Source organism: Pseudonocardia sp. (genome assembly GCF_050250275.1).
Taxonomy (GTDB): Bacteria; Actinomycetota; Actinomycetes; order Mycobacteriales; family Pseudonocardiaceae; genus Pseudonocardia.
In genome coordinates this window covers 1-42,944 of record NZ_JBFWOY010000047.1, presented here as the reverse complement: position 1 = coordinate 42,944, position 42,944 = coordinate 1, and the positions used below count along the sequence as shown (strand labels likewise).

Genomic DNA, 42,944 nt, shown 5'->3' with positions numbered 1-42,944 from the left:
CGACATCAGGTCCTGGGTCGCGAACTGGAATCAGGACCCCAAGCCCTACGTCTGGACCAAGACCGCCGACGACATCCTCGCGTCCATCGCCCGCTACTGCACCAGGATTAACGACTCACGACACTAGAACGAGCTGCAGGGCTCAACCCGCCGGCGAAGGCTCCGTCAACTGGCCCGCGCGCCTTGACCTTCCGGGTCATCGCCCGAGTGCTCGCCTCACTCGTCGACGATCGCCACGAGTGGGACGCCCGCAACGGGCAGCTCGACTCGTCCGGAATGGACGCGACGGAAACCCACCGACCCGAGCTCTTGCGGTTCCCGACCGTCGTCGAGGCGCTCCGCGACAAGCGGCCTGACGATCTCTTCGGTCGCCCCGGATATCGCTTCTGGACGCTGCTGCGAGACGCGGACCCAGTCGCCGTCCTCGACACCGACGGTCGCCTCCACCTGCCGGATCAGCCCCCGAACGAGCTACTTCCGGCGTACAAGCGGACGCGCTCGCTCACAGCTGTCATCGGCGAGACACTCGGCCACGTCCTTCCCTGACGCGAAGTCCATACGACACGCCCACGTCACCCAGTAGAGCGTCGGATCCCACCTGCACTACGTTGAGTAATCGTGCAGGTACTGGGGGGCACTTCTGTGGAGGTACTGAGTGAAGTCACACTGTCGGAACTCCACCATCTGGTCAGCAAGGAGATAGCGACCGGGAACGAGTCAGACAAGCAGGAGGGTCGCAGGCGGCTCCTCAAGGCGGTCGAGGACTGCGTCGCGGCGGCGGCTACAGAAGGCGACGCTGCGGGTGCTCTTCTCCACGAACGGTCTTGGCGGATCGTGGAGGTTCGAGTCGAAGGAATCGGCGGAATCGCCTCGCTCGATCCGCCTGCTCTGACTCTCTCCCCCATACCTGGGATCACCGTCATTCGAGGCTCGAACGGGCAAGGCAAGACGAGCCTTGCACGAGGCATCGACTGCGCACTGCGCGGCAACGCCGACCTGACGACAGGTACGACGAACACGCTCTGGGCCGCCGAACTACTCACGGAGGGCGCCGGCTCGGGGACGGTCGGCCTCACGCTCGCCAGCGGTGCGTCTCGGCTCGTGATCGAGGTGGACTTCGCAGCCGGGACCGACACGCCGACCGTCACCGGCCGGCTCACCGACGGCGATGCCGAGCCACAGCTGATCGAGCTCGACGGCTCATGGAGGCAGGCTCTAGAAAGTACCCGAGCGCACTACAGCTACGACGCCATCCAAAGTCGGCTCATCGAGAGCAAGGCGCTTCAGGTCTTCCTCGAAGAGCTTCTCGTCCTCGGCCCGGAGTGGCAGCGCGTGCGGGATGTCGTCGACAGCCGCGCGGAGCGCGCGACGGCAGCGCAGAAGGTCTTCGAGAAGGCGGTCAAGGATGCGCGGGCAGCAGAAGCCCGGCTCGCCGCCAAGTACGAGACCCCCGGCGAGGGCGCAGCTCGACCCGCCGCCGTCAGTTGGCCCCGGGCCCAAGACGCAGCCGACATCGACTCGTGGCTGCAGGCCACCGGTCTCTCGGTGACGGAGCCACAGCCGGTGATCACCGTAGGGGTCGACCACGAAGATCGGCTCGCGTCGATCCGAGGTCGTCTGTATGCAGCGGATGAGCGACTCGCGTCGGCCGAGTACACGATAGAGAGCCCGGGCATGGCCGCGGCGCTCCATCACCTGGACCAACTCCTCGACATCGGAGAGTTGGACTCCACGGTCTGCCCGCTTTGTGGGTCGTCCACGGACTGGCGCGGACATCTCCGGCGGTTCACCAGTGGTCTCCTGGAGCGCGCCGCGGCCGCGCAGGAGGTCCTCGACTCAGTGACGGAGCTGCGGGACTGGGCCGAGTCGGAGCTGACACCGCTTCTCGACGCCGGGGTGCACGGTGGACCCGATGAAGAGACCGCTGCGTTGAGGGCCGCGGTCGCGCGCGGATGCCACGCCCACTCCGACGCGCATGTTGCCGGGCGGGCCCTCCTCCAACGGCTCAGCTCGGACGATTACCGGCAGTGGCTCGACAGCCTGCGGGCAGCGACGAACACCGCGGCCAGGTGGCGTTCCGACCTCGCCGCCGTCGTTCACGGGTTCGCCGCGGCTGTACGCGGGACGACTGCGGACGCCGCCGACGCCGTCATCTGGAAGAAGGCTCAGGAGACTCTGAACGACCTGCAGGTCGCACTTCGCCAGGAGCGGCAGGACGCGGTGACTGCACGCCTCAACGATGCACTCGCCCGTCTCTTGCCCGATGCGGGCGTCGAGCTACCGGCCATCCAGCATCAGGGCGGGGTCAAACAGCAGCGCGGGGTGAAGGTCGACCTGATGATGGGCGGCCGAGACGCCACCCTCGGGATGCTGAGCAGCGGCCAACGGAACGCGTTGCTGCTCACGCCGCTGCTGGTGCACGACGTACCCGGGCCCTTCGGGTTCCTCATCGTCGACGACCCCGTCCACGCCCTCGACGACACTCGCGTCGATCTTCTTGCGCGCGAGCTCGCCAGACTCGCAGAGACCCGTCAAGTGATCGCGCTGACCCATGATCCTCGGCTCGAGGAACATCTGCGCGCCCGACATCCGGACATGAGCGTCGTCGAGCTCCAGCGCGATGCGGTGACACGAACGGTCTCGTGGACGACGCACACCCTGCCGTGGCAGTCGTTGCTCACCGACGCACGCGAGATCCGGAAACTGGCGACGAGCACCGAATGGAGCTACTCGGAGGATCTGCACTCCGTCGTCGCCGGGTTGTGCCGGGCCGCGGTCGACGGCGCCCTACGGCAGGCAGTCATCTCGTGTGCGGTCACCCGTGGCGAGGACGTCACCGCGTCGTTGTCCGACCTCGGGTCGTGGCACACCACGAGAGAGAGGATCGCGCACGCCACAGCCTTGGCCGGCGGCGAGGACCGCCTGCCTGTCCTGGACCGCTCGCGGCGCGGGCACCTGACGTTCTGGAACAAGGGCGCTCACGGCCAACTTCCACCCGACGCTGACTTGGAGTCGACCATTGCGGCCGCCGAAGCCGCGTGTCAGGAGTTGGCGGACCACGACTGGACGAGGCTCTGAATGCGCGACTCGGTACGACGGCGGATCCGAGTCATGGTCGTCCGGAGGCGCCTCGAAGAGACGGCCGCCTCCCTCGTCGAGGCGGCCATCGGCACACGACCTGGATCCCACAGCGTCGTCGCACGCCGGCTCATGCTTCTCCCCGCCCATGCGCCCGACGACCGCTGGTCAGATCTCTGTGGCCTCGCGCGTCGCGCCTCCAGGGTCTACGAGCTGACCTCGGCGGTCCTCCACAGCAACCGCGCCTTCGGCGACGTTTCGGAGCACCTGGTCCAGGAGTGGGAGCAGACCGCCGCCGAAGCCGCGGACGCCGTGCAAGACCGGACTCGGCGCGAGCTCACGCACGCTCCCAGTCCCCGCAGTTCTGCGAGGTGAAGCTCCCATCGCTTGCACGGATCGTCACCGTCACCGCGGTGCCGTGCGTGATGAACTTGTTCGCGATGATGTCGCCGCCCGCCGAGGTGCGCTCCCAGTAGCAGTCGTCCGCGGTCCCGGTCAGGCGGAAGGTCCCAGGGGCCACGGAGCCCAACTGCCGTCCGATCTCATAAGTTCCGTCATCGAAGCCGGTCTCGCCGGACTTCGCAAGGTCGAGTGCTGGGACGAACTCGGGGCACATCATCGGCAGGACGATCTCGTAGGCACGGAGCTCGTCGCCGCCTTGAGCGCCGAAGTGACGGGACAACCACAGCTCGGGAGCGATGCTTCCCGATCGCAATGTGCCGCAGGCGTCCTTCGCCAGGTTGTAGCCGCTGTCGTAGTAGTTCGAGGGCAAGGTGAGCCCGGCCGCCTTCACGGCATCGTTGATCGCGGCCTCCTGGGGATCCACCGCGGGAGCGGTTGTCGTGGCGACGGCCGGTGCGCCTGCCACCCGCCACACCTGGATCTTGACCAGGTCCGAGTGCGACTTCACCGGGCTTCCCGCGGCGGGCACGGTGCCGGAGACGAGCCAGTACTCGGGGTGGTTCTGCTCGGGAACGTTCGTGCCGGACGGAGCAGGAGGCGCCAGCTCGAGCCCGACGAGCTTGAAGCCTCGGCCCTCCAGGATGTCGCGGGCGTCATTCATGGGCAGGCCCGTGAGTCCGTCCGGAACGGTGGGGCCTGCTGGCTTCACCGGGGCAGCCGCACACGCTGCCAGGGCGGCGATCAACAGCACCACCAGCGCAGCTGTGCGGGCGAGCTTGGGAGTCGGGTCGAGCCTCATGATGTCTCCGACGGGCGAGCGGCAGGTCGTGTCAACCCCGGGATCGCCCAGCATGGAGCACCTCGTTACGCCGAATCATCAGTTCTGCTGACCGTTCAGCCCAACGCTCTTACGCTGAAAGGCGGACAAGAAGGCAGTCAGAGCAGGCTCAGGCGCGGAGCTCCGGCGTAGATGCCGTCGAGGGCGATCAGTGGCCTGGCCAACGCGACCGCCGTCGCTGCGACCCATCGGTCCGCGCCGTGCACCTTCTGTCCGAGCGCGTGGCCTCGAGAGGTGCACTCGACCCGCAGCTCGACATAAGCATTGACGACGTCGTCGGTCACCGGCACCGTCAGGGTGGAGCGGAGGATGCGATGCAGGCGCTCCGTCCGCGCCTCGCCCCAGCTACGGAGGCCCGGCCAGGCCAGCAGCTCTGCACGGGTCTGGGTCGCGATGATCGGAACCCGGCCGACGAGCCGGTCGCTGAGTTCGCGGGACGCGCGGTTCAGCACGAACAAGTGGCTGAACGCGTCGGTGTCGATGACCACCGCCGTCGCCGGGACCTCGGAGGTCACCTGCCGATCAGCTCCAGGAAGGCGGCGACCTCGTCCTCATCCACGCCCTCGACGCCACCGGTCAAGGGCGTCCGCGAGAAGTCCATGCCGTCGAGCGACGGCGCCGTCCAGCTCGGCATCTGCAGGCGCTCAACAGTGGCATCGACCAGACTGACCACCTGCCCACGAGCGCCGAGCACTGCCTCGCCGGTCGCCGTGACCTGACCACCGACCAGCCGAGCGGCCTCGTCCACGTTCGCCACGGTGTCCAGCTGAACGTCGTTCCCGAACGCGTCCCGAATACGAAGCCGTCCTCGACGGAGATCGACGAGATCCAGATCGCCCGACACGGACACGTCGGCGCGGCGGTCCGGTTCCGGAACAAGAAGATCCGCCCAGACTTCACGCGATACCGACGCCGCAGCGAACTGGATCGGCGGCCCCACCTGACGGGGCAGTGAGAAGGCGCAGGTGGTCGAGATCGCCTGCAGGGCATCAAGCACGGACACGGTCGCCTGCCCCAGCTGCGGCGTCACCCACCCGGGTGCCTCGTCACGAGCGGCCCCGCCGAAGATCTCCATCATCGCGTTGAGGCTTCGGTGCTCCAGCCCCTCGCCCAACACCCCGTCCTCGCCGATCTTCGCCTGGAGGATCGTGCTCCCCTGCGCGATCCCTCGGAACTTCAGCGTGGTAGCCCGTTCGACTGCCGAAGGGGACCGTCCGGGGCCGACGACGCCGGCCAGATGGCGCCCGACCCGCGTCGCGAGCACCTGAAGGGCTTCAGCCAGATCCGCGAGGCCCGCGAACGTGATCTCACCGTCGGACAGGCCGGTGCCGGACAGCCGTACTTCCCACTCGTCCACGACCGACACCTCCCCCATAGCGATCTCGAACACGAGACGATGAGGATATCGCCGAACCACGACATTCCGTTGCCGCACACGATCGGGTTCCCCGGTGGAGTGCTCGCGATCACTGCTACTACCGTGAGTCACTCTGCACGTCGAGGGGGGACTTGAGTGCTGCCGTCTTTGGTCGCCGAGGACCTGCGTGCGTCGTTGACGAGCTTCCTGGGCACCACCTTCGCCCTCGCGGACGACGAGGTGCGGGCGGAGCTCGAGCGATTCATCGCGAACCCTCAGGACGGCGTGTTCCGCGGCCCGTACGTGCGACTGCGCACCCCGTTCCGGCCCGCTGACGACGAGTGGCGGCGCTTCGTCGACTGGGCACCGACGGGCTTCCACCCGCACAAGCACCAGGCCGAGGCGTGGATTCGGCTGTCGTCGAAAGAGCAGCTGCCGCAGCCGACGCTCGTGACCACCGGGACCGGCTCCGGCAAGACCGAGAGCTTCCTGATCCCCCTGCTCGACCACTGCCGCCGCGAACGACAGAAGGGCCGCCGCGGGATCAAGGCTCTCGTCCTCTACCCGATGAACGCCCTGGCCAACGACCAGGCTCGACGCATCGCGAAGCTCGTCCACGGCCACCGCGAGCAGCTCGGCGACCTGTCGGTGGGGCTCTACACGGGCGACTCCGGGACGGGAACCGTGATGACCGAGACGACGGTCATCGAGGACAAGCACCACATGCGGAAGAACCCGCCGGACGTGCTGCTCACGAACTACAAGATGCTGGACATGTTGCTGCTCCGCAGCGAGGACCAGCCGCTGTTCGCGGAGTCCGCCGACTCTCTGCGCTACCTCGTGCTCGACGAATTCCACACCTACGACGGCGCGCAGGGCACAGACGTCGCGATGTTGCTGCGCAGGCTCGGAATGAGCCTCGGGGTCACGACGGACGAGCAGCCGCTCGGCGCGATCACGCCGGTGGCCACGTCGGCGACCCTCGGCAGCGGAGCGCAAGCCGGGCCTTCTCTACGCAAGTTCGCCCACACCGTGTTCGGTTCGGAGTTCGACGAGTCCTCTCTGGTCGGGGAGGACCGGCTGACCGTCGACGAGTGGGCGGTCTCTCCAACGACGGGCACCGTGCCGCTGCTGGACCGCGTGACGAAGGCGCTCACGAGCGCGGGTTCTCACCGGGAGCAGGTCCGCGAGGGGATTCGGCTCTTCTTGGTCGACACCGAGAACCGCGAGGATCCTCGGATCGACGCTCTGCTCGACGACGCTCAGGCGCTCGGGCGTCAGCTGGCCGCTCACCCCCTGACCCGGACACTGCTCACACGGTGCACGCTGCCGGTACCGCTGACGGCACTCGCGACGGACGCGGAGCCGAGCTGGGGCGCCGGGACCCCGCAGCGGCAGGCGGCGGCCCGCCATGCCGTTGCGCTGTATCTCGCGCTGCTCTCGCGAGCCCGAAGCGCGGGCGGGCGACCGCTGCTCACCGTCGACGTCCAGCTTTGGCTGCGCGAGGTGAGCAGGCTCCTCCGCCAGCTGAGCCGATCGCCACGGTTCCACTGGTTCGAGGGCGCGCCGCCCGAGGACGGCGAACGCTCACTCCCCTCGATCTACTGCCGCCACTGTGGCCGCTCCGGCTGGGGTGTCATCGCCACAGCGGGCGGTGGGAACGCTACGTCGCCGAACGCGGTGTGGCGCAAGTCCGTGTCGGACAACAGCTCCCAGCGCGCGTGGATCTTCGCTCCCGGGGAGGCTCAGCAGGACTCGCCGCTCGTGCGCTGGGTCGATCCGGACAACGCGGACTTCGTCCCCGGGCCGTCGGGAAAGCACAGCAACGAGGTGCCGGTGCTCGTCACTCCGGACGCCGAGGCGGCGAAGGAACAGCGCTGCCCCGCGTGCGGGCACGACGATGCGATCCGATTCCTGGGGTCACGGGTGGCCACGCTCGCGTCGGCCACCCTCGGGCAGCTGTTCGGGAGCCCGGATGTCGCCCCTGCCGAGAAGAAGACGCTGGTCTTCACCGACAGCGTCCAGGACGCCTCGCACCGGGCGACGTTCGTCGAGAACCGTGCCTATGCGCTGAACCTGCGGGCCCTGCTCCACCGGGCCATCGGACCCGCGGGCAGTTCGCTCGACCACCTCGGCGTAGCAGTCGAGGCCGCGGCCGCGAACCCGGCTGAGCGCTTCGCGATGCTCCCGCCGGATCTCCGCCTGCACGAGACCTTCGCCCAGTACTGGACGGACGACCCGAGCGACCGGGTCCGAGAGGCGGTCACCAGGCGAATGGGCTTCGCAGCGACGCTGGAGTTCGGGCTGGCTCCGCCCTCCGCACGAACGCTGGAGCGGACTGGCGCGGCGACTGCGCAGGTCGTCGTACCCGATCTCGACGCCGCGGTGCGCGCCGCGCTCGATGCCGCGGCAAGACAGGACACCCAACTCACCCTCGATGGCCGGCCGCCGGAGGCGACTCGCGCATGGGCTCGTGGCGTCCTCGAACGAATGCGGTCGCAGGGGGCCATCGCCCACGAGTGGTTCCGCACCTACGCCGAGACGGACGACCGCTACCCCATCTGGGGCGGACGACCGCACCGCCAGGGAATGCCGGCGTTCCCCGGTAAGGGCAGGGACCGGCCGGGCCGCCCCGCGCCCGCCTACCCGACGAGTGCGCGCACGTCGAAGAACCTGGACCTGATCCTCGGACCGCGCAGTTGGTACACGGCGTGGACGGCGAAGGTCCTGAAGGTCCCGACCTTCGATGCCCACAAGTACGTGTTGGCGCTCCTCAAGGCGCTCACCGCGGACGGCGTCCTGACAACCCTCGGCGGCGTCGGTGGCTCCACCGTCTGGCAGATCCCACCGGAGAACGTGTGGGTCGAGCGCACCGACGGTGTCCCGGACCGCCTGCGCTGCACCGTGTGTTCGACGATCCTCCCCGGCCCCGAGACAGTCCTGGCCGAGCTGGCCGGGGCACTGTGCATGCAGGACCAGTGCACGGGCACCTACCGCTGCGAGCACGCCGACCTCGACTACTACCGCGACCTCTACCGCGGCGAGGAGGTCCGGCGGATCATCGCGCGCGAGCACACATCGCTGCTCAAGGCGAAGGAGCGCGTCGAGCTCGAGAACAGGTTCAAGGCGGGCGCCTCGCCGGACGCCCCGAACGTGCTGACCTGCACGCCGACGCTCGAGCTGGGCATCGACATCGGGGACCTGTCCACGGTGGCGTTGACGTCGTTGCCGCGGTCCACGGCGTCCTACCTGCAGCGGGTCGGTCGCGCGGGCCGACTGACCGGCAACGCACTCGTCGTCTCCCTGCTCCCTGCCCGGCCCCTGGAATTGCAGCGACTCGCCCAGCCGCTATCGATGATCGCGGGCGAGGTCGTGCCGCCTGCGTGCTACCTCGACGCGACCGAGATCCTGCGCCGCCAGTACCTGGCGTCGCTCGTAGACCGACGCGCCCGCGGCGGTCACCCGACGACGCGGCTCGCCAAACAGGTTTTCCGCGACGGGCTGGCGCCGACATCCTGGCTCGGCACCCTCGTCGCAGACGCACGCGGCCATGCCGCCGAGTACATCGACGAGTTCCTGCGCGGTTTCGGCGACGAGGTCTCCAAAGACAGCGCCCAGGCTCTGCGGGAGTGGGCGGGCGATGGCAGCCCCGAGGGCGAGCCGCCGGCGATGGAGCGGGCGGTCGAGGCTGCGGTGACGGCCTGGATCGCCGAGGGCGACGAGCTCGCCGGACGCGTCACGCTGCTGAAGGCCGAGATCGAGGCGATGGAGGCCCGCCCGTCACTGGACGACGCGGGCAAGCGCGAGCTGCGCCGACTGAACGGCGAGATCGCGGTCGCGCGAGCCACCAGCCGAGAACGCGACCGGATGTACTGGATCTCCGCGCTCGAGGCGAAGGGGCTGCTGCCCAACTACGCGCTGCTCGACGACACCACCCGACTCGACGTCGGGCTCTGGTGGACCGACGAGGAGACCGGCGCAAGTCAGACCTCGGAGGAGCAGTACATCCGCGGCAGCAGGACGGCGCTCGGCGAGCTCGCTCCAGGCGCGGTGTTCTACGTCCGTGGCACGGCTGTCCAGATCGATGGACTGGACCTCGGCACGAGCCGCAACCCGGCCACGATCCGGCGTCGATTCTGCCCCGCGTGCGGGTGGTCCCGTCCGCTCGACGGCGCACCGGCCGGATCGTGCCCGCGCTGCGGCGCGGTCGCTGCTGCTGACGCCGGTCAGGTGCTCACCACGTTGCCCTTCCGCGGCGCCTCGGCCTACACCTCCCGCGAGAGCGCGATGCGTGAGGACGACATCGAGGACCGGCGGAAGACGCGCTTCGAGATCGTCGCCACCGTCGACGCTGAGCCCGACGCCATCGCAGCGGCGTGGCAGCTCACCGACTACCCCTTCGGCGTCGAGGTGCTGCGCACCGCCGACATCCGCTGGGTCAATCTGGGCCCGGCCGAACGCGGCGGCAGCACGCTGCACGTCGCCGGCAACGAGGTGGCTGCACCACTGTTCCAGGCCTGCCGACACTGCGGCGTCGTCCCCGCAGCTCAGCGGGTCGATGCCGCACGAGCCCGGCACCGTGGTTGGTGCCGACAGCGGAAGGAGCCCGACGAGCAGGGCTGGGTGACCGTCGCGCTCACGCACGACCTCCGGACCCAGGCGGTCCGGCTCCTCGTGCCGCCGATCGTCGTGGCGGACGCGATCGTGCGGACGTCCTTCCGCGCCGCGCTGCTGCTCGGGCTCCGTCAGGTGCTGGGCGGCGAGCCCGAGCACCTCGACGTCGTCGAGGCTGCGGATCCTGTGCCCGGCAGCGGCGAGCGCTGGGTCATGGTGCTCCACGATCTTGTCCCCGGCGGCACCGGTTACTTGGGACGATTCGCGGAGCCCGATCAGGTCCGCGATCTCCTGGCTGCCGCACTCGACGTCCTCCAGACGTGCGAGTGCCGCACGGAGGGTCTGGCGGCCTGCCACCGCTGTCTGCTCCCCCACGTTCCGCCGCACATGGCGGCGGATGCCCGCAGGGAGTCGGCGATCAGCCTGATCACGGAGATCTTCCAGCAGTGGAGCCCGGAGCCGATCGAGACGCTCAGGGACATCGTCGTCGGGCCGCACGACACCCCCATCGAACGTCGCTTCCGCCAGCTGCTCGTCCGCTGGGCGAAGAGTCGTAGCGCGGCGGTGACCCTCACCGCTACGGGCGTCGGCGATGCCGCCGAGATCCGGTTCCCGCAATCCCTGGGCGGGCAGGTCTGGCGTGCCACCCCGCAGGTCGCGCTCGGTGGGGTGCAGCCGGACTTCGTCCTGGAGTGCGGCGACCGGACCGTGCCGCACGTAGCGGTGTTCTGCGACGGGCAGAAGTTCCACTCCTCCACCGACCACAACCGGGTCGCCGACGACGCCGAGAAGCGCGCCGACCTCCGCGCCAAGGGTTACCTCGTGTGGGCGGTGACCCATCAAGACCTCGACGCGTTCACCGACGTGCTCGACGGCGTCGCGCCCGAGCCCGTCGCCTGGATCGACCCCCGCTACCGCCAGGGGGCGCTGAGCACGTTCGAGAAGCAGCCCCCACCGGGCAGCGTCCACATACGCGAGCTCCTCGTCGACCCGCTCTCCCTGCTGACGGCGTTCGTCCTACGGCCCTCGCTGACCGAGTGGCGGCCTGCCGCCCATGCTCTGGCACTCACGTACGCGCTCGGCGGCGAAGGGCTCGTCAAGACGACGCCGGACGCCGTGCCGGACCTTCTGCAAGCTGCAGTCACCGGAACCGCCGCCGCGACTGCCCTCCCCGGAGACCTCGGCGTCGTGACCAAGCAGACTGTGCAGGGTGCAGCTCTCGTCTTGGAGCGGCGGAGCAAGGCCGACATCCGGGCCTGGCTGAGTGTCGACGATCGCGACGGTGTCGTCGGAAGTGACAGCCAGGTCGCCGCATGGCGGGACTGGCTGGCACTCGGCAATGTCCTGCAGTTCCTCGAGGCCGGACGCTTCCAGGCCCACAGTCTCTCCACCATTGAGTCGGCGCCCGCGGCCCCGGACACCGCAGTGGTGCCCGCGTGGCAGGAGATCGCAGAGACCTTCGATGGCAGCCCGAAGGAACTCGTCCTGCATCTTGCAGTCCGCGGTCTGCCGCTGCCCATCGCGGGCTTTGAGGTCGACGGCGGCGACCTCGTCATCGACCTCGCGTGGCCCGATCACCGGGTCGCCGTCCACTTTGACGAGGACGACGAGCTCGCCGCCTGGCTCGACGAGAACGACTGGACGCAGGCGGAGCCGGACGGGGACCCCGTCGCCACCGCGCTGGGTACCGAGGGAGGCCGCTGATGGGCGTCATCATGTCCAAGGAGTTCCATAAGGCGATCGATGTCGACGGCTCGATCAAGGCCAAGGCCTGGGACTTCGTTACGAAGCTCAACCAGAACGCCGACCTCACCGGGCTGGACCTCAAGATCCCGAAGAACCCGGCGGACAAAAGAGTCCGCACGGCGCGCGTGGACTTGAGCTATCGCGCAGTGTTGTTCGCCGTTTCCGACGACCCCGAGCCGATGTGGGTCCTCGCCGCCATCCGCACCCATGACGAGGCCTACGAGGAGGCGCAGAACCTCGTCCTCGACATCAACCCGGCCAACGGCGCGATGGAGGTGCTCCGGCCGAAGGCGATCATCAAGCGCGTCGAGGAATTTCGCGCCAAGCCGACCACGCCGGACGCGCACCAGGTCCTGCCGTTCAAGCCCGCTGAACTCGTCGCGCTCGGGATCAACGCCGAGGTGGCGGAGGAGGCCGTACATGCCGCGACGGACGACGACCTGCTCCTCCTCGCCGGCGATCTCCCCGAGTGGCAACAGCAGGTCCTGCTCGATCTGGCCACCGGCACCTCGCTCGACCAGGTACGCACCATCTACGACCTCGACCGTCCCGCGGACGCCGACCCCGTCGCCGCAGCGCAGCGCCCGACAAGCCGCATGCAGTTCGTCTACCTGCAGACGGACGACGAGCTGCGGCGCATGCTCGAAGGCGACTTCGCCGCGTGGCGGACCTACCTCCACCCGACCCAGCGGGCCGTCGCCTACCGCCCGACCTACAACGGCCCCTACCGGCTGGCCGGCGGCGCCGGCACCGGCAAGACCGTGGTCGCCCTACACCGCGCCGCGTTCCTCGCGCGACCGCAGGACGTGCAAGTGCTGCTGTGCACGTTCACACGCAACCTCGCGGCGAACCTGCAGGCGGACATCCATGGTCTGCTCTCCGCGGACGAACTGTCCCGTGTCGAGGTAGGCGGTGTGGATCAGATCGTGCGCTCTGTCGTCCACGCCGTCGACGGGCCGCCCGGGCAAATACTCGGGGAACGAGATCGCGAGTCGCTGTGGGAGGAGTCCGTCGCCGGCAGCGGTGTGCCCGCGGACATCGCGCAGACCCTCACCCCGACCTTCCTCGATGGCGAGTACCGGGCCGTGGTTCTCGCACTGCCCGCACACACGCGAGACGCGTATTTCAAGGCGCGGCGGACCGGACGCGGGATCCGCCTCAACCGGGTCCAGCGCGCCGCCGTCTGGCGAGTCGTCGAGTCCTTCGAGCGCGGCTTGGCGAGTCAAGGCCGGACGACCTTCGAGCGACTCGCGGTCCGCGCTGCGGAGATCCTCGCGGATCCCGCGACGCGCGAGAAGGCACCGACCTTCGACCACGTCGTCGTCGACGAGGGCCAGGACCTGCACGCCGGGCACTGGCGGGTGCTGCGTGGCCTCGTCTCGCCGGGGCCGAATGATCTGTTCATCGCGGAGGACGGCCACCAGCGCATCTACGGCGAGCGGATCGTGCTGGGGCACTACGGAATCGAGACTCGCGGCCGTTCCCGACGGCTCACCCTCAACTACCGCACCACTCGCCAGAACCTCGCTTTCGCCCTCGGCGTCATCGGGAACGAGCCGGTGGTCGATCTGGAGGGCGACGACGAGTCGGTTGCCGGATACCGCTCCCTCTACGGCGGCCCGACCCCCCAGCTTCGGGGCTTCGCCTCTGAGGACGACGAGGTCATGCACGTCGTCACGACGATCAAGGCGTGGCTCGCCGCTGATGTCTCCGCCCCGACGATCGCCGTGCTGGCTCGACGAACGCGCGAGCAGGAACGCGCACGCATTGCGCTCAAGGAGGCTGGGATCCCCGTCGAGCTCCTTCAGCGAGACGGCCCCGGCAACGACGACGCCGTCAAGGTCTCCTCGATGCATCGTGCAAAAGGCACGGAGTACGAGCGTGTCATCGTGATCGGCGCCGCCGAGGGCGTGGTCCCCCTCGACTTCGTTTTCGAGGGCAAGCCGGAGTCAGAACACGGCGCGATCCGCGGTCGGGAGCGCTCGCTGTTCTACGTCGCCTGCAGCCGAGCTCGGGAGCAGTTGCTGGTCACGTGGTCGGGCAAGCCCAGCCCGTTCATCCCTCAACTCGCTTAATACTGCAACGGCAGATGCGGCGTGTCGTGAGAGGCTGACGGCCGTTCGGCGGTGATGATCACCGCGTGGTTGATCTTGCCGGGTGGGTGGCCTCGTTGGACGCGGTGGTGGAGCTGATCTCGGGCCGTTTCCGCAGGGCCGAGCCGCGTCAGCGGGTCGGGACCTATCTGCGGGGGTTGTTGGCCGGGCTGGAGCGCAAGAACGGCTGGACCCTCGCCGAGCATGCGGGAGCGGTGTCGCCGGACGGGATGCAGCGGCTGCTGCGCACTGCGGGCTGGGACGTCGAGGGTGTCCGGGACGACTTGCGCGGCTATGTCCTCGAGCACCTCGGCGACGCCGCGAGCGGTGTGTTCATCATCGACGAGACCGGGTTCATCAAGAAGGGCGTTCGCTCCGCTGGGGTGCAGCGCCAGTACACCGGCACGAGCGGGAAGATCGACAACTGCCAGCTCGGAGTGTTCCTGGCCTACGCCTCGGACAGGGGCCGGGCGTTGATCGACCGAGAGCTCTACCTGCCGGTCTCCTGGACCGAGGACCGTGAGCGCTGTCGGCGGGCAGATGTCCCCGACGAGGTCGAGTTCGCGACGAAGCCGCAGCTGGGGACGGCGATGCTGGCCCGCGCCCACGAAGCCGGGGCACTCACGCCGACGTCGTGGGTGAGCGCGGACGAGGCCTACGGGCAGAACCCCGGCTTCCGCGACTGGCTGTCCGAGCGGGAGATCCCGTTCGTGCTGGCCACCCGCAACGACGACATGTTGACCAGCCCCGACGGCAACCGCCGGCCCGCGAAGGTCCTGGCGACCATCGCCGGAGCGCGGGACCCCGACACCGGCAACGACGGCTGGGAGCGACGCGCGATCGGCCCGGGCGCACACGGGATGCGGGTCTACGACTGGACCGCGGTCGCGCTCGACACCGACGGCCTCCCGGCAGGCTGGGGGCACTGGCTGCTGGTCCGCCGCCAGACCGAGCCTGCCGAGGGCAAGACCGTCCGTGAGCTGGCGTTCTACCGCTGCGCAGCCCCGGCGACCACGCCGCTGCGGGAGTTGGTCCGGGTCGCCGGGGCGAGGTGGGCCATCGAGGAGTGCTTCCAAACCTCCAAGAACGAAGCCGGGCTCGACCAGTATCAAGTCCGGTCCTGGCGGGCCTGGCACGCCCACATCACCCTCGCCATGCTCGCCGCGGCCTACCTCGCCGTCACCCGCGCCACCGAACACACCCGCGAGCCGGAAAAGGGGGATCCTCAACTGGCCATCGCCGGCTGATCCGGTTGTCGGCCAACGAGATCCGCCGCATCCTCGCTGCACTCTCCTTCGCCCCACAGGCCTGCATCGACCACGTCATGCACTGGTCGACCTGGCGGCGCGAACGCCAACACCAAGCCCGCGCCTGCCACTACCGTCGCCGCGGCGAACGACCACCGGCCTGATCAACTGCCGTTGCAGTATTAAGAGCCGCCATCACAACGTCCGCATCATCATCGAACCCGATCGGGCTGCGAAGATCGTTCTCCTCGTCGTCAGTCTGCACGAGATAGTTGACGGCAACGATCAGGGCTGCTCGCTGCTCAGCGTCGTACGTCGACCAGGAGCCGAGGGCCGCCCTGAGTCGGCTGTGCAGCTGCTCGGCGAGCTCAAGGTCGACGAACTCATTGTCTTCTGCCGCAGCTCGAACCTGCGCGAGGTGATCACGAAGGCACAACTGAATTCGCTCGACGTCCACGATCAGAAGCAGATCACGAAAGAGAACGTAGACCCTCCGCAACACGCGCCATACGCGGACTGGTAACAGCGAGGCAAGGAAGATCGGCGGAGTGGACGCGTCACCAGGTTTCGAGGTGCTGGTTGGGCCGCGTCACTCGCGAACGGGTCCGTTCAATGCGGCTGCCATCTTGTGCAGGCGCCACCCGATCACCCCGGTCCAGCGCCAACCCCAGCCTCATCGCCTCGTCGACCAGCCCCGGCCGATGTCCGATCGCGCCGGCGATGGCGTGCACGAGATCGGTAATGCTGCGGACGACGTAGTTGGGTGGGGTGATCCAGATCTGGGGGCCATCAGAATCAGACGCGTCATTACGGGTCAGCTGGGCGTAGTAGATGTCGTGATCGCGACCCCAGGTGCTGAGGTCTTCCCACCCCTGGAGGTGGAAGGCGTAGATGCTCATGATCGTCGTCCTGCTCGGTCGTCGGTGCGGTGGGCGTGGAGGACGCGGTCCGCGGTGCGGGATCGCTGTACCGGCGCTTCGGGGCGGCGCAGCGTGACTCCGGCGTCGGTGATCATTCGCAGGTCCAGGCGCCATGTGCGCGCGGAGCGCTCCGTCCACAGCCGGCCGGCGTCATCGACGTGGTGGGCGGCCTGTTGGTCGGTCATGCCGGTGACGTGGCGCAGGTGGGCCAGGGCCTCGTCGGCGCGACCGGTGACGTTGGCGTGCCCGAGGTGGGTGGTCAGGTGGCACGGCGAGCACAGGCAGATCAGCCGGCGCAGGGTCTGGGCGCCGGTGCGGTCGTCGAAGCTCCAGCGCTCGTGCGCCTCCAACCACCGGCGCGCGGCGCGGTCCTCGGTCGCACCGCACCCCTCGCAACGGTGCCCGGCGCGGCCGAAGACCATCCGGCGCAGCCGCTCCCAGTCCTGCGGGGAGACGCAGGTACGGACGTTGGTGAACCAGCAGGTCCGCGGGATCATGTCGACGAACAACCCGGACCCGAACGACCGGTCCTCCCCCGGCAGCAGGTCCGGGACGTCGGGCAGCGCGGCCCAGGGCTGGAGCCCGGTCGTGGGTGGCCGGAGGTCGTACCAGCGCTTCGCGGCCGGGTCCCAGCGAGCGCCGTGCGCCTTGGCCTGGTCCTTCTCGCTGAACGGCACGTCCAGCCACGCCCGCGCCTGCAGGCTCCTCGTGGTCTCGTTCGTCGTCATCTGCGCTCCTCGACGCCCGGCGGTCGTGGACCTGCCGAACCGAGGATGGCACCGGGCACCGACAGTTTCGGCGTGAACGAGGAAGGGGGTCGGCCCCGGTTAGGGGCCGGCCTCCGCGTGACGAGGTGCCGGTCAGGGCATCGCGTCGTCGTCCCACGATCCGTCGCCGTGGTCGGTGGCGGCGTCGTCGGTGTGCCAGCGGGTGAGCTGGGCGGCGCGCTCGTCCTCGGGCTCGTCGACGGCGTCGCGGTAGGCGATCTCGTCGAGCATCCGGCGGGCGTGCTGGACCGACTGCTCGGTCTGCTCGGCCTCCGGGACCCGCACGACGTCCTCCCCGGTCTGGACCGGCGGGGCCTCGCGCACGTCCTCCCGCCGCGACTCGGCCACATTCCGGTCCTCGTCGGGTCGGGTGTCGTCGAGGTGGTCGGCGACGTCGTCCTCGGTGATCTCGCGGTGTCGGTCGTCGTCTGCGACGGCGGCGTCGTGGGCGGCCTTCCACTCGGCGGCGGTGACCCGGTCGTCAGGGTCGTCGTCGGCGTCGCGGGCGGACAGCTCGGCCTTGGACAACTCGGCCTGCGCGCGGGTCTCTGCCGTGTGGGCGAGCCAGCGGCTGCGGGCGTCGTCGACCTCGGCCAGCTCGGTCGCGCGCTGCTCCAGGACCGCGGCGAGCGCGGCGGCCTGGGCGGCCTCGTCGGTGAGGCGCTGCTGCTCGGCCGGGTCGGTCGCCGCGGCGGCTTCGGCGCGGCGCAGGGCGGCGTCCTGATGGTGGCGGGTCGCGGCCTGGTGGGTGGCGGCGAGCTCGTTGGCGACGTAGCGGGGCGCGGCGGCCAGCTCGCGGTCGTAGGCACGCACGCGCATCCGGAGCTGGCCGTTGGACAGCTCCAGGTGCTCGCGGTCGATCTCGGGCCGGCCGAGGTCGCGCCACGCCGCGCGGTAGGCGGCGAACTGCTCGACCTGCCCGGGCTGCGGGGCCGGTCCGAGGGCGTCGTCTGGGGCGTCGTGGCCGCGGGCCTCGCGGTAGGCAGCGACCCGCCCGACCGTGTCGGCCCAGGCGGCGCGGGCGGGGCCGTCGTCGGGGACCTCGCCGAACGCGGCGAGCGCCCAGGGCTGCGGGGCGTCGGCCAGCTCGGCGCCGAGGGTGTGGGCGCGGTCGTCGGCGGCCTCGGCGAGCGCGCTCAGGTAGGCGTCCCACTCCTTGTCCTCGACCTGCGGGGTCCAGTCGGTCCAGCTCTGTCCGACGGGGTCGAAGCGGTGGCCGTCGCGGATGCGGGCGTAGAGGACGTTGGACACGGTGCGGACGCCGGTGAGCGGGCCGCGTTCGACGGCGTCGCCCAGGACGGTGTCGGGGTCGTACCCGGCGAGTTCCGCGCGGCGCAGGATGCGGGTCAACGCGCCGGTGCCGTCCTCGGCCGCGATGCGGGTGCGCTGGGCGACGGTCAGCGCGCCGGTGTCGACGAGCCGGTCGAGGGCGGCGTTGGTGCGCTCGGTCGCGGCGAGCTGGGCGCCCTCGGAGAGCAGGTCGGCCGCGGTGCGGGTGCTGAGGGCTTCGGCCACGGAGTCGGCGGCGAACGTGAGCGAGGAGCGCTCGACGGCCTGCTCGCTCGTGTCGAGGATCCCGGCGAGGGTGGCGACCGGGTCGCGGTGCACGCCGTGCCCGTGGGTTGTGCCCTCGGCCGCGTCCTGCGGGCCGGTGCGGGTGGCGACGTGGGCGGTGTTGGAGCTGCGGCCACGGGACATCCCGACATACAGCGCGGCGGCGGCGGTGTTCGGGGTGGCGACGGTGTGGGTGGTGTCGACGGTGGCGCCCTGCGCGGCTTGCACGGTGGAGGCGTAGCCGAGCGCGAGGTGCTCAGCGACGTAGTCCGCGGTCAGGACCATCCGCTCCCCTCCGTCGCCTGCCGGGTCGGTGGTCACCTCCAGGGCACCGTCGTCGCGGACGGCGGTGACGCGGTAGGTCTCGCGGTTGATCGGGCCGCGGCGATTGCCCTCGACGCCGACCAGGTTCCAGCCGTTGCGTCGGGCCTGCACCAGGTCCCCGACCCCGGCGAAGGTGCCCTGCATCCCGAGCGGGACGCCGTGCTCGTCGACCTGCCCGAGGCGGACCAGCTCGGTCCGCAGCTGGGCGGACAGCCGGGCGGCCTGGTCGTTGGTGTCGACCAGGAGCAGGGACCGGCGGCCGTCGAGGGTGTCGGCCAGCCATCCCCGCGCGGCGGACGCCTCGGCATCGTCGCGGGTGCCGGCGTCGATGAGGCGGCCGTGCTGGTGGTACTCGCGCAGGACCGTCTCGTCCCCGGCGCGCAGCCGCAGCGACGCGGCGCGTTCCCAGCCGTCGGTGAAGCGGCGGGCGTCGGTGAGCTCGTAGCGCGACCCGGCCGCGGCGAGCATGTCCATGCCGCCGCCGGCGCCGACGGCGGCGAGCTGCTTGTGGTCCCCGACCAGCAGCAGCTTCGCCCCGGCCGCCGCGGTGTGGCCGTGGATCGCGGCCAGGGCCGCGGTGTCGGTCATCGCGGACTCGTCGACGACGACCAGGTCCCCGGCACGCAGCCGCCACAGCTCGTCGCCGTCGACGGTGCGGCGCTCGGCGGGCGCGGCGGCGAGCCGGTCCTGCGTCACGAGCCACCGGGTGACGTTGCGCGCGGTCAGTCCTTCTCCGGTGAGGACGTCGGTGGCGACCTGGCTGGTCGCCAGCCCGAACACCCGCCGACCGGGCTCGTCCGGTGTGACGGCGGTGTCGGTCCAGGCGCGGGCGACGGTGCCGACGACGAAGGACTTCCCGGTCCCGGCCGGCCCGACGAGGGTCTCGACCCGGGCACCGGAGGTGAGGACCCCGCGGACCGCGGCGGCCTGGTCGGCGCCCAGGTGGACGCCCTCGTCGTCGAGGCGGGTCAGGAACGCGGCCGCGGCCTGCTCGGTGAGCGCGGCGCCGTCGCGGGCGGTGACGGCGGCGAGGAGGATGCGTTCGGATCGGACCTGGTCGGGGGTGGAGTAGATCCGCCCGCCCGGGGCGCGCATCGCGGACTCGCCGTTGGCCAGCAGCAGGTCCGGCGGTAGCAGCGACTCCCCGGGGCGTTCGGCGTCCATCGCGACCGCGTACAGCACCGCCTCGTCGGTGAGCTGGTCGAGCAGGGTCGCGACGTCGGTGCCGTCGGGGACCCCGAGGTAGTCGGGCAGGGCGGCGTTGACGGCGCGGGTGAGGTCCGCGCGGGTCCAGCCGGCCTTGCGTGAGGCGACGTCGGCCAGCGCGAGTTCGATGACCACCTGCGGGTTGAACGCCTGCGGCGCGACGTCCCCGGGTCGGGCGGCCAGGACGGCGTCGGCGACCGCGGCCAGGCCGCCGTCGACGTCAGCGCGCATCCGGTCGTTGATCCGGTCGAGGAACTCCTCGCGGGTCTCCCCGTCGTGCGACTTCGACGCCCGCGTCGCGAACGTGGCCTGGCGGGAGATCCGGTCGCGCTCGGCGGAGTTCGGGGCACGCCCGTAGCGCTGCTCGAACAACTCGAACAGCTCGCCGGTCTTGGCGGTCACCGCGCGGCGGCGCTGGGAGAACAGCGCCATCGTCTCTTCGGCGATGCCGACGACCTCGCGGGACTTCCCGTCCGGGCGGGTCGCGAGCAGCATCCCGAGCGAGTGGGTGATCCGCTCCTCGCACGTCCGCTCCGCGACCGCGGCGGCCGCCGGGCGCCACCGGTAGAGGCTGCGCCCGTCGAGCGTCCGCCACACGCCGTCGGGGCCCTCGACGCGGTTGAGGATGGTGTCGTGGATGTGCAGCTGCGGGTCCCGGTCGCGGGAGTCGTGCTGGAAGAACGACGCGACGACGAAGTTGTGCGCGTCGACCCACCGGCCCGCGGCGCCGCCGTGGTGCCCGACGCGGGAGTAGCCGGCCTTGTCCTGCAGGTAGGCGAGCGCGGCGTTGTTGCCCGCCCAGATCGCATCCTCGACGGCCTGGCGGAACTCGCCCCACGCCGCCGCGGTCTGCTCGTCGCCGGCGTTGCGGGCGGCGACCTCGCGGGCCTCGAACGCGGTGTGCAGCAGCGTCACCGACTTCTGCACGGAGAACGTGACGTCGAGGAACGCGACGTTGTGCCGGGCCGACTTCCCTGCCTCGGTACGCAGCTCGGCCCGGCGTTCCGCCGAGGCGTCCGGCTCGCGTTCCAGCGCAGCGGCGTAGATCTCGTCCTCGGACAGGTACCGGCGTCCCGTGTGTCCCAGCGTCCCGACCTCGTCCCACCGGGACGGGTCGTGGAACCCCTCGTCCCGCGGGTCGAGGAACCGCTCGTAGACCGCACGCATGTCCTGGGCCTCGACCAGGCCGCGTAGCCCCAGCTTCTCCGCCCCGGCACCCCACCAGCGCCCCGGCGGCTCCCCCTCGGCGACCGCGCCGGTGTAGTAGTTCTCCCGCCCGGCCGCGACCTCCTTCAACAGGTACTCCGGGCTGTAGCCCGACGCGATGCTCAGCACCCCGACCACCTCGAAATGATCTTCCGACGGGTCCCGTCGAGATCGACGGCGCACGGGGTTCGGCGTGGCCGGCCGGAGGCCGGCCCGCCCCCTCGGATCGTGATGCATCGGTGTGCTGCTTTTGATCTTGGGCTCTTGTTGCTCTGTTCGGGGTAGTCGCTCTGGGTTCTGGCGTTCTGCTCGGTCGCGGTGGTCTTCTCGCTGCTGCTGCTCATCGGGTGGTCCTGTTCTGGGGCTCGTCGGGGACGAGGTGCAGGCCGCTCGCGGTCTGCGGTGGGGTGTCGCGGAGCTGTTGGAGGGCGCGGGCAGCTGTGCCCCGGCCGACGTCAGCCAGGTCCTGCAGCTCGCGCACCGTCGGGTGGGCTCCGTGGCGCTCGCGGTGGGTCTGGGCGGTGGTGCGGGCGCGCTCCTGCGCGCCCGCACCCGACCCGCCCGTCCCACCCGGGCCGGAGCCGTCCGACCGGACCGCGGGGCGCGGAGCGGGGTGGGACACCGGCCGCGGCGGGGCCGGGATCACCGGCCCGTCGAGGGCGGGCGGGACAGCCGGACCGTGTCCCACCTCGTCGGGCTGTCCCGCCGGTGTCCGGCCGGACGGCGGGACGGTGATCGTCGCCCGGACACGGCATCCGGCCGCGCCGTCCGGCGCCTGCCGGTCGTGGTGCTCAGGCTGCTCGTCGGTGTCGTTCTCGGCGAGGAGGTAGAGCAGGTGCGCGACGACGGCGGCCGCGATCGCGGGCCACGCCCCGACCCCGAACCGCAGCGCGGCGCTCACGGCCAGCTCCCCGCCCGCGGTGACGGTGTCGGAGGCGAGGTAGACCGCCTGCGCGAGCCCCGACAGCCCGGCCGAGACGATCACCACCGACCAGGCGTAGCGGGCCGCCGACCCGGACAGCCGGGCCGTGGCGGTGTAGGCGACCAGGGCGAGGCCGTCGGTGATCAGCGGGTAGATCCAGGCGATCCCGGCCGGGACCCGCGCGGCGAGCGCGACCTCGAACAGGCCGTGCGCCGTCGCGACCGCGGCCCCGATCGCGACGGCCAGGCCCGGCAGCCAGATCGCGGCCCGGCCGGCGCGACCGCTCGGTGCTCCGGTGAGCGTCATCCGAGCGCACCGCCGATCGGGCCGGCCCCCGCGGCGGTGATGGTCGCCGGCTCGGGTGGCGCCTGCTCGCTCCTGTCCGCCCACCACGCGGTGATCAGCGACGTGTGCTGCTCACCCGGCACCGTCGGCGGAGCCCCGGGCGGGGCACCCCACCCGGGTCGGGTCTGGTGCCTCTCGATCGAGCACGACCCGACGGACTTACGGAGCCGGTTGACCACCCCGGGGCGCTGGCGGTCGTGCCAGTCCCCCGCGAGCTGCACCGAGGCGTCCGGGCCCTGGTAGGCCGCGCACCAGGCGTGCATGAGCCACAGCAGCTCCTCGACGACGTCGGCGTGCCAGGCCCAGCACTCCGGCACGACCGCGGCACCGTCGGGGTAGCGCAGGAACACCAGACGCAGCCACCCGGTCAGCTCGTCGAGCAGTACCGCGACCTTATCCGGCTCGGTCGGGGCGAGCAGCCACGACGGGGCCGGGGCCGGCCGCCGCCGCGCGGCGACCGTTGCGAGGGTCTGGCTCAGCTCCGCCACGACCTGGGTCAGCTCGTCGACCCGGCCGTTGACGGGGCCGAGCGCATCGAGCCTGCGGTTCAGGTCGTCGACCTGGCGGGCCAGCCCGGCGACGGCGACACCGGTCGGACCTTCCGCCTTCGAGGGGGTGTCGGGGTGCGGGGGCGTGTTCATCGGCCCCACTCCGTCGCGTCGACGTCGGCCCGCGGGGCGGACGGCGGGATATCGTGGGGTGCCAGGTCGTCGGCCAGCGCCTCGGCCTGCGTCGCACGGACCAGGTCCGAGACCCGCCGCATCTCAGTGTCGGTCAGCGGCCGGACCCCGCCCTCCACGGCCGGGTCCGGGGTGAACCACATGCCATCGACGAACGCGCCGGGCCCCTCGTCGAGGACCTGCTCGCGGTCGCCGCGCTCGTCCTCGTGGACCGGGTCGGGGCCGTCGTCGGTGCGCGCGGCGGCCTCCATCTCCGCGCGCAAGGCACGCATCGACGGGTGGTCGTCGGACAACATCCGCATCCGCCGCCCGTTCGGGGCGAACGACCACCCCTCCTGGTTCCGGTCGTCCGCACCGCGCATCGTGTCGTCCTCCTCGTGGTCGTCGCTTCGCTGCTCGCGCGGGTCGCAGTCGGTCTGCTGGTGGTGATCGGCGGCGGTCGTCGACGCGGCGGCGGCCGCCGCTTCGGCGGCCAGGACTCGGGCGTCGTGGGCGGCGGCGGCCTCGCGGTGCGAGCGCTCCCGGCCCTCCCGAGCGACGGTCACGAGCCGGGGTTGCGGGGCGCAGCCGGTGGTGTTGGTCAGCTCGTCGAGCCCGACTGTGTGGGCGCGGTAGCCCCACATCTCCGCGTCGGAGTGCAGCCCGGCCAGCCGGGCCCGCTCGGTGATCGCCGACGTCCCCTGCGCCTCCCGCAGCGCCGCGACCGCCGCGGCATCGGCGCGGGTGCGGGCCTGGGCGACGGTCTCGCCACCCGCGAAGTCGACCCACCCGAACCGGGCGTGGGCGTCGTCGAGGTCGAACTCATCCATCCGCCAGCCCGACGAGGGCCGGCCGTGCACGCCGGTAGCGTCGCGCAGGTAGGAGGCGACGACCTGCTCGGCGTCCGCCCGGCCTCCGGGGAGGTCGGCGGCGAGCCGGTCGACGGCCTGGGCGGGGTTCAGAAGCTCGTAGCGCCCGCTCATCGGGTCCACCGCCTGTCACCCGCGCCACCGGCCGGGCCCGCGGGACGACCGCCCTCGCCGTCGGGGCCTGGCTCGAGCAGCGCCGACGCCTCGACGGCCCGGTCCTGCTCGGCCGCACGGCGGATCGCGCGCAGCTCCGCGAACATTGCGTTCGACGACTGCACCCGTTCCGACGCCTCCCCGAACCGGTCGGGCCAATGCGCGGCGAGCGCGGTGAGGGCGTGTTCGAGCTGCCGGTCGGCCCACGTCCGGACGGCCTCGCTGCGACGGTGCCAGCGGGTCTCGGCCTCGAGCCGCCGCAGCAGCCGCGCCCGACGCCGGACGTCACGCCGCTTCCACGCCATCTGAGCGCGCCCGATCACCGGCGCGATCCCACGCCGGATCACCACCACCCGCCCCGCCGGCAGATTCGCGATCTGCGCCGGCGCCAACACCGGCACCTTCCGCACCGACCGGGACGCGACCCGGCCGTGGTCATCGGTCGTGGTGACCCGCTCGTCCCGCTCACCCGCAAGGGTCGACCAGAACTCCAGATCCGCCTTATCCCGCGTCCCACCGAAGATCATCACCGCGGCGGTGTTGTTCAGGATCGTCGCGGCCTTGTGCTCGCCCCACCTTGCGAGGAGTTGGGCGCGGGACTGGAACGCGCACAGGATCGTCACACCCCGGCCGCCCATGTCCGCGGTCCAGGACTCCAGCGGGACCGGGGAGATCAGGGCGGCCTCGTCCAGGAACAGCCCCAGCGGCGGGTCCAGGCGGCCCTTCGGCTGTCCGGCGGCCAGGCGTCGGGCCTCGCGGGCGATGTGCCCGGTCAGCGCGCAGACCAGGGGTGCGGTCTGGGCCTCCTCGGCGCCGAGCAGGAACACCGTCGCCCGCTCGTCGAGCAGGCGGGCGACGTCGAACCCCTCGCCCGGCTCAGCCGCCGCAGCCGCCGCCGGATGCGTCAGCCAGCCCAGGGCCGGCATCACCGACGAGGTGATCGAGGACCGGGTGCGCTCGTTCGTGGTCAGGAACTGCATGACGTCCTGCTCGAACGCCGTCACCCCCGACCGACGCAACAACGCGGGCACCTCCCGGCCGGCGGTGTCCGGATCGGCGACCCAGCCGAGGACGTCGGCCATCCGCTTGTGCCCGAGGGCGGCGGCGTGCAGCAGCGCGGCCAGGACGCGGCGGGCCTGACCGTCCCAGAACTCCCGATCCCCACCCGACCCGGAGGCGACGGCGGCGAGCATGTCCGTCGCCCGCTCGGTCGCGGTCACCGGGTCGGTGCAGCCGGTCAGCGGATCGAACGTGATCGTCGAGGTGCGGTCGCCGAGGCCGGCGGGGTTGAACACGAACACCTCGCCCCGGGTCTGGCGGCGCAGCGGCGCGCAGAGGTCGAGCAGGTCGGTGCGGGTCGAGGTGACCAGGGCGGCGCCGGGGGCGTCGAGGACGCGCCCGGCGAGCCAGCCGGTCTTGCCGGTGCGGGGGCCGCCAACGACGATCACGACGTCCTCGACCAGCGCCCACACCCGCAGCGCCCCGGTGCGGCACAGCTCTACCGCGGCCTCGCTCGTGGCGAGCCGGAGCCGCTGCCAACGCGGAACCCCGGCCAGGGACGGGCGGACCGTGGCGGTGCGGCGGCGGACGGCGATGGTTCCGGCGTGGCGGACGATGTCCAGGCTGGACGCCACCCCGACCTTCCGGCGGGACCGCGCAGCCCAGCGGGACACCGTGGCCGAGGAGCGCGACCAGCGGTGCCACACGATCACCCCCGCCAGCCCGACCACTGCGAGCAGGGCGGGCCACGAGAGGGCGGTGACGATCGTCGCCGCGGGGAGCAGCGCGACCAGGGCGAGGCCGGCGGCCACCGCGCGACCACGCGAGCAGCGCGCCCGCGGCGAACACCGCCAGCACGAGCGCGGTGGAGCTGAACAGGATCTCCATCAGTCGGCCCACCCCTCGTTCCACGCCTGCACCTCGGCGTGGTGGCGGGTGCAGCCCTTGGCGTGGCCGTCCTCGCTGTTGGCCGGGTTGCCCTCGAACGGGCCGTGATCGGTGACCAGGCCGTCGCAGGTCGAGCAGCGCCAGTACGCGCACGGCGTCCGGAACGAGCGCACCCCGTCCGGCTCCGGGTCCGGGGCCCGGCCGCAGACCAGCCAGTCGAACGCCTGCTCCCCCACCGGCCGGTACTCCCCCGACGGCAGATCCAGCGCGGCACCGATCTCGTCCCACGACCGGCCCGCCGCACGGGCGGCGCGGGCGTACTCGTAGAGCTGTCCCTCGGCGACGGTGCGCATCAGCAACGCCGCACCGATCCCGGCGAACGGGTCGTCGAGACGACGGTCGGTGAACACGGTGAACCCCGGGATCGGGACCTCGGTCTCGGTCGAGCCGAACGCCTCGACCGCGATCCGCCGCAGCAGCTCACGGATCCGGCCGGACGCCGTGGCCGTCGGGGAGACGTCGAACGCGGCCATCACCGACCACCACCCGCGGCGACCACGAGGGCGGCGGCCCAGCGGTCGACAGTCCGACGGGTCACGCCGAGGGCACGGGCGACGTCGTCGCGGTCGACGCCCGCGGCGAGGGCCGCGCGGCCGGCGGAGATGACCGGCACCCGGTCGGTGCGCAGCACCGGCGCGGGAGCGACGGCGGGGCGCAGCTCGGCGCGACGGGCCCGGCGGGTCGTCGCCCGGCGGGCGCGGCGGCGCTCGTCCTCGGTCAGCCCACCGGCGACGCCGTGCGGGAGGTCGTCGATCGCCCAGTCCCGGCACGCGGTCTGCACCGGGCAGCGGCGGCAGACCCGCTTCGCGCGGGCCACCTGCCGGTCGTGCGCGGTGCCGCTCTCCGCCGTCGGGAAGAACGTGTCGGGGTCCACCGACCTGCACGCCGCGCGGGCGCGCCACCGGTCGTCGTCTCGCTCTACCATCGTTGCCTCTCCTGCCTTCTGCTGATGTGCGGTGAGAGCGGCCCGGCGGCTGTGTCCCGCCAAGAACCCGTCGCCGGGCCGTCCCAGGTGGTGTGCTCGTGTCATGGCCGCGCTCCGCTCGGCCGGACCCGGCGGGGAGCCGGGAACAGGCCGGCCGCGGAGTCCTCGGCGGCGCGGCGCTCGTCGTCGCTTGGCGTCTCGGTCCGGACCCGGACGCCCGGTACCTCTCCGGCCAGGTGCGCCAGCCAGGACGGCAGCGGCCGGTTCTCCAGCAGCGACAGCGCGACCACGTGCGACGGGCACCCCGGCCGGGTCGGGCTCACCGCACACCGGCACGTCGGGCACCGGCCCGCGCTCTGCGCGCTGTGGTCGACGAGGACCTGCAACCGGATCGTCCGGCCGGTGACCTCGGCGAGCCTCGGGTCGAGATCGGCCGGCCGCACCGCCCCGGTCACCGGAGCGCCTCGACCGGCTCGGGCACCCGGCCGCGGTCGTCCGGGCAGAGCACCGACCCGTCGCGGTGCGAGAACGCCGGCGGACGTCCGGCCCGATCGGGCCAGCCCGTCGGCGGCTCCCCCGCCACCGGGCGCCCGCAGCCCGGACAGACCAGCGCGGACAGCTCGACCCGCTCCGCCGCGGCCGTCACCCCGCACCGCCCTCGGTCGCGGCGTGCTCGGCCGGGGTCCGGTTCAGCGCGGGCGTCGCCGCCTGGTCGAACGCCGACATGAACGTCGCGACCGCGCCCGGCACGCCCTGCCCGACCGGCGTCGCCACGAACACCACCGCCGCGACCACCGTGAACAGCGCCGCTCCCGCGGCCGACCGCGCCTTCGCGCAGATGAACGCGCCCGCGACCAGGACCAGCAGCACCACACCGACGCCGCCCATCAGACGGCGCTCCCGCGCTGCACCGGCGCCCACCCGGACGTGTCGACGACCGTCTGCTCGGCCACCGCCAGGTCCGCGATCGCCTCGATCGCCTTCGCCGGGATGATCAGCCGCCCCCGGACCTTCACGGCCGGGAACTCCCCCGCCGCGATCGCCCGGTACACCGTCATCGTCGACATCCCGAACATCGCCGCGACCTGCGCGACGCTGTAGAACCGCGGCGCCGCCGCCACGGCCACCGGCTCCTGCTTGCTCATCGACTGCCCCTTCCTCTTGATCCGCTGTGCGCTAACAGTAGCACCAATATTAGCTGCTAATACTAGTCTCATCGTGTGGCTGAGCAGGTCGTCACACCTGGACGGGCCTGCGGCCGCTAGCCTCAGCACCGAAATCAGCAGGTCCGTACCTACTGAGGCACTGAGGAAGGTCTGCGTGGCCAAGGACTGGGACGCCGTCGCCGAGGCGATCAAGACGCGTCTGGCCGAGCTCGACATGACCCAGGCCGAACTCGCGACCCGCGCGGGCGTCGCCCTGATGACCGTCCGCGAGCTGCAGCACAACCTCACGCCCCGCCGACGCAGCCCGCGCACCCTCGCCGCCGTCTCCGAAGCGCTCGGCTGGTCCGGTGACCACATCGCCCGGATCCTCGACGGCGATCAGGTCGACGACCCCGACGCCGACGACCCCGTTCTCGCCGAGCTGGACGCGCTCAGGGCGGACGTGAGCGCTCTCGTTCGACGGATCGACGCCATCGAGCGTCGGCTAGGTCCCGACGCCGGCGGCGCCTGAGCCGCTCGATCCGTTCGGCCATCTCGCGGGTCAGCTCGCGCAGTTCCTCGAACTCGGCCCGGGGGTCCCGTGGCTGTGGTGCACTGCTGTTCATGCCGTCGACGATGGTGATTCGCGGCGGAACAAAGCAGGTCAGAACCCTGGTAGCGCAGGGCATTCGCCCGGCAGACTGGGTTCTGCGAGCGATCGGGGGTGGCCGTCGGCGTGGATACGGACAGCAGCGACGAGCCCTGGGGTCATAAGACGTCGTTTCAGAAGTCGGCGTGTTGATCCTATGTGGAGTCGCGCTGGTAGCTGATCATGCTCGGCGATGTCGAGGCGATCTTGTGTCGAGCGATTGGTGAGCGACGAGCTGTGGGCGGTGGTGGAGCCGCTGCTCCCGACGAGGCCGCGCCGGCCGAAGCGGGGACGGACCGGCCGGCCGCGGGTGCCGGACCGGGCCGCGCTGGCCGGGATCGTGTTCGTGCTCAAGACCGGGATCAGCTGGAACGCCCTGCCCGCCGAGCTCGGCTGCGGGTCCGGAGTGACCTGCTGGCGACGCCTGCAGGAATGGCAGCGGGCCGGGGTGTGGGCGGAACTGCACCGAGTGATGCTCGACCGTCTCGCCCAGCAGGACCTGCTCGACTGGTCACGGGCGGCGGTGGACAGCGTGAGTGTGCGGGCCAAACGCCGCGGAGAGGCCACCGGGCCCTCGCCGACCGACCGCGGCAAGGCAGGCAGCAAGTACCACGTGCTCTGCGACCGCGACGGGCTCCCGCTGCACGCGATGGTCACCAGTGCGAACACCCACGACAGTCGGATGCTCGCCCCACTGCTGGACACCAACCCCGGCGTCCGCGAACGGGCGGGGCGGCCGGGTCGGCCTCGTCGCCGGCCGGACAAGCTGCACGCCGACAAGGGCTACGACTATCCGCGTTGCCGCCGCTACCTGGCCAAGCGTGGGATCGGGGTGCGGATCGCCCGGCGTGGGATCGAGGACTCCACCCGGCTCGGGCGGGTCCGCTGGGTCGTGGAACGCACCATGTCCTGGCTGCTGGACTTCCGCCGCCTCGCCCTGCGCTACGACCGCGCCGAAGCGACGATCACCGCGCTGTTGTCGCTGGCCTGCGCCCTGATCTGCCACCGCCGCCTCACCGGGAGCCGGTCGCAACCGGCGTGACATCCGCCCCCCGGCCGCCCTCACCAGGGTCGGCCGGCTACGAAGTCGATGCCAGTGGTCGCCAGGCCAGCCACTCCAGGGCCCGGTCGGCCTCGTCGGGGTCGAAGCGGTTCGGGTCGAACGGCCCGCCCGCCCACTCCAGACGCTCAGCGTGGTCAGGATGGGCAGGATCGGCGAGTACGGCCTGGAAGTCCTCGTACCCCCAGATCCCGCCGACGTCCTCAGGTGGACACGCCCCCTGCCCTGCGACACAGCGCGGGTAGCGCACCCCCGGCTCGGCGGTCTCGACCGCCTCGACGGCGATCTCATGGGTCCAGTTGTCGCCGAAGTCGTAGATGTAGCCGAACCGATCACCAGCCTTGACCAGCCGAAACAGCTTGGCCTTGGTCTCGTCGGCGACGCCCTGGGAGGGCCAGTCGGGGTCTGGGATCCCGTAGCGGCGCCCGGCGATCTCGAACTCGTGCAGATGCGAGTTCGTCCAGCCCAACACCGACTGCACCACATCGTGCAGCACCGCCAAGTCGATCTCGCCGGGCACCTGCACCCGACGCCGGACCGACGGCGCCACCTCGACCAACACGATCTCCAACTCGAAGATCTTCGTCTTCGCAGACACACGAGGCGCGACCATCAGCCGATGCTCTCAGCCGTTGCCGACACTGACAGGACCGGGCCCACCACTTCTGAAACGACGTCTAAGCTCCGGCGCTGGCGCGACGAGGTGCAGCGCTGGTCACAGCAGGACCTCGTGGACCACGTGGTGCGGTTGGCGTTCACGACGAACGAGGAGCGCGGAACCAAGCTCGACGTCCGACTCGTCGGCCGCTGGGAGACCGGCTCCGTGCAGCGGCCCCAGGCCGTGTACCGACGACTGCTCGACCAGCTCGGCGCCCCGGCCCCCTCGACCCGCCGTGTGCCCGCCGTCACCCGGCCCGTTGCGGATATGCCGGGTGGATGCCCTGCTCCTGCCGAGCCCGTCTCCGTAGCGTCGACGCCGTCCGATCGGGACTCAGACGCCTGGGACGGTGACAGTTCAGTGCTGCGACGCGACTTCCTGCGAGCCAGCGGCTCGCTCGCGCTCTCCGGCCTCCTCGGGAGCGTGCTCGGCGACACCAGCTCCCACGCCGCGACGATCGACGTCGCCACCGACCTGTCGAACCGGCTCACCAGCCTGCGCCGCCTCGACGACACCCTCGGCGGCGCCGACACCTACCGCCTCTACAACGCCGAGGCCGAACTCTCCGCGCGCATCCTCCAGGGCGGCACCGCCCGCGACGTCGTGCAGCGCGCCCTCTTGGCCGTGCACGCCGAGCAGTCACAGCAAGCCGGCTGGGCCGCGTTCGACGCCGGATGGCATGACCTGGCCCGTGAGCACTTCCGCCGCAGCCACGCCGCCGCCCTCGAATCCGGCGACCCCGGCCTGGCCGGGAACGCTCTCGCCTTCCACGCCTACCAGCTCATCGCCCTCGGCAAGCCCGCACGCACGATCTCGGAGAAGTCGGTCCAGGCCGCCGGCCAGGACGGCGTCGACCCCGGCGTCCGCGCCCTGCTCTACTCCCGCGCCGCTTGGACCTTCGCCCTCGACGGCGACGCCGACACCACCGCCCGCTGCCTCGGCCTCGCCGAGGAGGCACACGCCGTCGCCGGAGCCCGCACCCCGGACTACGCCGCCTGGATCGACGCCGACGAGCTAGGGCGTGTCCTGTAAGGGTTCTGACCTGGCCTCGGTGATCATGGCCGGGTGGTGGGACGTGGTGAACTGACGGACAAGGCGTGGGCCCGGATCGAGCCGCTGCTCCCGCCGGTGGAGACTGCGGGTCGGCGGTGGCGTGATCACCGGCAGGTGATCAACGCGATCCTGTGGAAGCTGCGGACCGGGGCGCCGTGGCGTGACCTGCCCGAACGCTACGGCCCGTGGAAGACCGCGCACGAGCGGCTGCGGGTCTGGACCGCGGACGGCACCTGGCAACGCATCCTGGACCACGTCGTGGTCAAGGACGACTCCGTCGGGAACGTGGAGTGGACCTTCAGCATCGACTCCAGCTCCGTCCGGGCTCACCAGCACTCCGCCGGGGCCCGGAAAAAGGGGGCTGCACCACCGGATGGGTCGAAGACCTCGCCGTCGACGGAGAAGCCCTCGGACGGTCCCGCGGCGGACTGACCAGCAAGATCCACCTCGCCGTCGACGGCCGCGGACTCCCGATGTCGATCATCCTGACCCCCGGCCAGGCCGGGGACAATCCGCAGCTGCTGCCGCTGCTGGACCAAGTCGCGGTCGGCCGCAACGGACCCGGCAGACCCCGGCGGCGCCCTGACCGGGTCCTGGCGGACAAGGCCTACTCCCACCCCTCGACCCGGGCGGCTCTGCGACGGCGACAGATCGCGTTCACCAGCCCGGAACGAGTCGATCAGATCAACCACCGCTTGGGCAAAGGCTCTCGCGGGGGCCGCCCGCCGGGGTTCGACCCCGAGCTCTACGCCGGCCGCAACGTCGTCGAGCGCTGCTTCAACCGGCTCAAGCAGTTCCGGGCATTGGCCACCCGCTACGCGAAGCGGGTGGCCTACTACCGCTCGGAGATCACCATCGCGGCCATCGTGTTGTGGCTGCGTGCCGACCTACAGGACACGCCCTAGCCATCATGACCGGCCGCTGCTGGTCCGAACTCCGCCGACCGCTGCGCGCCGTCCCCGTCCTGGAGAGCGCGCTCGGCCGCTACAGCGACGCGCACGCCCGCGACAAGGCGCTCTACTCCTCCTGGCTGGCGCAGAGCTACGCCGACGCCGGAGAGGTCGAACAGGCCGCAGAGACAATCACCGCCAGCCTCCGGGTCATGGGGAACGTCGCCTCGGTCCGGCCGCGCCAGCGCCTCGCCGAGGTCGCCGCGCGGCTCGGGGAGCACCACGGCGACGTCCCCGCCGTGCGGGAGCTACTTCGCGGTGACGCGCTCCACCCACTCGACGTACGCCGCTGACGCCCGCGCGATCGGCACCGCCGTAACCTCGGGGTTCTGCCACTCGTGGTGCTCGATGAGGTGCGCCTCCAGCTCGTCGTAGCGGGCGGTGGTGGTCTTGAACGAGACCACCCACTCCTCGCCCTCCCCGAACTCACCGGCGTGCCAGAAGACAGAGGCGACCGGCCCCGAGACTTGACCACCTGCCGCGAGTCCGGCAGCGATCGCCGACTGAACGAGCCGGACGGCAATCGCACGGGTCGGCGCCGCTGTACACACGGTGAGAATCTCACTCATGACGCCAGCCTAGAAGGAGGCCAGCTGGCGCGACGTGCTCCGGAACACCAGCTCGATCTCGCGGACCGACAACTTTGTCAGATGCACCTCGCCGCCAGCCAAGGCGCTAGATGCCGGGGGGCGAGGACGGGCGTTCGCCGTGAGCTATCTGGTAAGCGCGCAAGAATAACTCATCGTAAGTTACGATACTTACATTTCGGCTATTTCTCGAGAATCTCTCTAACGTGTCCCGCTTAGTCCTCACATCCATCGAGGCTGAACGGAGAGGCAGCTCTCTTTCCTTGTGTCCAATAATAAAGATAACCGATGGATCGATTGTGCGAATTGAGTTCTGGTCTAGCTCGTAGCGTACACCTTCAGTTTCATACTCTATCGACTTCACACTGTGCCCCTTTTCCCAGCTGGAGCGCTGAGCCAAGCACTGACTTATTCCTTCAATGAAAGCAGTCGAGAAAGACCACGTTCCGGCACGTGCATCGGCCGTCTTCGTCTCGGTAAATATTGCAGCGCCCGGAGTTTTGATCTCAACCAGGATCGTGTAGTCGCTCCACCCCAACATGTCAGACCGTGGGTTCCCATGGTTCGCGGTACTCCCCACTCCCACGGATGCTTCGTCGACGAAATCTTCGATAAATCGCAAATCTAGACTTAGGCCGAAGATCCACTTGTTCGAACTAAGGAAGTGGTGCCATATAGCCTCTTCACCTCTTCCTTTGATGCTGCCTGCATGCTTAGCTCTATAGGTTTCGCGGTAAGATGCATCCGCCAGCAGGACGCCAAATTCTTCAACGGCGGACCGCCGACTCCTCGACAGCAGAATCTGACTCAGCTCAACGGCGTCCACGTCGGCCCGGTGTGCTAAATCAGCGAGAGCTCGCCCGCGGGACGATTGCTCAATCGACTCGATATGAAGAATCACATCCTCTGCGCTTGCCGCTCTATATGACTCCGCAAATTCGCCCAGATCGACGATCTCCTTGAAGCGGTACAGGAAGGCGATCATCTGCCAGAACTCTCTGTAACCGTCTTGTCCTGTCTGAAAAGAAACGCGGCGTGCGCGCCCCTTCGGTGCATCCTTCGCGATGTAATCGATATCAGTGCGGCAGAACGACAACCTCGGCGGATACCTCCCATCTGTGCTTGACTTATGGAAGGTGACGTCGCATATGGTTAACGCATTGCCAGCCGAGCTACGAGCAAGAACAAAGCCCTTGTACACCACCCCGCTAGAGCCAATGAGCTCGGCGGCGAATTGCCTGCGTACGATCTGAAAGTCGCCAAGTCGCGTTTCGGAGTCAGTCAAGTCGATATAGCTTCCCATCGGTACTAAACTGCTCCAAACCTCGACGTCGGCGCCCACCCATCGCGGGCCACCTCTAGTGTCGCTGATGTCCCTCGTCGTGTTACCCCGACCGGCCACCGCAATCTCTAGACAACCTTGATTCACCAGCGGAGGACCACGACGTCACCCTCGCCTGCTGGCTTCAGTTCCAGCTCGTAGCGACCGATCCACGAATCTCCATCATCGGTTCCGGCTGGGTCCTCAATCCGCGCAATGCCGAGCAGGTGCTGCCGGAACCCGTCAGGATTAGCGAGCGACCCGCTGATCATTCGGATACCCGAGCGTAGGCCGGCCGGACCCCGCAGCGTCGCCATCCAGTAGTCGTTCGCTGCCGACTCCGGATACGGTGCAGCTGCAGGAAGAATAGGTGTGGCGACCGCACCGGGTGCGGCCTCAATCAGCGCGGGCTCAGCGACAATCGGGCGACGGCCGACAGAAATAACGGCACCCCTTTCCTTTAGCAGCCGAATCGCACGCCGCGCTGTGGACAGCGAGACGCCGGCTTCTTTACCGATCTGCTCAGCCGGAGGGAGCACGTCGCCGATGGCGAGCTCTCCGGATCCGACCTTCGCGACGATCGCGTCCGCCAGGTGCTCGTACGGGTGCTCCGACACCCGGACAGCCCGGCGCTCCTCCTCGGCCCGACTGGGACGCTCCGGCATCCGCGCTCCGAGCCCGGTCGCCGCCCGCTGGTCCGCCTCCGACACCCACGCCGTATAGGTCTTCAACGTCGTGGTCCCGCCGTCACCGTGCCCCAGCCGCCCCGCGACGGTCCGCGGGTCGACCCCACCCACGATCAGCTCCGTCGCCGAGTAGTGCCGCAGCTTGTGGAACGTCGTCACGATCCCGAGCTTCTTCGCCATCCGGTCGTAGCGCTGGGTCACGCTGTCCGGCGTCGGGAAGGTCGCGCCGTCGGCCGCGGTGCTGAACACGAACGCGTCCGGCGCCAGCTCGATCCCGAGCATTTCCGCGCGCTTCACCACCCGGGCGCGCAGGTCCGCGAGGACGGCGACCGTCTCGGCGTCGAGCGCGATGCGTCGCTGCTGGTGGGTCTTGAGGTCGCCCTCGACCCAGCCGTCGTCGCTCTTGCGGATCCCGCTCTGCAACCAGAGCGTCTCGCGGCCCTCCTCGAAGTTGAGCCACGTCCAGCGGACGGCGCACAGCTCTCCTCTGCGGGCGCCGGTCGTCATCGCCGTCCAGATCAGGGCGCCCCAGTCCGGGTCGTCCCACGCCTTGTTGAGGAGCTGCGCGGCCTGCTCGGCGCTCGGCGGCCGCGGGTTCGACTTCGGGGCCGGCGGCGGCTCGGCCTGGGCGAGCGGGTTCACCGCCACCCAGCGCCAGCGCACGGCGCGCTTGTGGGCGCCGGAGAGGATGAAGTGGATGTGCCGGATCGTCGTCGCCGAGAGCGGCTTGCAGCGGTGCGGGCGGCACCGGTCGTCGCACTCGTGATCCCGGCGGGTCCGGTGGTCGACGAGCCCGGACCCGGAGCAGTGAGCCTTTGCCAACCTGATCATGCGTTGGCGATCATGAGGGTCTGAACTGCGGCAACGAGCTTGTCCGCGGTGTTGGGGCTGGAGCGGATCTTGCGCAGCACACGCCAGTTCTTGAGCTCGGCGTTGGCCCGCTCACCGGGCCCACGGCGGCGGGCATGGGCCTCGTTGACGTCCTTCTGGAAGCGGGACAGTTTGCGGAACTTCCCGGTGTCGGGGTCCTTGCGCCGTCGTCGCTGCGGGACCGCCACGGTGGGTCCGGCGCCTTGGTAGGCGGTGTCCGCGGCGGCGGGGATCTCGTTCTCGGTCAGGGCGTCGATGATGCCGTGGTCGCGGGCGGCTCCCATGTCGTGTCGCGCTCCGGGCAGGGGCGGGGAGATCCACACCAACCTACCGACGGGGTCGGCGATGACCTGCACGTTCAGGCCGTGGGCCTTGTGCTTGCCCGAGTAGAACGCTCGGTCATACCCCGACGCCATCCCGACCCGGTCGATACGCAGCAGGGTGCCGTCGAGGATGACGAACGCCTTGCGCTTGGCGACCTCGATCACCTGCTCGAGCGTTGGTGCCATGGCGGCGAGCAGGTCGAGGGCCTCGCGGATGTACCGGTAGACCGTCGACGTGCCGATCTTGAAGCCGCAGGCCAGGTCGGCGTAGGTCTCACCTTTGCGTAAGTAGGCCACGACCAGCAGGGCCTGGCGGCCGGCGGGCAGCTTGCGCCAGCGGGTTCGGCGCTTGTTGCGATGCGCTCGCAGCGCGTCGGAGAGCACGCCGAGGGCGCGGCTGGACACGGTCATCCCGGACGGGTAGGACAACACTTCGAAGCTCCTGGTTGGACGGACTGATCTAGGCAATCGCCCGTCTACCAGGAGCTTCACCCATTCGAGGTCACGCCACGCCGCAGCGGCCATGATCTGCCCGTCCAGCAGGTTGGCAAAGGCTCAGTGGTTCCGGCAGCGGCGCAGCTCGGCATAGAAGGAGTCCAGGATCTCGGGGTCCAGGCGACCGATGTTGATACGCCCGAGCAGTGGCGAGATGTGGTTCTTCACGTGCCCGCGGTACATCTGCAAGGTGTTCGGCGCCCCGGCGAACTGGTCGAGGTGGCGCCGCACCAGCTCGTCGACCGTGGCGTTGGTCCGCGGGTTCCGGCGCTCCTCGACCTGGGCGAGCAGCCGGGCCCGCACGGCCTCGGCCTCGCGCTGCGCCTTCTTCCCCGGCTGGACCAGCTCGGTGAGGTAGTGCCGACGTCCGGACACCGGGTCGACCCCGGCGTAGACCCGGACGCGGATGGTGCCGCTCGGAAGCGTGGTGATGCTGCCCCGGGCGCGAGACGTACTCGCGGGCTGTCGACCTGCCATGCAGTCAACGCTAGGACCGACTCGCACCACGTTTGATGCACGAAGTCTGTCTCAAGATCAGAGCTGATCAGCGTTTACGCTGGTCAGCTGGTGGAGCGGGCGACGGGAATCGAACCCGCGTAGCCAGTTTGGAAGACTGGCGCTCTACCATTGAGCTACGCCCGCGTGGCCGGTCTCCCGGCCCCCTCCAGCGTAGCGGACCGCCTCCGACGGTAACCGCGTCCCCGGTCGAAGGTCACCGGGTCGTCGGGTTCCACCGGCCGTTCCGCCAGGTCCGACCATCGTCTCCTGGTCCCGATCACGCGGATCGGCGGGCCCGTGCGCCGCCGGCGGCCGTGTCCCGAACGCCGCCGACGGCCGCGCCCTGCGGGGCGCGGGCGCGGCGCGCGCATGTCCGGCTGCCCCGCCTCCGACGACGAGGCCTACACTCCTGGCGACGGGGTGTGGCGCAGCTTGGTAGCGCACTCGCTTTGGGAGCGAGGGGCCGTGGGTTCAAATCCCGCCACCCCGACCAGGTCAGAGGCATGATCGATGATCTTCCGGTCGCCTTCGACCCGCCGTCTGTAGCAGTCGTGTAGCAACGGCGTCGGCCAAGCTGTCCCCGCAGGCCAGCCGACAACACCGTGCAGACCTTCCGTCCCTCTGTCGCGTTGTGGAATGTGTCGACTATAAGTTGACCCGTTGGACAATAGTCCACTATGATTCCACCATGACCACAGAAGCTCTTGCCCTTGCTCGCTTCCTGCGCAAGGTTGCTGCCGCAGCAGTCGAGTACGCCGATGAGATTGAGAGCGGAAACGCTCCCATCGAGGGCGCTTCGCTGGAGGAGGTCTATCTCGGCTCCGCACAACGAACGATGGCCGAGCTGCCGGGGATGCTGACGGAGCGCGGGTTGAGCCCGCGAGAGGTCTGCCAGGCGGTCGGCAACGACGATGAGCCGAACGTGCGGACCTCCCTCAAAGGCATGGTGAAGCGCGAGATCATGGAGATCGTTCCCGGCGAGACCCCGCAGCGCTTCCGACTCGTCGCTCGGTTCCGGTCGGTGGCCTGAGGGCATCAGAACTCCCATTCGATCTCGTCCAGCGCCTCGCGCATGGCGTCGAGGTTGGTCTGCGCGTAGATGCCCAATGTGACGTCCAGATCGGCGTGCCGGGCGATGGCCTGCACGACGTGCGGCGCCGCCCCAAGCTGCAACAGCAGCGTGACGACGGTGTGCCGGAAGTCGTGCAGCCGGACGCTGGGGAAGCCGGCCCTCTCGTCCCTGAGATTGTGGCGCGAGCGGATCGCGATCACGCCGACGACGTGCCATGTGTCATCGCGATGCCCTTGGTAACGGGCCACCACCGGTACTTCGAATGGGTCTACGAGCAGACTCAGGGCGACAACCCGAGCTAGAAGATCTGTCGGTCCCGATCGGTAGGCTCCTCGGCAACCCCCGAGGAGTGATATGACCATGACAGACAGTGACCGAGAGCAGCTGATCTCGGCCTGGAGCGCCCCGTCGAGCGCCAACGAACAACTACAACAGGAACGAGCCGAACGTATGGTTCGTAATGCCATTGAGAATTGGCCTGCCCTCGATGGCGTCAATATCAAGATCTATACAAAAGGATCCTACCCGAACAACACCAACGTTCGGTCTGACCCGTATCCGCGAGTAGTGGGCGCTGGCGGACGGTGAGACAACGATAGGTGTCCTGCTGACCTGCGATGATCGTGTTTGCGACGACACAGTCATCAAGGTCGAGAGGACACCTATCGGGTGCGAAGAGTACGCAAGCGGCGAGCCCGGCGTGCGCGGGTGCAGGTCGGCGCGCCGGATGAATCGCTGACCAGGTTCTCCGGTCTGGCCGCGGTGACCGAGCTGGTCGAGCGGCTTGGGGTGATCGACAGGCTGGACGCGGCGGTCGGCCCGATCAAGACCCGGGAGCGCGGGTTCACTGCCGGGCAGGTGCTGGTCGGGATGGTGGCAGCACAGTGGTGCGGGGAGGAGTTCCTCGTCGGGCTGGACCGTCACCGCGCCGATCCTGCGGGCCAGGCGCTGACCCCGGTCCCGGAGCTGGCGTCCACGACCGCCGCCGGTCTGGCCCGCCGGTTGTCCGAGAGCCAGTGGGCGGCGGTGGAGACAGGGCTCGGCGACGTACACGCCACCGCGCTGAAACTGCTCGGCCGGGTCGACCCGGACCGTGCACGGGCGTTGGCGACGGAGGTGACGATCGACCTGGACACCTCCGATGTCGAGGTCTACGGGCGGGGCAAGCAGGGCGTGGCGTTCAACCACCAGGGTCAACGGGTCGGCCGCCCGCACATCGCCACGTGGGCCGACGCGTCCGTGGTACTGGCCGCCGACCTCGGTGACGGCCGCGATGATCCCCGCGCCACCAGCGCGGAGCTGCTGGGTCGGGCACTGGCTGCGTTGCCTGCCGCGGCGCGGGCGGGGCGGATCCGGGTGCGCGCCGACGCCGGCTACTTCGCCGGCCGGCTCGCCCGCGCCTGCTTGTTCACCGACGTGGAGTTCGCGATCGGCGCACGGCGGACCGCGCCGCTGTGGCGCATCCTCGACGGAGTCCCGGCCGACGGATGGACCGAGGCGATCGACATGACCGCAGCACAGGTCGCCGTGGCCGAGTACAGCCCGGACTGGTGGCCGGCGGCCACCCGGCTGCTGATCCGCCGGGTCCGGCTCGATCTCGACCGCGGCCAGGTCTCGAGCGACCCACGCGCACGGCGCCGGCGCACCCTGCACCCCGGAACAGCGCGCGCTCCCGCTCGACGAACTCACCGAGGTCGACGGCGTGTTCGCCTACTCGTTCCTCGTCACCAACCTCGACGTCTCCACCGCCACGAAGGCCGCGCAGGTCGAGCACTGGTACCGCCACCGCACCCAGGTCGAGAACGTGTTCCGCGACGCCAAGCACGGCGCCGCGCTGCGCCACCTCCCCTCCGGGCACCACGCGGTCAACCGCGCCTGGATGTGGGGCGCGCTCCTCACCGCCACCAGCACCGCCTGGCTGCACCACCTCACCGCCGCCACCAGCGACGGGCGGCTGGTCGGGCACGGCGCGCGCGGCGGCCAGGCCATGATCGCCACCCTGCGACGGCGGCTGATCACCGTCCCCGCCCGCCTGGTCCGACACGCCCGCGGGCTGATCCTCCGACTCCCACCGAGCCACGACCTGCTCGCCGAGGTCCTCGCCCGCCTCCGCAGCCTGCCCGTCCTGTCCTGAGCCGGCCGATCCGGCCCCGACCAGCACCGGAACCCGCTCACCCGAGGCGACACTCGGGCCGCCGCGCTGCCCAACACATGATCTGCGGCCCGACCAACACTCAGCCCGCCGAACCAAGATCAGCACAAGGCCTACTCGCGGATTCGGGTCTGACAGCGACGTCGACGTCGTCGTGGAATGTCAAGAGTGTTTCTATTACGACACTCGGCCCGGCTTAGCGATGCCGAGTCCGCCTCCTTTTCAAACATATCAGGGAAAGTGGAGCCCTGAAGCGTGGCGTTCCGAAGTCGGCAAAGCATTGACGAACGCGTTCGGAGCGGATGGTGTGGACTTAGACGGCCGAATCGCGCTAAACGTATCTGCCGTACCCGGAAGTCGACCGAGCGCCGACGTAGTCCCTAGCTACGCATACCGACTCTACAACGATGCGCAGTTCTTTTCCTTCGAAAAGGGTAGCTATGTCGCCGCTACCGACGATCGGCGTGTCGTGAACTGGCCCGATCAACAGCTGGCAAATGGTCGACTCAAGAACAGCGCAACAAACAGCCGATACCAGAAGTTCGTACGTGTCCTGAAACGCACAGAGAACGAGCTTGTACGGCTTGGCAAGATTAGCGACAAGCCGTCCTATTTCATGGAATGCCTCGTTTGGAACATTCCGGACACCACCCTCATGCGCGGTGACAAGTTGAGCCAGGCGTTCTTCCTGACACTCGCAGACCTTTGGAATGGTCTTGACGGCGACGCGCCGATCGGCGCCAGCTGGCATGAGCCGAATGAAATGAAGATGCTCTTTCGTGACGATGCGAAGTGGACCACTCTGGACGGTCGTGAGTTAGTACTGCAACGGCAGTCTCGGCGTGTCGTGGGATGCTGATGTCTGTCGGGCGGTGATGATCACCGTGTGGTGGATGTGGCGGGGTGGGTTGCGGCGTTGGACGCGGTGGTGGAGTTGATCGGGCGCCGGTTCACCCGGGTCGAGCCGCGGCGGCGTGCCGGCACGTACATGCGTGGGCTGTTGGCCGGGCTGGAACGCAAGAACGGGTGGACGCTGGCCGAGCACGCCGGCGAGCTGTCACCGGACGGCACCCAGCGACTGCTGCGCACGGCGGACTGGGACGTCGAGGGCGTCCGCGATGACCTGCGCGGTTACGTCCTCGAGCACCTCGGGGACGCCGCGTCCGGGGTGTTCGTGATCGACGAGACCGGGTTCATCAAGAAGGGCGTGCGCTCGGCCGGGGTGCAACGTCAGTACACCGGCACCACCGGGAAGATCGACAACTGTCAGCTCGGGGTGTTCCTGGCCTACGCCAGCAACCGCGGCCGGGCGTTGATCGACCGGGAGCTCTACCTGCCGACGTCCTGGACCGAGGACCCCGGTCGGTGCGCGCGGGCGGGGATCCCGTCCGAGGCCGGGTTCGCGACGAAACCGCAGCTCGGGGTGGCGATGCTGACCCGCGCCTACCGGGCCGGGGTGCTGTCCGGGGCGTCATGGGTGACCGCGGACGAGGCCTACGGGCAGAACCCGACCTTCCGGGCCTGGCTGGTCGATCACGAGGTGCCGTTCGTGCTGGCCACCCGCAACGACGACGTCCTGATCAGTCCGGACGGGCACCGCCGCCAGGCCAAGGTCCTGGCCACCCTCGCCGGGCACGGTAAGGGCGGCGGGTGGGAACGCCGCGCGATCGGACCGGGCGCGCACGGGATGAGGATCTATGACTGGACCGCGGTCACGCTCGATCCGGCCGGACTGCCCGACGGATGGGCGCACTGGCTGTTGGTGCGCCGCCAGACCGAACCCGCCGAGGGGAAGACGGTGCGTGAGCTGGCGTTCTACCGCTGCGCCGCCCCCGCGAAGACTCCGTTGCGGGAACTGATCCGGGTCGCCGGGGCACGATGGGCGATCGAGGAGTGCTTCCAGACCGCGAAGAACGAAGCCGGCCTCGACCACTACCAGGTCCGATCCTGGCGGGCCTGGTACGCCCACATCACCCTGGCCATGCTCGCCGCGGCCTACCTCGCCGCAACCCGCGCCACCGAACACCACAGCCCGCCGAAAAGGGGGATCTCGAACCGGCCGCCGGCAGCTGATCCCGCTCTCGGGCAACGAGATCCGCCGCATCCTCGCCGCCATCGCCCTCGCACCGACCGCCTGCCTCGAGCACGTCCTGGCCTGGTCAGACTGGCGTCGACACCGACAACATCAAGCCCGGACCTGCCACTACCGCCGGCGCGGCCAACGACCACCTCAATATTAGTGCCGTTGCAGTA

37 protein-coding genes, 2 tRNA genes and 3 pseudogenes are annotated in these 42,944 nt (G+C 70.2%); 17 read left to right on the top strand and 25 right to left on the bottom strand.

What is annotated here, in order from left to right; all coding sequences use genetic code 11:
• The 3 genes and pseudogenes from AB7F12_RS29510 to AB7F12_RS29500 form a co-directional block, all read left to right on the top strand.
• A pseudogene (locus AB7F12_RS29510) lies at window positions 1–127 on the top strand (IS630 family transposase); the annotation flags it as partial.
• A gap of 50 nt (window positions 128–177) precedes the next feature.
• A pseudogene (locus AB7F12_RS29505) lies at window positions 178–546 on the top strand (hypothetical protein); the annotation flags it as partial.
• 72 nt (window positions 547–618) lie between these two features.
• Window positions 619–3,078, top strand: a complete 2,460-nt coding sequence (locus AB7F12_RS29500) for a hypothetical protein (protein ID WP_251787265.1) — start codon at window positions 619–621, stop codon at window positions 3,076–3,078.
• Window positions 3,079–3,415: 337 nt separating this feature from the next.
• Here AB7F12_RS29500 and AB7F12_RS29495 read toward each other — a convergent pair whose 3' ends face one another.
• From AB7F12_RS29495 to AB7F12_RS29485, 3 genes are all read right to left on the bottom strand, one after another.
• Entirely contained in the window at window positions 3,416–4,333 is a 918-nt protein-coding gene (locus tag AB7F12_RS29495; protein WP_428500028.1) for a PASTA domain-containing protein, read from the bottom strand.
• An 83-nt stretch (window positions 4,334–4,416) separates the two neighbouring features.
• The gene (locus AB7F12_RS29490; protein WP_428500027.1) at window positions 4,417–4,806 is read right to left on the bottom strand and encodes a PIN domain-containing protein; all 390 of its coding nucleotides are present in this window, start codon (window positions 4,804–4,806) and stop codon (window positions 4,417–4,419) included.
• Between the two features lie 23 nt (window positions 4,807–4,829).
• A complete protein-coding gene (locus AB7F12_RS29485; RefSeq protein ID WP_428500026.1) occupies window positions 4,830–5,708 on the bottom strand; it encodes a hypothetical protein in 879 nt (292 codons plus the stop codon).
• A gap of 123 nt (window positions 5,709–5,831) precedes the next feature.
• On the opposite strand from AB7F12_RS29485, the gene AB7F12_RS29480 reads away from it, so the two are divergent.
• From AB7F12_RS29480 to AB7F12_RS29470, 3 genes are all read left to right on the top strand, one after another.
• The gene (locus tag AB7F12_RS29480) at window positions 5,832–11,993 is read left to right on the top strand and encodes a DEAD/DEAH box helicase (RefSeq protein ID WP_428500025.1); all 6,162 of its coding nucleotides are present in this window, start codon (window positions 5,832–5,834) and stop codon (window positions 11,991–11,993) included.
• A complete protein-coding gene (locus AB7F12_RS29475) occupies window positions 11,993–14,110 on the top strand; it encodes a 3'-5' exonuclease (protein ID WP_428500024.1) in 2,118 nt (705 codons plus the stop codon). Before AB7F12_RS29480 ends, AB7F12_RS29475 begins: the two co-directional genes overlap by 1 nt.
• A 65-nt stretch (window positions 14,111–14,175) precedes the next feature.
• Window positions 14,176–15,375 carry an IS701 family transposase gene (locus tag AB7F12_RS29470; protein ID WP_428500023.1) on the top strand — a complete coding sequence of 400 codons (1,200 nt, stop codon included), beginning with the start codon at window positions 14,176–14,178 and terminating at the stop codon, window positions 15,373–15,375.
• A gap of 130 nt (window positions 15,376–15,505) precedes the next feature.
• Here the strand turns inward: AB7F12_RS29470 and AB7F12_RS29465 are convergent, their stop codons facing one another.
• The 14 genes from AB7F12_RS29465 to AB7F12_RS29400 form a co-directional block, all read right to left on the bottom strand.
• A complete protein-coding gene (locus AB7F12_RS29465) occupies window positions 15,506–15,832 on the bottom strand; it encodes a hypothetical protein (protein WP_428500022.1) in 327 nt (108 codons plus the stop codon).
• Window positions 15,833–15,932: 100 nt separating this feature from the next.
• Complete coding sequence (locus AB7F12_RS29460) at window positions 15,933–16,274, bottom strand: hypothetical protein (RefSeq protein WP_428500021.1); 342 nt, start codon at window positions 16,272–16,274, stop codon at window positions 15,933–15,935.
• Window positions 16,271–17,023, bottom strand: a complete 753-nt coding sequence (locus tag AB7F12_RS29455; protein ID WP_428500020.1) for a DUF5710 domain-containing protein — start codon at window positions 17,021–17,023, stop codon at window positions 16,271–16,273. The genes AB7F12_RS29460 and AB7F12_RS29455 overlap by 4 nt, the downstream gene beginning before the upstream one ends.
• Before the next feature lie 132 nt (window positions 17,024–17,155).
• Complete coding sequence (mobF, locus tag AB7F12_RS29450) at window positions 17,156–21,481, bottom strand: MobF family relaxase (RefSeq protein ID WP_428500019.1); 4,326 nt, start codon at window positions 21,479–21,481, stop codon at window positions 17,156–17,158.
• Between the two features lie 211 nt (window positions 21,482–21,692).
• Window positions 21,693–22,580: a hypothetical protein gene (locus tag AB7F12_RS29445; RefSeq protein ID WP_428518053.1), complete on the bottom strand. Its 888-nt coding sequence runs from the start codon at window positions 22,578–22,580 to the stop codon at window positions 21,693–21,695.
• Window positions 22,577–23,260, bottom strand: coding sequence for a hypothetical protein (locus AB7F12_RS29440; RefSeq protein ID WP_428500017.1), 684 nt, complete (start codon window positions 23,258–23,260; stop codon window positions 22,577–22,579). Before AB7F12_RS29440 ends, AB7F12_RS29445 begins: the two co-directional genes overlap by 4 nt.
• Complete coding sequence (locus AB7F12_RS29435; protein WP_428500016.1) at window positions 23,257–24,261, bottom strand: hypothetical protein; 1,005 nt, start codon at window positions 24,259–24,261, stop codon at window positions 23,257–23,259. The genes AB7F12_RS29440 and AB7F12_RS29435 overlap by 4 nt, the downstream gene beginning before the upstream one ends.
• Window positions 24,258–26,111 (bottom strand): type IV secretory system conjugative DNA transfer family protein, encoded by a 1,854-nt coding sequence (locus AB7F12_RS29430; RefSeq protein ID WP_428500015.1) that lies wholly within the window; start codon window positions 26,109–26,111, stop codon window positions 24,258–24,260. The genes AB7F12_RS29435 and AB7F12_RS29430 overlap by 4 nt, the downstream gene beginning before the upstream one ends.
• Before the next feature lie 75 nt (window positions 26,112–26,186).
• Window positions 26,187–26,720 carry a hypothetical protein gene (locus AB7F12_RS29425; protein ID WP_428500014.1) on the bottom strand — a complete coding sequence of 178 codons (534 nt, stop codon included), beginning with the start codon at window positions 26,718–26,720 and terminating at the stop codon, window positions 26,187–26,189.
• On the bottom strand, window positions 26,720–27,172 hold the full coding sequence (locus AB7F12_RS29420) for a WhiB family transcriptional regulator (RefSeq protein ID WP_428500013.1): 453 nt from the start codon (window positions 27,170–27,172) through the stop codon (window positions 26,720–26,722). The genes AB7F12_RS29425 and AB7F12_RS29420 overlap by 1 nt, the downstream gene beginning before the upstream one ends.
• Before the next feature lie 101 nt (window positions 27,173–27,273).
• A complete protein-coding gene (locus tag AB7F12_RS29415; protein ID WP_428500012.1) occupies window positions 27,274–27,627 on the bottom strand; it encodes a hypothetical protein in 354 nt (117 codons plus the stop codon).
• On the bottom strand, window positions 27,624–27,818 hold the full coding sequence (locus AB7F12_RS29410; RefSeq protein WP_428500011.1) for a hypothetical protein: 195 nt from the start codon (window positions 27,816–27,818) through the stop codon (window positions 27,624–27,626). Before AB7F12_RS29410 ends, AB7F12_RS29415 begins: the two co-directional genes overlap by 4 nt.
• The gene (locus tag AB7F12_RS29405; RefSeq protein ID WP_392701439.1) at window positions 27,815–28,060 is read right to left on the bottom strand and encodes a hypothetical protein; all 246 of its coding nucleotides are present in this window, start codon (window positions 28,058–28,060) and stop codon (window positions 27,815–27,817) included. Before AB7F12_RS29405 ends, AB7F12_RS29410 begins: the two co-directional genes overlap by 4 nt.
• Window positions 28,060–28,317 carry a helix-turn-helix domain-containing protein gene (locus AB7F12_RS29400; protein ID WP_075333733.1) on the bottom strand — a complete coding sequence of 86 codons (258 nt, stop codon included), beginning with the start codon at window positions 28,315–28,317 and terminating at the stop codon, window positions 28,060–28,062. Before AB7F12_RS29400 ends, AB7F12_RS29405 begins: the two co-directional genes overlap by 1 nt.
• A gap of 175 nt (window positions 28,318–28,492) precedes the next feature.
• Here AB7F12_RS29400 and AB7F12_RS29395 point away from each other — a divergent pair, with 175 nt between their 5' ends.
• Window positions 28,493–28,849 carry a helix-turn-helix domain-containing protein gene (locus AB7F12_RS29395; RefSeq protein WP_251783754.1) on the top strand — a complete coding sequence of 119 codons (357 nt, stop codon included), beginning with the start codon at window positions 28,493–28,495 and terminating at the stop codon, window positions 28,847–28,849.
• A 310-nt stretch (window positions 28,850–29,159) separates the two neighbouring features.
• Complete coding sequence (locus tag AB7F12_RS29390) at window positions 29,160–30,008, top strand: IS5 family transposase (RefSeq protein ID WP_428500010.1); 849 nt, start codon at window positions 29,160–29,162, stop codon at window positions 30,006–30,008.
• A gap of 37 nt (window positions 30,009–30,045) precedes the next feature.
• On the opposite strand, the gene AB7F12_RS29385 is transcribed toward AB7F12_RS29390, so the two are convergent.
• Window positions 30,046–30,639, bottom strand: a complete 594-nt coding sequence (locus AB7F12_RS29385; RefSeq protein ID WP_428517064.1) for a plasmid pRiA4b ORF-3 family protein — start codon at window positions 30,637–30,639, stop codon at window positions 30,046–30,048.
• A gap of 90 nt (window positions 30,640–30,729) precedes the next feature.
• Between AB7F12_RS29385 and AB7F12_RS29380 the strand changes: the two genes are divergently transcribed.
• From AB7F12_RS29380 to AB7F12_RS29370, 3 genes are all read left to right on the top strand, one after another.
• Complete coding sequence (locus tag AB7F12_RS29380) at window positions 30,730–31,716, top strand: hypothetical protein (protein ID WP_428518051.1); 987 nt, start codon at window positions 30,730–30,732, stop codon at window positions 31,714–31,716.
• Between the two features lie 36 nt (window positions 31,717–31,752).
• A protein-coding gene (locus AB7F12_RS29375) for an IS5 family transposase (RefSeq protein ID WP_428500030.1) occupies window positions 31,753–32,642 on the top strand; the annotation gives its coding sequence in 2 pieces (ribosomal slippage) (window positions 31,753–32,125 and window positions 32,125–32,642; 891 coding nt in all).
• Between the two features lie 5 nt (window positions 32,643–32,647).
• A complete protein-coding gene (locus AB7F12_RS29370) occupies window positions 32,648–32,980 on the top strand; it encodes a hypothetical protein (RefSeq protein WP_428500007.1) in 333 nt (110 codons plus the stop codon).
• Here AB7F12_RS29370 and cutA read toward each other — a convergent pair.
• From cutA to AB7F12_RS29340, 6 genes are all read right to left on the bottom strand, one after another.
• Window positions 32,936–33,256, bottom strand: coding sequence for a divalent-cation tolerance protein CutA (cutA, locus tag AB7F12_RS29365; protein ID WP_428500006.1), 321 nt, complete (start codon window positions 33,254–33,256; stop codon window positions 32,936–32,938). The genes AB7F12_RS29370 and cutA overlap by 45 nt on opposite strands.
• Window positions 33,257–33,362: 106 nt before the next feature.
• Window positions 33,363–34,616 carry a Shedu anti-phage system protein SduA domain-containing protein gene (locus tag AB7F12_RS29360; protein WP_428500005.1) on the bottom strand — a complete coding sequence of 418 codons (1,254 nt, stop codon included), beginning with the start codon at window positions 34,614–34,616 and terminating at the stop codon, window positions 33,363–33,365.
• Between the two features lie 83 nt (window positions 34,617–34,699).
• A complete protein-coding gene (locus tag AB7F12_RS29355; RefSeq protein ID WP_428517062.1) occupies window positions 34,700–35,929 on the bottom strand; it encodes a tyrosine-type recombinase/integrase in 1,230 nt (409 codons plus the stop codon).
• Between the two features lie 179 nt (window positions 35,930–36,108).
• Window positions 36,109–36,906, bottom strand: coding sequence for a transposase family protein (locus AB7F12_RS29350; RefSeq protein WP_428517060.1), 798 nt, complete (start codon window positions 36,904–36,906; stop codon window positions 36,109–36,111).
• A 123-nt stretch (window positions 36,907–37,029) separates the two neighbouring features.
• Window positions 37,030–37,446 carry a hypothetical protein gene (locus AB7F12_RS29345; protein WP_428502746.1) on the bottom strand — a complete coding sequence of 139 codons (417 nt, stop codon included), beginning with the start codon at window positions 37,444–37,446 and terminating at the stop codon, window positions 37,030–37,032.
• A gap of 91 nt (window positions 37,447–37,537) precedes the next feature.
• A tRNA-Gly gene (locus AB7F12_RS29340) sits at window positions 37,538–37,611 on the bottom strand.
• A 272-nt stretch (window positions 37,612–37,883) separates the two neighbouring features.
• Between AB7F12_RS29340 and AB7F12_RS29335 the strand changes: the two genes are divergently transcribed.
• Window positions 37,884–37,960, top strand: a tRNA-Pro gene (locus AB7F12_RS29335).
• 195 nt (window positions 37,961–38,155) lie between these two features.
• A complete protein-coding gene (locus tag AB7F12_RS29330) occupies window positions 38,156–38,497 on the top strand; it encodes a hypothetical protein (RefSeq protein ID WP_428502745.1) in 342 nt (113 codons plus the stop codon).
• A gap of 5 nt (window positions 38,498–38,502) precedes the next feature.
• Here the strand turns inward: AB7F12_RS29330 and AB7F12_RS29325 are convergent, their stop codons facing one another.
• A complete protein-coding gene (locus AB7F12_RS29325) occupies window positions 38,503–38,787 on the bottom strand; it encodes a tyrosine-type recombinase/integrase (RefSeq protein WP_428502744.1) in 285 nt (94 codons plus the stop codon).
• Window positions 38,788–39,208: 421 nt separating this feature from the next.
• Here AB7F12_RS29325 and AB7F12_RS29320 point away from each other — a divergent pair.
• The 4 genes and pseudogenes from AB7F12_RS29320 to AB7F12_RS29305 form a co-directional block, all read left to right on the top strand.
• A pseudogene (locus tag AB7F12_RS29320) lies at window positions 39,209–40,069 on the top strand (transposase); the annotation flags it as partial.
• A gap of 172 nt (window positions 40,070–40,241) precedes the next feature.
• Window positions 40,242–40,673, top strand: coding sequence for a transposase (locus tag AB7F12_RS29315; RefSeq protein WP_428502743.1), 432 nt, complete (start codon window positions 40,242–40,244; stop codon window positions 40,671–40,673).
• A 487-nt stretch (window positions 40,674–41,160) separates the two neighbouring features.
• Window positions 41,161–41,550, top strand: a complete 390-nt coding sequence (locus AB7F12_RS29310) for a hypothetical protein (RefSeq protein ID WP_428502742.1) — start codon at window positions 41,161–41,163, stop codon at window positions 41,548–41,550.
• Between the two features lie 30 nt (window positions 41,551–41,580).
• On the top strand, window positions 41,581–42,944 hold a 1,364-nt coding region (locus AB7F12_RS29305), incomplete at its 3' end, for an IS701 family transposase (RefSeq protein WP_428518049.1).

What these genes read in the sequence shown, in the direction of transcription:
- AB7F12_RS29345 (WP_428502746.1), bottom strand. Translation starts at nt 37,446, where the DNA reads ATGGCAGGTCGACAGCCCGCGAGTACGTCTCGCGCCCGGGGCAGCATC.
- AB7F12_RS29425 (WP_428500014.1), bottom strand. Translation starts at nt 26,720, where the DNA reads ATGGCCGCGTTCGACGTCTCCCCGACGGCCACGGCGTCCGGCCGGATC.
- AB7F12_RS29400 (WP_075333733.1), bottom strand. Translation starts at nt 28,317, where the DNA reads ATGAGCAAGCAGGAGCCGGTGGCCGTGGCGGCGGCGCCGCGGTTCTAC.
- cutA (WP_428500006.1), bottom strand. Translation starts at nt 33,256, where the DNA reads ATGAGTGAGATTCTCACCGTGTGTACAGCGGCGCCGACCCGTGCGATT.
- AB7F12_RS29405 (WP_392701439.1), bottom strand. Translation starts at nt 28,060, where the DNA reads ATGGGCGGCGTCGGTGTGGTGCTGCTGGTCCTGGTCGCGGGCGCGTTC.
- AB7F12_RS29475 (WP_428500024.1), top strand. Translation starts at nt 11,993, where the DNA reads ATGGGCGTCATCATGTCCAAGGAGTTCCATAAGGCGATCGATGTCGAC.
- AB7F12_RS29330 (WP_428502745.1), top strand. Translation starts at nt 38,156, where the DNA reads ATGACCACAGAAGCTCTTGCCCTTGCTCGCTTCCTGCGCAAGGTTGCT.
- AB7F12_RS29445 (WP_428518053.1), bottom strand. Translation starts at nt 22,580, where the DNA reads ATGACGCTCACCGGAGCACCGAGCGGTCGCGCCGGCCGGGCCGCGATC.
- AB7F12_RS29420 (WP_428500013.1), bottom strand. Translation starts at nt 27,172, where the DNA reads ATGGTAGAGCGAGACGACGACCGGTGGCGCGCCCGCGCGGCGTGCAGG.
- AB7F12_RS29440 (WP_428500017.1), bottom strand. Translation starts at nt 23,260, where the DNA reads ATGAACACGCCCCCGCACCCCGACACCCCCTCGAAGGCGGAAGGTCCG.
- AB7F12_RS29455 (WP_428500020.1), bottom strand. Translation starts at nt 17,023, where the DNA reads ATGACGACGAACGAGACCACGAGGAGCCTGCAGGCGCGGGCGTGGCTG.
- AB7F12_RS29435 (WP_428500016.1), bottom strand. Translation starts at nt 24,261, where the DNA reads ATGAGCGGGCGCTACGAGCTTCTGAACCCCGCCCAGGCCGTCGACCGG.
- AB7F12_RS29370 (WP_428500007.1), top strand. Translation starts at nt 32,648, where the DNA reads ATGACCGGCCGCTGCTGGTCCGAACTCCGCCGACCGCTGCGCGCCGTC.
- AB7F12_RS29495 (WP_428500028.1), bottom strand. Translation starts at nt 4,333, where the DNA reads ATGCTGGGCGATCCCGGGGTTGACACGACCTGCCGCTCGCCCGTCGGA.
- AB7F12_RS29390 (WP_428500010.1), top strand. Translation starts at nt 29,160, where the DNA reads ATGTCGAGGCGATCTTGTGTCGAGCGATTGGTGAGCGACGAGCTGTGG.
- AB7F12_RS29460 (WP_428500021.1), bottom strand. Translation starts at nt 16,274, where the DNA reads ATGAGCATCTACGCCTTCCACCTCCAGGGGTGGGAAGACCTCAGCACC.
- AB7F12_RS29385 (WP_428517064.1), bottom strand. Translation starts at nt 30,639, where the DNA reads ATGGTCGCGCCTCGTGTGTCTGCGAAGACGAAGATCTTCGAGTTGGAG.